The following is a 57,671-nucleotide window of genomic DNA, read 5'->3' on the forward strand; positions in this document are numbered from 1 at the left end:
GAGCTTGGGGTTCCATTATTCGACCGGATTGGTAAAAAAATTGCGATAACTGAAGCAGGTAAAATTCTTTTAAGCGAATGCAAAGTGATTTTTTCTTCCTTAAAGAATGTCAAAGTGCAAATTATGGAGCTTCAAAAGGTTACACGCGGAACTTTATCCATAGGTGCACTCCCTGGAGAGCTAACTCAGCTCGTTTCGTCTTTGTTGATCGATTTTCACAATATTTATCCTGAAGTGCAAATTAAAATCGTCAATTTCGACGATATTGTAGAACGAGTTATTCAGAATCAAATCGACTTGGCGATCACAATTCTTCCTATCGAAGATGAACGTATTCGCAAACACCCCTTATACAAGGAAGATATTTATTTGACGGTTTCTAACGACCATTCTTTGGCCGAACGAGAGAGCATTAATTTTGACGAAATCAGCAACTATCCGGTAATTTTGTTCCCCCAAACGCACAAATGCCGCCAAATTATGGATTTAACCAGCAGCAGCTGTGGCTTTAATTTTGAGCCAATCATCGAAACGACTGCGATCGAAACCATTATTAGCCTTGTAAAAGCTGGCGCTGGAGTGACAGCCCTATCTAGAACGTACTTGAAAATCTACAACGACACACAGTTAAAAGCAATAAAAATCGTGAATCCAACGCTAAGCAGGGAAATTGGCATCATCTACCATAAAGATAAATATTTAAGCCAGGCTGCCCGGCTGTTTATGGACTTATTATCAAATCATATTATTAAATTAAAGTTGGCGGAACAAAGTACGTTTCAAAACTAGGCTCGATTTTCTTAGACTTTCTAACCGGGAAATCATTCTCTACTTTTCGTTCAATTGGACTCGAAATAAGGGAATCGCCTCTAGGCGGTTCCTTAGGTTATTAATTTCATGCAACTCAAACAAACACAGATCCACTTTGACTTATCATTGATCTTTATTAGAAATTAATTGAGATTTGAGGAGCTGGTGAAACAATAAAGGTTGATTCTGTACGTGAATATTGTCTGTTACCCACCTGTACCTCATTGTAAGAATATGCTTCAATAGTACCTCCTCCGATCATTCTTCCGTCCTTCATGACCATTACATAATGGCTAAAAAAAATGGCATTGTCTAACTCAGTGTCATGATGTAGTGTTTTCATGTTATCTCTACCTTCCATTTTTATTGTCCACTTTGATTCTATACTCGTTGGTTAACATGTTAATGGTGTATTAGATAGTAAATCACCTACGACTTCTCCGCGAGTCATAGCCGTCAAACCTGTACGAGTTAGTTCCAAGATGACATAGGGTCTCAGCAGCTCAATTAATGAGTTAATCTTATCTTGATCTCCAATAACTTGAATGATCAGACTTTCCAATCCTAAATCGACTATAGAAGCACGAAAGGGTTCAACAATACTCAAAATAACCGGTTTCACTTTAGACACAGCACTTACTTTAATAAGTGCAAGCTCGCGTTCAACCAGCGGATAAGCAGTTAATTCAACAATTTGAATAACATCGATTAGTTTATTAAGCTGCTTTTGTACTTGTTCGAGCGTTTTATCATTCCCGGATGTCACAATGATCATTCGGGACAATCCAGGTTCTTCTGACTGACCTACAGTTATACTGTCAATGTTGAAACCGCGGCGTCCGAATAATCCAGCAACTCTCTGTAATACACCCGGATGGTTGTTTACAAGGACAGCTATCGTATGACGTTTCATCTTTCATCCCCCATAATCATTTCATCTATCGTGGAACCCGGGGCAACCATTGGAAAAACATTCTCATCCTGAGTAACAACAAAATCAATAAGCACGGGGCCTGGTGTTTCCAGAGCATTTTTCCACACCTTACGAGCCTCTTCTTTGTTTGTTGCCCTGAGCCCTTTAACACCATAGGCTTCTGCTAGTTTTACGAAATCCGGACTGCCAGAGAGGTCCATATGACTAAAGCGACTATCGTAAATGATTTCTTGCCATTGCCGTATCATGCCGAGGACCTGATTATTCAGAATAACGATCTTCACGGGAATGTTATGAATAGCGCAAATCGCAAGCTCTTGTGCATTCATTTGGATCCCTCCGTCGCCATTCACGGACACCACGAGTCGGTCTGGGCAACCTACTTGTGCCCCTATTGCCGAAGGTAAACCAAAGCCCATTGTTCCAAGTCCACCCGAGGTAATGAACGAACGCGGATGCTTAAACTTATAAAACTGAGCAGCCCACATTTGATGCTGACCTACGTCCGTAGTGACGATTGCTTCGCCATTGGTCGTTTCGCTGATCAATTCCATAACGAATTGTGGCTTTAAAGTTATTTCCGAATCCGTGTAACGAAGAGGATACTTTCTTTTGTTTTCTTGAATTTCTGTCAGCCATGCTTCTGATTTTGCTGGTTTTGCATGAACGTTAGCCTGTTGAAGCACGGATCTCACATCGCCAATACAAGGGATCGCCGTTTGAACGATTTTCCCAATTTCTGCTGGATCGATATCGATATGCGCGATAGTTTTCGCTTTAGGAGCAAATCCGCTAGTTTTCATCGTTACTCTGTCGTCAAAGCGTGCTCCAATACTAATGAGAAGATCACAATTTTGTAAGGCTTTATTCGCTGTGTATGTTCCGTGCATCCCCGGCATGCCCATCCATAATTCATGTGCACTTGGAAATGCTCCTAAACCAAGTAATGTCGTCGTAACTGGTATCCGGGTTTTTTCTACAAATTCGAGTAATTCCTTGGATGCGTTTGAATATATAACGCCCCCGCCAGCCAGAATGACTGGATGTTCAGCTTCTTTGATAGCCATGAGTAACTTGTCGATTTGAGTTAAATTTGGATGAATATCCGAGTGGTATCCCCGAATCTTAGGATTATCGAACGGATATTGAAAGATCATCTTTTGGCTCGACACATCCTTTGGAATATCGATCAAAACCGGCCCCTTTCGTCCCGTGGAAGCTATATAAAATGCTTCATGAATGATCTTTGGTAACTCATTGACATCATGAACTAAAAAGTTGTGCTTGGAAATAGGCATTGTGATCCCGGTAATATCCGCTTCCTGAAACGCATCAGTACCAAGTAGTGGCGTCGGAACATTTCCTGTAATCACTACTAATGGAACAGAGTCCATATTAGCAGTAGCGATACCTGTAACAAGATTAGTCGCCCCTGGTCCCGATGTTGCAAAGCAAACCCCAACTTTTCCTGTAGCGCGTGCATAGCCGTCTGCAGCATGAATTGCCCCCTGCTCATGACGAGCTAAAATATGTTTAAACTCTGGAATATCATGAATGGCGTCGTAAATATTCAGGACACTTCCTCCAGGAATCCCAAAGACACTTTCCACACCTTCAATCAACAAGCTTCTGACAAGTGCCTCCGATCCTGTTACCATGTCGTTCTTCATAAGCCTATTAAGCCATTCATGCTCCAAGTGTTGTCCCTCAATCATTTTCATTATTTTTTCCTCCCATTTTCCCAAAAAATTAAACTCCTTTCAGCTCAAATTCGATGTTATACAACAATTAGGGACGAAAGGAGCCTTTGAGGGAACCATCCAGATTCACCGGAAATCCCATGATTTCTAGCCTCATGGAGTCAAAGTAAACTCTTTGAACTCAAGCAATTATTTAAAAGCTTCTTGATTGCTTTCAGGATATGTTATCATAAAGGTAGCTATTTCAGTTATGGAAAGATTCAATACCCGTTATTCCAAAAATCGATAACTAAGGGGATGTTAGAATTATGATTGACTTGTTAGAAGGGAGATTTTTCAAGACTTTCCTTGCAGTAATCGAGGAAAAGAGCTTTAATCGTGCGTCGGAAAAATTGGGATATGTTCAATCTACGGTTACAAATCATATTCAATTATTAGAACGAGCATGTGGTCAAAAGCTGTTTCATCGTTTATCAAGAGGAGTAAAACCGACTGAAGCTGGCCTAAAACTCGCTAAATTTGCCCATCAATTTGTACATTTGGGGCTGACATTAGAAGAAGCTATGAATGAATCGAACCAACCTAAAGGAACGATTTACCTAAGTATGCATGAATCTTTTTTTGTTACGAGAATGTCTCCGCTTATACAACAGTTTCATCTCAAATTTCCGAATGTTAAATTTAGAGTAGAAACAGGATATCATCATAATGTAATTGATGATGTTTCGCAGCATGTTGTTGATCTCGGATTTCTTCCTCGAAATCCCCAACGTGATGACGTTAATTTTTACCCCATGATTGAGGAAGAGTTGATCTTTATTGCCTCAGATGAATTGACAAGAAATGTTGAGACTAATGGTTTGAAAGTACTAAACAATGAAGCTGTAATCAGCTATGGAAACAGTTGTTTGTATCATACTCAAGCCAACAAGGTTTTAGCGGAGGCCGGAATAGAAGTAAGTAATGCCATTCAATATCCAAGTATCGAAATGATAAAAAATGCTGTAAAGTGTGGTATAGGTTTTGCACTAATTCCTAAAATAGCAGCGAAAAAAGAAATATTTGAAGGAGATTTCCGAGCGTTGCCTTTATCCTCAGGGATTTTTTCCACCCATGGAATTATCGTAAATAAAGATAGGGATTTAAACTTTCCTGCCCAAATGTTTAAGTCATTCGTATTGGATCATTACTCTTTTCAGACCGATCCCGAAAAAGCTTGATTTTTCAAGTTTTTTCGAATTGGTTTAAGTAGGCATATTTGTGTGATTACCCACCCACCTTAAATTTCCAGCTTTAAACGAAGCTCTCTCAAATAATTCCGGCTCACTGGAATAGAGCTTTTGGACTTGTCCTTCATAATTAGGTTATACGCCCCATTTATCCAAGCTTTTAACTCTACAATGTGGTTCAAGTTCACTAAATAACTTTTATGACTGCGAAAAAAGGAAAATGACTTCAGTTTTCCTTCCAATTCGTGTAATGTATAGTTCGTTTTGTGAACTTCATCTTTGGCGTGTATTAAAACATGCTTGCCTTCTGTGCTCATAAAAATAATGTCCAGGGGGGACAAATATTTAATGGAACCATTCACTTCAATTGCCAGCTTAAGCGGAGCGGTTTGTGGCGATATATCCGCACTGCTCCTCTCCATATGGATCTCCTTCAAAATCCCCTGAATATTTGCTTCATCATAAGGCTTCAATAAATAATGAAACGCCCGCAGTTTGAATGCTTCAATGGCGTACTGATCATACGCAGTGCAAAATATAATTTTCGACTTTACTCCTAGCTCTTGGATTACTTCGGCTGCTTGGAGCCCTGTTAAACCAGGCATTTCAATGTCAAGAAAGATAAGATCAGGCTCGATTTCCTTCGTCAACTTAATCGCCTCCATACCGCTTTTGGCCTGAAGGATCTGCTTTACTCCCTCAACATGTTGAAGTAGATAACTCAATTCTTCACGAGCAGGAGTTTCATCATCCACGATTAATATCTTTACCCCCATGCCTTATTTCCCTCCTACTTTATCCAAAAGTAAACCTTTGTTCCTTTTCCGACCTCGGACTCTATATGTAGTGCCTGATCTTCACCATAGTGATAGCGGAGCCGCTGCTCAATATTATGCATGGCCATTCCTGCGTGTTCATCGCTATCCTGTATCTTTACTACTGGAAATCCTACTCCATTATCTTCCACTAGAATGAGAACCCTATCCCCATCCTCTTTGATGATAAGCTTGATAGATCCCTGTTCTATCGATTGGATGCCATGGACGATCGCATTTTCCACTAAGGGCTGGATGCTGAATGGAGGCAGCTGCCGCTCTTTGACTGCTTCATCAATGATCGTGGTGATTGTCATCTTACCTCCGAGCCGAGCTTTTGATAAATCCAAATAGGCCATCACCAGCTCAAGTTCCTCACGAATGGAAATCAAAGGCTTACTGCTGTTTGTCATATTTTTGCGTAAAAATGTGGCAAGCTGAGTCACTAAATGTCGCGCCGTCTCGGGCTCGGTTCGGATAAAGTATTTCATTGTATTCAGAACGTTAAACAAAAAGTGAGGCCTCATTTGAGATTGTAACGAACGAAATTCTGCATCTGCCACGAATTTCTCTTGCTTCTCAGCTTCCACAAAAGCAAATTGCTGAGAAAGCAGCTGAGCTAGTGAACCGATCATCATATGCCGATAAGGATTGATATCTTGCTGCCTCCGGAAGTACAGTCGATAACTTCCGATTCTCTTTTTATTTTGCATCTCGATGGGCATGTCAATCCAGTAGGACGTTGTCCTGCCTTCTTTCACAGATACATCATTTGTATTCTTGCTGAAGAATGCGCCAACTGCATCGATTTCCTCCACGAGTACTTGAGCAATTCTGTGGACCGCTTTATCAAAGGGGCTTTTCCAATAAGGCAAGGTAATATCTGCAATCTGCAACGCCCTTCGTGCATGGATAGAACCAATTCGCTCTTCTTCTTTTTCAATCGTATTATAAACCATGAAGAACAAGGCCACGCCAACACTGTTAGCAATCGTTTGTGGGAATCCGATCAATTTCACCAAATTTAAAGCTTCATTCCAGGGCTTAGCCAGCAAGAGAATTAAAACCATCTGCAGAGTTTCAGCAATAAATCCAACTACAAAAGCCAATGGTACTATCGATACGTGGTGAAATCTTTTCTTGATAGCGCCACGGCATAAACCGGACAAAATCCCCTGTATGATCGGAGCTACCATACCAGCAATCGCCACATATCCCCCTAAACTGTAACGATGAAGCCCCGCGATGAGTCCAACGATAAATCCACTTTTCACCCCCCCAAGTAAGCCTGCAATGACCACCCCTACTGTTCTCGAATTAGCGATCGCTTCTGTGGTAGATACATTTCCGACCCATGGGGCTGCGTGGTAATCATATTTGGAAACTGCAACACCTGAGTACGTACCAAGTATGGCATACAGACAGAAAAACAAGAGGAAACGCCAATGGTATCTTTGTTCTCCTTGATAGCTCATATAGCTGCGCATCCATTTACTGCGCGAGATTACATAAGCTGTTGAGGTCAAAAATCCTACCCTTTCCAGCATATCAACCATAAGATGCAGCATGCATGCACCCCCTCATTCTCAACTCTTACATAGATTAACCACTTCCCTCACATCCTACAATAAGAACAAAAAAATAGACCAGCTAATTTAGCTAGTCTAGTCTATCTATACATGACTTGGGCATTTCAAATGTTGAACGACTTCATTTAGCCGCGTTTTTCAAGTCAAAAATTGTATGCAAGACTGAATTGGTACGAAGCTTTGCTTTTTTAACATAAATTAGATTTACCAATCCCAGTACTATAATATTGACAAGGAAACCCCAAAATCCTTCATATATGCCATAAGAATGACCGCTTGCATATACAAGGAATACCGTTAGCATACCTGCAATCAAACCAGATAAAGCTGCTTCCTTGGAAAGATTTCTCCAAAATAAGCTGAAGACAACAGCAGGGAAAATCTGGACAATACCTGAAACCCCCATAAGCTGAAGAGAAACCAATGCATTCGGAAACATTAATCCAAATATCAAAGCCAGACCGATAACCAGAAAGACCATATAACGGGTAACACCGGTTAATGTTTTCATGCTTGCTTTAGGTGCAATCAAATCTCGATAAATGTTATTCGCAAATAAATTGGATGCCCCAATCGCCATTATGGAACACGGTACTAGAGAAGCGAGCGCTATGGTTGAATAAGCCAAGCCCTGCATGACACCGCCATAAGATTGATGAATCAATGTTAGAAAGGCGAACCGTGGATCTGTTCCTTTGGGAACAACAAGACTTGCTGTGATTCCTAGAAAAGTTACGAGCATCAATACAATGTTGTAAAAAGGAAGAATAATGGTGTTTCTCCGCAGCGATTCTGCACTTTTTGAACTAAATATGCCTGTAACCGTATGCGGCCACATAAACAAAGCCATAGCAGATATTAACGCAGCAGTAGAAAACCATGGAATCCCTTTTGCACCAGAAGAAGGAATCGTTAACATTTGGGGAGACTTAGCTACAACCGTATCCATCATACTTCCCCAGCTGCCAAAATGAATAATAGGGATGGTCACAACCATGTACAGCATGATGACCCAAACCAAAATGTCCTTAATAATCGCCGTGTAAGTTGGAGCTTTAATACCGCTGAAAAACGTATACAAGGCTACTAGAGAAAAAGATACAATAACCACCAAGACAACATTAATTTGCCCATTACTCGCAATCTTAATCGTGTCTAATATGCCGCTTAACTGGAGATCAATATAAGGAATCAGCATGAAAACACCAATTATAGCGACTAAAACAGATAATGTTTTACTTTCAAATCTGCCTTTAACATAGTCAGCCAAGGTAGTAAATGAATGCGCTTTACCAACTTTCCACAGCTTAGGTAAAAAGAAATAAGCGATAGGATAGGCAAGCACTACATAAGGAGTAGCAAAAAAGGCGATACTTCCTCCTTTAAACGCAGAGCTCGTGAGTCCAAGGAATGTATAAGCGGTATATACGTCAGCACCAATCAAAAACCAAACGAACAAACTGCCCAGCTTTCTTCCCCCAAGGGACCATTCTTCAACAGAGCTTCTAGATGATTTGTTCCGACCTGCTACAAAGCCGATCAACATGACGAGAATAACGACAGTTGCTGTTATATAAAAGGCTACCAAATTCCCGCTCATGATTCAAAACCTCCTGATTTTTTCTGAATTTGATAAATCCCCAAAGTAAAAAGCGGCGTCAAAATCATCCACAAAAGCAGCCAAAAATGAAACAGGGGAAATCCAAAAATGAGAGGATGTATTCGGTTTACTAGTGGTAACGCTATCAATTGAGCGATGAAAGGAATAACTAGCAATATAAATAGGATGAATTTTTTCATTTAACAGGTCCCCTCCTAGCAAAATGTAAACCTCAAAATAGTTGATATTATGCTGCTTCATCATTATAAAAGATTTAAAAGCATACTAGAATACTTTTGGATTAACATGTTGAAAGCGCTACCTTAACTGTTGAAATTACGGTATCAAAGAATTTCTGGAGGATCTAGTCCGAGGTAGACGGTGTACTAGATTCCGCTTATATCGAAGAATGGCTGGAGAACTCCTTCTCAAACTCTATGATAAAGAGGCCGACCCGAATTTTTACGATTCAGGTCAGCCTCTTCTTACCTATTTATTCGTATCAGGTTAGCCTTCAAACTTACACCGGTCATTTCCTCACTCATTGAATAAGGATGGCTGGTCTGGTTTGATCAGTGTGGCAATCAAATTTACACGAGCTTTCCGTCGCTCTACCAAGCTGACGCGCCGCCGTCTACCGCGTAGTTGGCGCCTGTGATGTATGACGCCCGGTCAGATGCTAGGAAGGCCGCGAGCTCTACGATCTCCTCTGGTTGACCGAAGCGTTTGAGTAGGGTCTTGCTAGTTATCGCGTCCCGGGCTGCCTGGTTATCGCCGAGGTCGCGGTCACTCGCCGGGGTTAGGACGGGTCCGGAACTGATCGCCACCGCACGGATCCCATGGCTTGCGCCTTCAAGCGCGAGTTGCCGTGTCATGCCGATGACGCCGGCTTTCGCTGCACAGTGTGCGACCATTGGAGGAGTCTCGCCTGCGATCATGCCGGCCACGGATGCGACGTTGATGATGACGCCGCCACCGCGACGGACCAAATGCGGCCATGCGAACTTGGACATAAAGAAGGGGATGTCGAGTTCGCCAGTTATGGTTGTCCGCCAGTCATCGATAGAGAAATCTGGCATCGGACCGAAGCGTTGCATGGCTGCGTTGTTATAGAGCACGTCGAGCCCGCCGTAGGCGGCAACTGCTTCCTCAACGACTTTCCGCGCCTGTTCGGGGTCCGTGAGATTGATCGGCGCGATGCCCGTCATTTCACCGCCGGCGCGACGTACGAGTTCGACCGTCTCGTTGTTCGCATCAGACTGGATGTCGCACCCGATGACCTTTGCGCCTTCTCGCGCAAAGGTTAGAGCCGCAACGCGACCCATACCTCCACCTGTGCCAGTGATCAGCACTACCTTCTTGTCAAGCATGCCCATTGATTTTTGGCTATTCAATGAATTTTCCTCCTACGTATGTTCTTGGGAGCAAAGTTTAATATTGTAAAAATTATTCCAAACCATTCATTGGGCAGTTTGTGTGTCGGCTTCCCATCTTGAGACCTCTTCCCGAACTCGCGGTGCGACTTCCTTACCCAATAGTTCAATGGATTTCATTACATCCTCATGTGGCATGCTGCCGGCAGGTAAATGAAGAAAAAATCGTGAGAAGCCTAAATGTTTTTGCATATAAATAATTTTGTTGGCCACCGTTTCGGGATCGCCTACGTAGAATGCGCCTTCTGGGCTGCATGAGGCATCGAATTGTGAACGGCTATAATGGCCCCAACCACGCTCTTTACTCATTGAATTAAACACTGCCTGAGTAGGAGGGAAATACTTTTCGGCCGCAAGAGAGGTACTCTCTGCAACGAACCCGAGTGAGTGTACGGCTATCTTTAATTTCGATGCATCATGTCCTGCACGAGTAGCAGCGTTCTTATAGAGCGGCACGAGCGGAGCAAATTGCAAGGGGCTCCCGCCAATGATCGCCAAAACAAGAGGCAGTCCCAGTTCCCCTGCTCGTATGACCGATTGCGCATTACCCCCACTGCCAAGCCACACGGGTAAAGGGTTCTGAACTGGACGCGGATACACACCCAGATTCGTAAGGGCAGGCCGATGCTTTCCTTTCCAGGATATCTTCTCTGACTCCCTTAATTTTAATAATAGTTCCAATTTTTCCGCGTAAAGCTCATCATAGTCTTTTAAATCATAACCAAACAATGGAAACGCATCGACCATAGAGCCTCGGCCCGCGATAATCTCAGCACGACCATTTGAAATACCATCCAGCGTGGCAAATTGCTGAAACAAACGTACTGGATCCACAGCAGAGAGCACGGTAACCGAACTAGTTAAGCGTATCCTTTTGGTCATAGACGCCGCTGCAGCCAGCACAACGACAGTAGCGGAATCCGCAAATTCCTTACGATGATGCTCACCGACCCCAAATATGTCCAACCCAACCTGATCGGCAAGGACAATTTCTTCAACAACCTCACGCAACCGCTCCGCATGACTTATTGTCTTGCCCGTATTAACATCCGGAGTAGTTTCGACAAATGTATCTATACCTATTTCCATTTTTTAATCCCCCTACATACATAATTTAAGTAAAATCCTTCTTTAAAAAAGCATTTGATCCATCATTATTGGCATTGCCTTCTCGATTCTTGATACCATACCCAATTTTCTTCAGCACGTGAATAAGTTCGAGCTTCTCCCCGTCCGTTGCGAAGGACAAATTATCGGAGATCGTTTGAACATGCCTTGGGAAGATATTATCAAAGTAGCTTCGCCCTTCCGTAGTCAATGTCACATTCGTTTTTCGTCGATCACCCGGGATAGGGAGTCGTTCCACGAAGCCCTTCTTCTCAAGCTTATCGACCACGTAGGTGATACTCCCGCTTGGAATCGAGAAGGTATCGCTTATTTTCTGGATGGGCTGCGGTCCTTTATTATAAAGAAACTCTAAAATTTGAAAGGTCTCCCCACTGAGGCCATAGCTGTCAATGTCACGTTCTAAGCTCTCGTACAATTCTTTCACCATATTTCTTATTACGCGTATTAATTTTAAATCAAGTTCCTTACCCTCAGCATCGCGTTCAGTCATTCTCCATCCCCCTTATCGGCCTTATCATACAAAGGATATTTGGTTCTTGGCCGGATACCCAGATGGAACCACCTGTACATCTAATCGACAATCCTGCAAGTATCGAATAAAACCGTGGATTCCGCCAACCGCAGCAATTGGGTCCACAGAAAAGATATCTAATTAATATAATTCCTATAATTAAGTATCCTAATATTATTTATTATATTAATAGAGTTTATATCTGTCAAGCTGTAAAAAGTAGGACATCTGCGAAAAGAACGCAAACCAAATTCCCCTACAACAAGGGGTCCTTCAGTTGTTTGCTCGCAAGTTATAAACATGCCAATAGGGCAGCAGCCATGAATGGGCTGCCACCCTATTGGGAGAGCTTTTATACCACAATATTATTTTCACATCGATATATTACCTCTTGCAGATACCTTTGATTACTTCCTCTTCTCCGCAAGCTGCCGACGATACTCTAACGCAGGCAGTCCACCCCAACCCCAATTATCAGTGTCAACCTCTTCAATAACTACGAAGGTTGATGCTAACGGCTTGTTCAGAACGTTGAGCAGGAGCTCGCTGACTCCTTTGATGAGTGCTGCTTTTTCTTCCGCCGTTACAGACTGACGATCTGGTGTTGTGCCCTCACGGGTCACTTGAATCGTAACGATTGGCATGAATATTCTCTCCCATTCCTTAGGATATGTTTTATATCTGCTGCTGCATTTGCTTAGTGACCAGCATTCTGTCCGCCATCAACATATAAGATTTCACCAGTTACAAAGTTAGCTGAATCCAGATATAAAACGGCTTCTACGATATCATGCGACTCGCCCATCCTTCCCATGGGATGCAGTTTAGCTAGAGCATCGTGAGCTTCAACTGGATGCATTGGTGTTTTAATTACCCCTGGTGAAACGGCATTCACACGGATACCTCTCGAAGCATACTCAATGGCAAGTGATTTTGTTGCAGCCTTCAGACCGCCCTTTGTCAATGAGGCTAGTACAGAAGGAACGTCAACTGACGGTTGGTCAACCAGACTCGTCGTAATGTTAACGATGTGCCCTGTTCCTTGTTTCAGCATTGCAGCCACCGCACGCTGGGTAACGTGGAAGAATCCGACGACATTCGTAGTTAAATATGTTGTAAAGTCTTCTTCTGTATACTCCGTAAATGGTTTGGACATGAAGATACCGGCATTATTAACTAGCGTATCGATGCGTCCATAGCTAGCCAAAACTTCGTCGATTAGACGCTGCGCAATCTTAGGATCTGCAATATCACCAGCAACATAACGAACTTGTTTTCCTGTGGAATCAATTTCTTTTGCGGCTTCAACCAACGCTTGTTCGCGCCGTCCATTGATGACTACATTCGCTCCTCGATTCACCAGCTCAATCGCCATAGCTTTTCCAAGACCGCTGCTTCCGCCAGTTATCACAAATACTTTTCCTTGGTTACTCATTTTTTTCTCCCCTTTTTATCAAGTTATTATTAACCAATCACCACTGGCTTTACATTTTTAATATGTTGAATGTAATCGTCTTTGCTTTGTGCCAATCGTTCATCACTAAGGTTAGAAACATCGTTCAGTGTAAAGTGAGGCAGATAAGAAGCGCTGATAAAATGAGCTGTAGCTTCAATTGGACGCAATATTTCTTGCAGTGTAAAACGATTGGATCCAGTTGGTTGATAAGATTCTTCGGAACCATATGTCGAGACAGCTACGCCAACTTCCTTACCTGCTGTTTTAGCGCCTTCAGGCCCATAAGCCCAACCGTATTGTAATACGGTATCGAACCATTTTTTTAGTAATGCAGGCGTGCTGTACCAAAAAAGCGGAAATTGGAAAATAATCCGATCATGTGCCTCTACCAATTGCTGCTCTTTAGAAACATCGATATTTTCATCAGGGTAAGCCTTGTATAATTCATGAATTGTAACATCACCATGCTTTAGCAATTCCTCCACCCATGCTTTATTCACGCGGGATGCTTCCATGTTCGGGTGAGTTACGATTACTAATGTTTTCATTTTAGTTACTCCTTTTTATAGATCTATGTTTTTTATTTATGACGGTTTCTAGTACGATTTCTATTATTCACGAGATATGAAACGTTTTTCATAAATATTCTCTCTTGTTTGTTCACTAATGGTCCATTAATATCTTCCCAAAAGTGCGTCATTTTCATGCTCGCATCTTATCAGGATTCACATGATGCACTCACAGCTCGTACAACTCCACTTCACCTCCTCCATCTAATAACGTGAAATTCCTATCCAATACCGCAACTTCTACCTTTAATCACGGCCACCTTATATTGATAACTCATGCCTCCATTCTTTATATATCGATTAATAGGTAGGTTTTATACTTAAAAAATACCGCCTTCGGACGGAGTGGTAAGCAAAATTAATTTCTAATATATTTTTGCTTTTGTTACTATCATTCAACCTTTTGGTAAATAATTATCAAATGTACGGAACGATATCGAGCTATGTCAAAACATTGCTCGATATCGTTCCGTATAATTCGTTCATGATTTCCTTGTCCGCCCGTTCATATTACTACATTCGACATATCATGCATAATACAGAATAATGATAATTTATATCTGAAAACTAGATACCTAAATCCAAATATAAAGGAAATCTAACTGGAGAATTATACTGGAAAAATCCAGTGATGGTTAAAAAATGGCGGAGCTCCTCCCGCCGAATTTGCTTTTTCCCACGTTTTCAATCGAACATTCGAGTTTTCCTGCTCATTTAAGGTCGAAAGCACAACTTCCGATCTATTCCTTAGTAGAATATACTAGACATAGAAAAAAAAGGAACAAAGGAGTAGACCTTATGTGGAAAAAATCTTCAATCCTCGTACTGTTCGGAGTCGGCATGCAGCTCGGTTTGCTAACCGCAACATCAAGCGCCTATGAATATGCCGATACGCCTACGGAGCCGGTGGACGGAATTTTTATTCCGAAGCAGCTTACGTTTATTGAAAACATGCCCTACTACGTCATCCCGAATACGCTGCGCAATCAGCCAGAAGGTACCTTCGCGCCGCAAACGGTTGAAGTCGTTGAAGCCGAGGCCCATTGGATGACAGGAGGCAATTGGTGGAAAATACATACGGACATTGGCGACCGCTGGATCAAAACCTCTCCATGGCAAATTGAAGTCCCGCCGCCGCAGACCCTACGATTAATGTCCGAAACGCCGTTATACGCGCGGCCATCGGAAGCCGGAGGTCAAACCGCGGTGCTATCGCCGCAGGAAGTCACCGTCGTCGATGCGGAGAAGACCTGGTTTCGTCAAGCTGAAAGGGATTATAACCCGCAGCGGTGGATCAAAATCCACACAACGTGGCTAGGGGATCAGTGGGTTCATTTGCATTTGGATGAGATCGGGAATCTGCAGCCGCTGGATCAGCAGGTTTTCTATCCGAATATTTATTACAATAGCACGCCACATATGGATTACATCTCATATCAATATGAGGGGTATCTGACTTCACTTTTCGTTCATCAAACAGCGAAATTCCGTTCCTTGCTCGGGAGCTCCTATCAATTTGAAACGATGCAAGGCTTAAAATGGGCGTTTGGACCAGGCATGCTGATAGTGCCCGACAAGCAAAACCTCCAACGAAAGCATCCAAGTCCTTTATTCGCTTATCCGGATGCGAATGCCGAGATTGCAGCAACGATTCCTGCCGGTGATCTGAACGTGATGGAGACCACGACCAATCTGGATACGCCGTGGAGCGTTGAGAACTGGTATCATGTCAAAAACAATCAAGCTGAAGGTTGGTTCAGCCCGACCTATGCCGAACCCGAAGATACCGTGGACGATACCGCTTCCCTCGAACTCAAGGCATATGCGACCGCCATCTACCGATTCCCGAATACAACAATTTCCCTGGACAATGGCCAAATCGGGCCTCAATCTGTCTCCACTCTCGCCGCTTGGACCGCACCTGACGGCACACGCTGGTACAAAATTAACTCCTTTGTAGGCCAAGGTTGGATTCAAATGAACCCATATCAAGACCGTGTGGTACTGAAAAACCGTGAAAATGATATCCAAATCCGTTCGAAAACCTCCTACCAAGGGGCATTTTATCAGAACGAATCCGGTACATTTACTTTTGGGTCTGATACGATCGGCGGTATGCTGAAGGGAGAACCGGCTTTCCGTTCAGCGTTTCTGGCCAATCTATTTCACTATGAGATATCTGGGCCTGACTCCGAGGGCTGGTGGACTTTCAAGAACGCGGACGGCTATGCAGTACAACTGAAAGCTGGCGAGCTGGCAGCCAAGACATTCTGGAACGGCAAGCTGGCAAATGTCGTCAAGCTCAAGGAAGCGCCGGCTACGGATTCAGATTCGAAACAAGGGGCTCTCCTTCTTAGCTTAACCCATCTCAGGATTTTGTTCGGCGTGACCACAGCCTATTATGATAAGGTTTCCTATGGAGATAAAAATGTGAGACTCAGCACCACGGAGTATGAGATTTCCGGCTTTGACCTGCCGGAGAAGGCAAACGCAGCAAAGCTTCATCTCACTGGGCTGCTGTACAAGGACTTGTACAAGGATGAAAAGACGATTGACCCGCAATTGCAAATCATTGTCAAAAACCGTGAAGCAGCAGACAACCAATCCCCTGTTCAACTTGCACAGATGAAGCACCTCTATAATTTGCGCTATCAATTCGGCTTAACCGATATCGGACTTGACGTTACGTTGAAACCGGGGATAAATCAACTCTCAATCCAATTCAAGGCCGGGGAACGCATCCTGTTACAGCGGGATTGGGAAGTGACCGCGCCGGGAAATTAAGCGTTCCATACAAAAAGGCTGCTCGTTGATGAAACGAACCAGCCTTTTTTTCGCACATGTATTTACCAGATAACCCTTGTGAACTTTCCTTCTCCAGTTACAGCATCTTTTATTTCTGTATATTTAATCTCCAAACAATCAATGAAAAATTTCATGCCTTGTGCCAAAAATGATGCCTCGTGATTAAGATGTACCTTTAGAATAATAACGATTAAATTTGACTGAATAAATTAACACATAGATAACGATTAGCGCAGCAAACAAGTTTAGAAGAACCAACGAGAAGTTCAAACTAAAAAATCGAGTCAGAATTCCGACGCCAACAGGGGGAACAATGAATCCTGAGTATGCGCAGAAATAAAATGCCGAAATGACTCGCGGACGTTCTTCCGGCTTCGGCAACTGGCTGGCAAATCTTAAAGACACTTGAAACGTCCAACCGGCGCCAATGGCTTGAATGATGATGCCGGCCCAAAGCAAAAATAAACTCGCTGTCTGACCAGAAAAAACAACAATCCACGATCCAATGGCAAGAAACAGGATTCCTATACGCAACCGTGTAACGGGATTACGCGGCCAAGGAAAGAATTGCATCAAGGCTCCCCCGCCTAAAAGCACCAATATTAACAACCCGGAAATAGAGAGATTGGTGGTGTGAATAACATTCTTGACGAAAGATGGAATAAGAGAAAACACACTTCCGCCTAACGTGAAAAGAATAAAAATAGGAAGTCCGATAAAAGAAAAAAACTGGGAACGAATATTGTCGGGAACACCAAGCGAAATTTTAGTTTTAGCTGGTTTCTGCGCTTGGGAATCTTCGCGCTTCGGTAACATTTCCAAAAATACCAAGGAACTCAATAACATGCCGAGCAGAAACCAATACGGCAAACGAAGAGGCTGAAAATGCATATATTGCACAATTAAGCCTGAAATAGCTGGGCCAAGGCCAAAACCGATGTTTACAATTACTCCCGATAACTTAATTGCCTTACCCACTTTATCGTGTGAAGTTTGTTTTAATAAAAAAGCGCTAGCAGTACCTGTAAAAGCGCCATAGGCGATGCCTTCCAAGATCCTTGCCGCATAGAGCATCCATACGTTAAAACTCCCTATAAAGAGTAACGTCGATGCGATGGAAACCCATATACTGAAGCGAAGAACCCTTTTCAACCCCCAGGCGCTCCCTCTGGCTCCCACAACAAGCAAGGTCGGCAGCAGGATAGCGGCATATACAGCAAACAAAATGGTGATTTCCAAACTGCTAAGCTTATAATGCTCCCCATACAAAGGGAATAATGAGGAAATAAATGTAGCTCCGCAGGACATCATAAGAACAACCCAAAGCATTCTTTTCATTTTAGTAATTTCCTTCTCTCCATATATTTTACTTACTAGTAGATAAGTATTTGTTGTAGATAAACCCCTTTTAACTAATTTTCCATAACTGAATATAACTTACTAGTAGATAAGTGTCAAGCTTATCGAAACAGAACTGTCCCCCACGCCAGTTCAATGGAGCTCAACCATACCGATTTTATTTTAATCGAAAGGGCTTACATTATTGTCACTAACGAAAAAAAAGGAATCGTTTAGTGTCAATGAAACGTGACAATAAACCACTCCCTTAATGTCGAAAAGCCTTTGAAAATCTAGGAAATCAATATTTTTAACACCTTATTTTTGACGATAAATTGGAGCGCCAAACGGGGATGAGCCCGCGCCTCCATCTACACTAATTTCAGCACCCTGTACAAAAGAAGAGTCATCTGAGGCCAAGAATAAGGCAACATTTGCGATTTCCTCCGGTTCACCCAAACGGTTCTGCGGAACCGCGCGCGTGAGTGTGGATTCAAATTGTGCTAACCCTTCAGGTTGCCCCCAAATTGGCGTCCGCGTCGCTCCCGGCACGATAGTGTTCACGCGAACGCCACGCGGCGACAATTCGGAAACCAGCACCCTAGCCATACTGGTGACAGCTCCTTTGCTGGCCGCATAGGCCGACCATCCCGGGCTTCCAGCCTTTGCAAGCACCGAGCCGTTTAAAATCACCGAAGCACCAGCCTTCAGATGAGGCAAAGCGGCTTGAACAGTGAAAAAAGTCCCAGTAACGTTAATCTTAAGTATCTCCTCAAAGACGGAAAACTCTGTGCCGCCTAATGGCGTATTACCACCGATACCTGCATTAGCGAATACCACATCCAGACGGCCAAATTTTTCAACCGCTGCGGCCACAGCTTTATCCGCGCTTGTTGGATCGGCGGCATCGGCCTGCACGACAATAGCGTTGGTGGTGCCAAGCTCCTCCACTGCCGCGTTTAACGTGACTTGATTACGGCCGGTAATAACGACCTTTGCGCCTTCTGCCACAAATAGTTTTGCGGTTGCCAAGCCAATACCGCTACTTCCCCCAGTAATTAATGCAACTTTCCCATTTAGTTTTCCCATATTCGATTGCTCCTTTGTGATTTATAGTTTTCGTCTATCCGTTTCTCTTTATCGAGAATGATCGTTCTCGAATATACAAAAAAATTTACTTTTTCTTTAAAACTGACATTGTGGTTTCAACTATTTGCATTAATTTCTCTCTGTCATCTGTCGTCTTCGCCAAAACCCGCAGCCCAGTAAATGCATTATTAAAATAACACGACAGCCATTCCGCATTGAGCGTTTTGTCAAGTTCGCCTGATTGTTGACCTGCCTCAATAAGCTCACGTATTAATTGTTCAAAATCGGTCAAGCTTTGGTTGACCCAAGCTCTGGACTCAGAATCATGTGGGGCTAACTCAACCGCGGTATTTACCATCAGGCAGCCTTTAGGGAGCTCATCATCATCCCTTCTGATTGTTGTTTCTAACAACAGCCGAATAGCTTCCTCCGCAGAAATGGTGCCATTTATAATGCGTTTAACCGATTGTTCTATCATTTCACTATATCGCTTTAACGCCTTGATATACAAAGAATGCTTATCGCCAAAAGAGTCATACATGCTTCTCTTGTGAACCCCCATATGAGAGACTAGGTCCATCATGGAAGTCTTCTCATAACCCTGTTCCCAGAATAACCTCATGGCTTTGATCAATACCGCATCCTCATCAAATTCCTTGGTTCTGGCCATTCCATTGACCCCTCCTTTCAATTAGATCTTACCATATTGAGAACGATCGGTAAAGAATTATTTAATACTTCATTCGGGATGTTCTTTTTGCATAGTATTCTCTCTCTTTAAGCGTATAAGCGGATAACGATAAGTCAATACTTGGAACAACCTCGGTGAGGCAAGGAGAGAGTGTGTGAAGATGGAGACAACAGAAAAAATCACGGGAAATCAGCTAGGCTTATTACTAATGAATTTTATCGGTTCCACCATCATCTTAACCATTCCTGGATGGATGGTGATGATTGCAAAGCAGAATGGTTGGATATCCTTTATTCTTTCTACTACAACAGGTTTATTAACTCTGTGGGCGCTGACTACACTCGCCAATCGTTATCCGGGTTTGACAATTACACAATACAGTTCAAAAATCATCGGAAAATGGTTAGGAAAATGTTTGGAATTTTTTTATATTTATACTTGGTTTAATGCTATTTCGGTTATGACCATACAGCATACCTTTTTTATTAAAACGCTGCTATTACCAAAAAGTCCCACCATAGTAGGAAGTCTGTCATTATTGGTCCTATGCGGCATAGCCGTTATTGCCGGGATTGAGGTCATTGGAAGATGTAATGAGTTTCTTACACCATTGATCTTGGCAGCTGTGATTCCGATCTTGATTCTGGCGATTGGGGAAGCAGATCCTGCCCGGCTTAAGCCATTTTTAGGAGAGGGAATACTCCCGGTATTGCAAGGAGCTATCATTCCAGCAGGAGCATTTATGAATCAAGTGTTTATATTGGGTTGGCTCCTTCCTTATATGACTCAGCCGAAAAAGGCGCTCAAGGTCACGCTGATAGCGTATTTCAGCCTATCCACTATAGTATTTATCATTATATTACTTACGATTATGGTCCTCGGTACATTATCAGGTAATCTGACCTATTCATTTTTAAGTCTCATGCAATATATAGGTATTGAAGGTTCATTTGAACGTCTGGAGGCCATAGCTGTTGCGGTTTGGGTGTTGGGGAATTTTGTTAAGGTATGTGTATCGTTGTTTATATTATGTCTTTGTGTAAGCCAGCTTTTCGGGATCCGAAATTATCGTGATATCGTAGCTCCGCTAACACTTTTGTCCATCATTGGATCGGCTTACGTTTTCAAAAGTAGCGCGGAGCTTCAAGCTTATCTAGCTTTCATTTACCCGAGCTTGGGTTTTATCACACAAAGCCTCATACCGTTGTCACTTCTCATGATAGACACGATAAAAAGAAAAGTGGACCATTCACTCCTTTAAAAGCATTCTTCCGAAGGGTTCAAAAATTATTTTGAACGGGACAGCCGTGCTCAGCATGTCAACCCGGGCAATTAATAAGGAACCGGTAATGAGTGATACCCCCATTAATACGCCGAATACCGCTGCTTCTTTGTTTTTTTGCATATTCAGCAAGGATCGTATTCTAACAAAAGACCATACAACCAATAAACATACATATCCCACGATTTGGATGATCATTCTTTGATCTCCTTTTCTTTCAATTGTAGAGGAGCACCTGCCATCCCAGTTCCACTTACAGTTAGCTTAACTTCAACCGAAACGTCTACGTCTGGAAACTTATCATCCCATTGTTCTTTCAATGCTTTCCATTGTTTAGGCTTATTACGGTAAATTTCTTGGCCGAAACCCAAACTATCTACTTTGTACCGCTTCTGGACTTTGGATAACGTATCCAGGACTTGTTTCTCGACCGATTTCTCCAATGCTTCCTGTAGAAGTCTAAGATTCTCCGGCAATCCGATATTCAACGGGGTATTATTTTCCCAGATCGTTCCTTCTCCTTGCAGTTGAATCTTAAATTTGATCTTATCACCACTTATCTCCGGGGTAATTTTCCGGTTTGCTTTGACCAGAATCATCCCCACTGTTCTATCACCCCGTAATTTGGCGTTGACTCTGCCAGACTTCATTCTATCTGTAACCCAAAGAAATCCATTTGTTTCATTCTCGTTTAGAAAACCGACTAATTTGAAGTCCTTAAAAATGGCTGATCCGGCTAGCATAAACATTTTGCTTTTATTTTCTTGCATTACTTCTGATAAATCCTCAGGCATTATGACTCCCAAAACGGGACTGATACCTTCACTAGATGACGCTAAAAAAAAGTCTCGCAATGTAACCGCCAACTCGCTTCTAAAAGCTTCCATTTCCTTGATGGCTTCACTGGGAACTTGTTCAAAGGGATATTTAACTTGCAGAAGTCTCCGCGCTTCTCCCCCCTTTACAACCATCATATAGGTTTTTAATCGTTGTTTCGATTCGTGGGTGTAAACATCGAGAATATCTTGAATTCCGTGTTTGGCTAACGATTCACCTATATAAATAACGCTGCGATGTGCTGTAAACAACCTGCGTGAGCTTTTTTTCTGAAGCCTATTGAACGCTTCATTAATAGTCTTTCCAACAGCCGACATAACGAAAAACTTCTCTGGCTGTCCGCTTCCTCCGCCACCTGGTCCCCCCTGAGAAGGGATTGCAATCTGATGCGATAAAATAAATTTCCCATCATCCGTTAAGTCAAATGCCGTACCCGAAATAAACGCAAGATCATTAATCTCCGTACGGTCCCAACAACCGCTTGTGGTTAATACTGTAAATAGTAAGCCGATGTATAGGAATGGTTTCATTCTGATGATCGCTTCCCTTGGCTTGGACTTGGTTTTTGACCTGCCGGTTCACGGAACGGATTGTTAGACCCTGTTGCCTGTGGACGACGAGTTTTAGCCCATATAGGTGCCCGGATGATGACATCCTTCAAATTCTTGATTGTAAGCGGGGCTAATGGAGTAAAATAAGGGACGCCGAACGAACGAAGTGATGTGACATGTAACAAAATGCCCAGAAAACCAAGTACAATGCCATAAAGTCCAAGCGTACCAGCCAAGAATAATATCGGAAAACGCAGTAATCGGATTCCATTTGCAAAACTATATCGTGGAATCGTAAACGCTGCAATGCCCGTGATCGATACGATAATGACAACCGGAGCGGATATTATTCCTGCCTGCACAGCCGCTTGTCCAATGACCAACGCCCCTACAATGCTTATCGCTTGTCCAATTTGTTTGGGTAAACGAATCCCTGCTTCCCGCAGTGCCTCAAATGTGATTTCCATTAATAAGGCTTCGACTACAGCTGGGAAAGGAACAGCCTCCCTAGAGGAGGCAATACTCAGCACGAGATTAGTCGGAATCATTTCCTGATGGAAGGTCGTAATCGCAACGTACAGGGGAGGAGCAAATATGGCGATACTGATGAAAAGGAATCGAATCCACCGCACAAAAGTTGCAATGGGCCAGCGAATATAGTAATCCTCGCTTGCCTGGAGTCCATTCCAGAATGTCATGGGAACAATTAATACAAATGGGCTGGTATCAACAAGAATGGCTATTTTCCCTTCCAGTAGCTCTGCAGCTACAACATCTGGTCGTTCAGTACTGTGGACAAGTGGAAAAGGAGAGAAAGGTGAATCCTCAATAAATTCCTCTATATAGCCTGAATCGAGGATCCCGTCAATTTGAATCCGAGTTAACCTTTTTCGAACTTCCTCAACCACAGACTCGGAAACAATACCCAGGATATAAGTAATGACTACTTGGGTTTGAGTAAGCTCCCCGAGCGTAATGGATTCCATTTTTAGTCGAGATGATTTAATTCTTTTTCGTATTAGACCAATATTCGTTGAAATGTTCTCGATAAATCCATCCCTAGGACCGCGAATGACAGGTTCAGATGAAGGTTCTTCAAGGCTTCGTTGCGACGTGCCATTAACCTTAGCAATCATCGCATTGCTGTCCCCTACCGCAAGAACGGCAGCATGACCATTTACAATATGACTCACAACTTCATTTACTTTGGAAGTAACACACGTCGTTCCGATGGAAATCATTTGGTCATCCAGAACTTTTACTTCGTTATATATCAAATCATCTTGTTTGCTTGATTTAGATATCAATGGTTTCAATATATGCTCGTCAATCAACTTCTCTTCAACCAGACTAGTAAGATAAATCACAAGCCATTTATTTTGCCCAGCTATCTGAATTTTGCGGTATATGATGTCAGAGCTGTTTTGGAATATTTTTTTCAAAATCATTTCATTTTGTTCTAAATTTGAGGTTAACTTGGGGTTTTCTTCATCAATTAGATAATTCTCCGGTATATTGGGATACTCAGGTTTAATGTGCATCCATTTCCTAAACCATTTCACTAAAAGCCCCCCAAAGAAAACACTGATTCATCTATTTTTCCATATTACGCCAAAAATATTCTAAAGTTATTTCGATGTCGCGTAAACGTAAGCCAAATCTGTGAAAAGTCATGAACTGCACAATAAAAAGGCATAACATTGGACTGTAAAGCATGATAAATCCCATGCTCAATGCCAAAAGCCATGCCCATTGAATATTATTGAATGACTATACTTACCGTAATTGAAAGTAAGCCTGCAATTTCTTTACTATTTAATCCTTAAACCAATAATTTCCCTATCGCAAAAATCATTCAGCTGCAACTTTGACAAAAAAGCCCCAAACTCTTCTCATGATGGAAATTTGTCACACAAGAGATCCCGAGCTCTTTTCGTTTATAAAATTAAAACGTAGTATACACACTTGCACATTCTTTCGCGGTTGGTTCATAAAAACAGTGCTTCTTCCATCGTCCTACGAGCGGCTGATTATACCAAGTTGGCGGACATGGTCCAGGATTTTCGAACGTTCCTGGACGGAAATACCATAGGGAGAATTTGGCTGGCCAATTCCGCTCCCCATTCACAGCCCGTTGCGCCAGACGGCGTTCCCTCTCTCTTGCGTTTTGATAGTACAAACCATGTTGCAACGCTTCGAACGCATGCGCCTGGTTGATCATTTGGGGGATTGTCCGGATTCCTTTAAAATCGGAGCAATTCGCTCTTATTCGGTTAATGCCAACATTTCCAACAAGGACCATACCCATTTCGCCTTCGGTCTCAGCTTCAGCTCGAAGCAACCTTGCCAACATATCAATATCCTGCTTTCTGGCTTTTACGACTGCCATTGGCTCACCTCTTTAAATTGTGTTTCTAGACACATCATATTGTGGGTGAAGCGGATGTGTTACTCTGGCATTTGGTCGTGAATTGTCACAAGTATACATAAAGCTATCCCTATAGTCAGTTTAGCTTTTGAACTTCACACCAGTCATCTCTTCGCTGAGCTTCCATAGCTGCTCTGCCAAGTTGGCATCGACCGCCCAGGGAAGCACGCCCGTCAGCACTTGGCCCAATCCCTGCAGATCAAATGCAGGAATGACCTCAGCGATGTCGACATCTAAACAGTAAACGCCGCCTTTCCCCTCCAACAGAGGACTCGTCGCGCACCATACACTCGTTGCCGCTCCCTGCTCTGTGGTCTTATATATCCCGCCTATTGCGCTCTCTTCAGGCGATAAATAACGCGCTAAGTCGGTCATAATCCTGCCAGGATGGACAGAGAAGGCGCGGATCCCTTGCGCTTGACCACGTTTGTCCAGCCCGACGGCAAACAACGCGTTAGCCGTCTTAGACTGGCCGTAGGCCTTCCACTTGTCGTACTCCCGCCGTTCGAAGTTTGGATCTTCAAAATCAACACCCCCGAAACGGATTCCGGTCGAGCTGACCGAGACAACACGCGCGCTTCGCGCCTGCTTCAAGGCCGGCCACAACAATGCCGTCAGCTGGAAGTGACCCAAATGGTTGGTGGCGAATTGAGATTCGTAGCCTCGCGCGTCGCGCAACAGCGGGGGAGCCATAATGCCGGCGTTATTGATGAGCATATCCAGTGGCCGTCCAGAGTCCAGAAACCTCTTCGCATATGCATCGATGGAAGCGGGGTCCATAAGATCCAGTTCCTCCAGCTCCACATGCGGGATATCAGCAATTGAAGCGCGGGCTTTCTCCGGCGTACGAGCAGGTACAATTACCGTCGCACCTGCTTCCGCCAGAGCGCGGGTTGTCTCAAGTCCGACGCCAGAATACCCGCCTGTTACGATAGCGATTTTCCCGCTCAGTAAACGTCCGTCAAGCGCTTCCCTTGCCGTCGTTTGGGGCCCGAAACCCGATCGAATCGGTTCCTGAGGGGTTATCTTATAATTGTAATCTGTATTCAACTTCAATCTCCTCCTAAGCCTGATTGCTTCATTAGCTCCTTAAAATGCAGCAGCTTGTAGTTCACAACTTCCAAAGTTGTCTTCATTTCCGCCATTTGCGACTCGATATGGAGTTTATGCTCATAAAGTACGCTGTAACAGTTCTCGTAATTATGAGTGGATGCCAAGGACATGTAACGTTCAATTTCCTTTAGAGGCATGCCGGTTCGTTTTAAATGCGAAATGAAGATTAAACGTTCGAGATGGGCTCTGCCATATTCCCTCTGCCCGTTTTCTTTACGCTTCGCGGCCGGCAGGAGTCCGATTTTCACATAGTACCTTATCGTATCGTAACTGAAACCTGACTTTTGGGAAATCTCTGCGATTGAAAATGTAGGCTCCATCCTTTACCTCCTTTCTGATTCAGGGTAGCTATTTCGTTTTCAACCGCATCCGCATCTTATCGTATGGAGCTTACTCCATGTCAAGCGAATTATCATCGGGAGTACGAATAGCAAATAGATTCACACCGAAGGGTGCATTTGTTAACTCATGAATTTCCCGAATCGCATGGCGAAGCGTTTCTGGATCCATATAGGCAGCTCCTAGTGTCCAACAATGAAAAATACATATTAGTCAACATTATTCTTTTGAAGCCACACATACACATCTCGAAGATGCCTTATTGTTGTGAAAAGGAGCAGCACTAAAAACAACCACACCAGCTCCCAGATCGCGTTTGGAAACAGTATCATCAAAGAAAAAAAGACAAACGCTTCCGTTCTCTCCAAGATACCCGGGTTATAGTGAAATCCTTTTGCTCCTGAATTTGTAATGACATTGCCTGTTACAAGAAACGCCGTAATATTAACAAGGATTGCTGCTAAATTGAGCACAATCGGCAAATAAGCATCGGGATGGACGAGTAAAATCGCAATGATCAAAGCACCTTCCACTACCCGATCAAACGTGATATCCAAGATATTTCCCCATTTTGATGGTTTGGTCATTCTGGCAAGCGTACCGTCCACCGAATCGAGATAGCCGGATATCCAAAGAATAACAACCGCTGCTATGGGAAAACCAAGATAAAACACGACCCCACTTCCTACGCCTATCAACATCGCGATCCAAGTGATCGAATTCGCTGATAAACCAGCTGATCGCAGGATTTTTGCTCCCTTTTCAATTGCCGGTTGGACGATGTCACGTGCATAAGAATCCAGCACTTATTACATTACCTCCTTCTGAAGACACCAGACATTTGAGGTTGTCAAGCGAACTCCTGTTTTAGTTCCTCGTTCATAATTTGAAAAGCCAAGTTGCTTGATCACGACTGACTCCCCGTTTACATGCGCCCTCACTTCTGTATATTCTCCGCGAAAGGTGCTGCTTTCTATCGTGGCTTTTATAGATGATGCAGAGTCCATTTGGAGCCATTCCGATCGAAGAACAATATGAACCGGACCATCTGGCACGTTTACGCGATGAGGATGGACCTCCAAATCACCTAGAAAGGTTGTCACCCTAGTTCCCCTCTTGATTCCATCTACAACATTGTCGATTCCCATGAAGTCTGCCATCCATCGATTGGCAGGCTCGTAATAGATGTTTTCAAGTGTTCCCGACTGCTGTGCTACACCATCCCGGAGGATCAAAAACTGGTCGCCAAGTGTCAGGGCTTCTTCTCTGTCATGTGTGACCATAATCATCGGAATCTCCCATTTTCGCTTCATGTCACCGAGCCAATGCCCCATTTGCCTACGAAGTAATGGATCCAGTTGACTGAAAGGTTCGTCTAGCAGCATAAGCTGCGGTTCAATGACAAGCGATCTTGCTAACGCCACACGCTGTTCTTGTCCGCCAGAAAGGGAAGAAAGCGGACGCTGATAAAATCCCGTCAAACCAACTTGATGTAAAATTTCTTCCGATTTAACTCTTCGTTCACTGGAAGGCACCCCTTTTAACTTAAGTCCGATCTCCACATTCGCTCCGACCGTCAGAAAGGGAAGCAAATAAGGTTTTTGAAAAATCATGGACAGATTCCTTTTCTCAGGAGGAAGCTGGTGAATCGGTTTCCCCCCCATTATGATCGTTCCCTGGTTCGGTCTTAATAAGCCTGCAATAAGCTGAAGTAACGTTGATTTTCCGCTGCCTGACGGACCAAGTATGACAAGCAATTTGCCTTTCTCCAGGGTAAAAGACTGCTTGGCCAGGGAAAAGGACTTCATATGATCGTATTGGTATGTCACATCAGTTACTTGTAAAAATGGCTCAGACCATCGGGTCAACACGATTCGCCTCCTTTCCTTTGTAGAGATCCTTCTTTACTTCTATCGAACTGAAAATGACGATGATGAGCGCCGGCAGGACAAACATCATGCATAGTGCGCCCATGAGCGAGTAATCGCCACTAGATAATGTACTAAAAAGCAGCATCGGAAGTGTAATCAGATGGCCGCCGCCAATGAAAACTGTAAACAAATATTGGCTCCAGGAAATCAAAAAACTAAATAAGATACTAAGCGACAAGACCGAACGCAGAAACGGCAGCTCGACCAGCCCGAACGTCTGCAGTCTGCTCGCCCCAAGTAAACGAACCTGCTTTTCATATCCGATGTCGTATCCGGTATAAAATCCATACAACAAATAAATGGAATACGGAATAGCCGGAATCAAGTGTGACAGCAGCACCCCAAGCCACTGATCAGACAATCCCAAACGAAGAAACAAGACATGCACGCCTATCGCAATGGAAATGCCGGGAATCAATATGGGAGCTATGAGCAAGAACCGAATCGTTTTGTTCCATCTCTTCACATAAAGTCCCAGGGCTCGAGCTGCTGGATACGCCACTACTTGAGACACCAAACTTGTAGCAGCAGCCAATCCCAAGCTATTGATCATCGCATCCCTCACTTGTGAGTGCGTTGAACATACATAATGCCAAGCACGCAGCGAAGCAGTTGGAACCAGATCGGGAAATCTCCATTGCTGCGCGAATGACCAAGCCAGTAGAGGTATAAAGGGGAGAAAAAACAACAAAATCAGGAAGGTATGCAAGACGGCGAAACCTTTACCGTGATTAATTCTTTTTCGCCGCAAAGCCTTCTCCCCATTTCATATATAAAATGATAAGAATCATACTGATTATCGTAATCACCATATTGATTGCCATGGCCGTAGGCCGATACCTAAGATCTGGATTGAGATAAGCTAGATAGGCCAGGATCGGCAATGTTGGCTTGCTCACAGAACCCAAGACATAAGGAACTTCAAACGATCCGAATGTATAGGCAAATACGATAATCGAGGAGGCCAGCAAAGCAGGCAGCATAAACGGAAAAGTGACGAGCCTCCATCTTTGCCATGCATTTGCTCCGAGCAGCTGCAGCTGCTTTTCATAGGGAACGACCCAAGACTTTAGAATACTAAGAACGGACACCGCAATAAACGGAACTTCCTTCCACACATATTCCAGCACGATTCCAATACCATTCTGATCGGCAACCAATACCGGAAACTGCGAAGGCTGCTGAATCATACCTGTCCAGTAAGCCAACCGGGAGATCAATCCACTTTGCCCAAAGAGCATCAATACGGCAATTGCGCCTACAACATGCGGGACCGGCAGATTGAACTGCAGCAAGAAATGAAGCCCCCCTCCTTGTCTTACATACCGCCCGATCCAAAGTGCTAGTAAAACCGCAATAAAAGCTGCAATAGCTGTGGAAACCAGGGAGATCCCCAATGAAAAAAAGAGTGAACGATAAAATATGGTGGAATGAAATAGCTCAATGTATACATCTAGCGAAAACGTTGTTTTTCCGATTAGAGGGAAGTAATCCAAGCTTTGGACCCCACTATTGAACAGCCCGGCAAAGAACGTTCCCGCGACAAATAAAAGGGCTGGAAAAAGCATGCCTCCTAAGATTAGCAGCCTTACTGGTTTACTTTTGGAATAAAACATGGTTCTTCCAGCCCTCTTCCAATGCGGGTGTATAAGCAGCCTGCAGATCAGGTAGCTTGTGCTTCAATAGCACGTCTGCAGGTACGGCTGTTTCGCCGCTTGTGGCTTTAAGCTCATCATAAAGCTTTTTGTGCTCTCCTTCTAATTTCGATGGATCGATCCCAATGCCGTCTCCCCAGCCGCTTGCTGGGTCAGCTTTTTCAAATTGCGTTTTTGGATCAAGAATCACATCGGCCACGACCATAGCAGCAGCTTTATGTGCGGCATTGTAGGGGATCGCGACATAATGATAATCGCCGATTGTACCTGTGTCGAAGACGTATGGACGTGCGGTCTTGGGTAATTTCCCTTTGCCGATATCCGTCGCGATACCGCCGACATCCTGTGTAAAGGCAAAGTCCACTTCGTTGTTATTGAAAAGTGTCATTAGTTCAGCGATCGTTTTGGGGTATGTTTCCCCTTTTCGCCACAATGACGGTTTTAACTTGTTTAAGTAATCCCACACTTTCGATGCTTCGGTATCAAACTCTTGCTGAACGAAAGGTTTTGACCAGTTTTGATACCCTCCGCTTGACTCGTAGAACAATTGCTTCACAAAGCGCGTGCCAGTAAAGTCAGGGGGTGCATTGTAGGTGAATCGTCCGGGATGCTTCTCTACCCATAACTTCAATTCTTTATAGTTTCGCGGCAGGTCGCTTGGTTTAATCCGTTTGGCATCATACACGAATTGAAATTGCGCACTGCCCCAGACGGATTCGTATCCTTCCGTATCCAGACCGAAGTCCTTCACGACAGCAGGATTATTATAATCGACGTACTTTGCATTCGGAAGCTTAGTTGCAAAAGGGCCAAATAAGGCGTCTGCTTGCTTCAGGGTGGCGAAGTTTTCGCCATTTATCCAAATCAGATCCACACTGCCATCTTGGTTTTTGCCAGCCTGCTTTTCGTTTAGCACCTTATTAACCGCTTCCGCGGTATCGCTGATTGGCACACGGCGCAATGTGATTCCATACTGATCCTTCAATAAAGTCCCATATTTCTGGTCTACAAATTCATTAATCGCATCGCTCCCACCCCACATATACCAATTCACGGTTTGTCCCTTGGCTTCGGCCAACACTTGATCCCAATTGCCTGAAAGAAGCGAAACACCAGCAGCCTTTCCTTTATCCGTGGAATCTTTACCGGAGCAGGCGGCTGTGATCAAGCTTATGATGCATACTAAGAGAATGACTTGAACGTAACGTATATTTCTCAAACGAAGCCCCCCGTATTATCGAAACCATTTTATATAGGCCTTAATCAATCGCCCTGCGATACCACCTTGAAATAACTTATCGCGCCAATATTTATCAGCTGTCTTCAATAAAGCTTCGGAGCGGGCAGGGTACGGATGCACCACTTGCGAAATATCGGGAAGCTTGTGGCCGAAGCGTTTCGCAAAAACAGCTTGCTGCATCCAGTCCCCCGCTCCATTCCCAGCAGCATGAGCGCCCAAGATCCTTCCTTTCCGATCCGTAATCACCTTAACAATGCCTTCTGTATTCCTATCTGTTATAAATCGATCCACCTGATCCAAGGTCACTTTGTAAATTCGGATATCATTCCCAGCGTGTTTGCGAGCTTCATCCTCCGTCATCCCCAAATGAAAGATTTCCGGATCCGTATAGGTTACCCATGGAACGTTATCGTAGCTTGCTTTTCGTTTCAGACCGAATACTGCGTTTCCTACGACGATCTTACCCTCCATTCCTGCAGCATGCGTATAAGGAAACGCTTTGATCACATCTCCGACGGCGTAAATGTGCGGAATACTTGTCTGCAACGTTTTTTTTACCGCGATATGATCTTCGTCCATTTGAATGCCGATGCGTGAAAGTCCAAGACGGTCGGTGTTCGGCTTTCGGCCGGTCGCAATCAATATGGCATCTGTCTCCAATTGAAGCTTTTCCCCGTCGCGCTCTACTAATATCCGCTTTCTCCCACCAGGTATTGCTTCAACCCTGTTCACCCTTGTTTTTAACAGGAATGACATTTCTTTTTCCAACGCAGTTTGTGCGTAGGGAACGAGATCCGCGTCTTCTTTGTTTAGTATTTGCGATCCTCTCACGAGTACGGTCACTTTAGCACCCAAACGGGCGAGAGCTTGAGATAATTCCAATCCAACCGGCCCTGCCCCAATAACAACAAGGCTTTCGGGTAAAGCTTTCATATCAAAAACACTTTCATTGGTCAGAAAATCTACATCTTGCAAACCATCAATAGGCGGAATGGCCGCTCTGGAACCTGTGGCAATGACAATGCGTTTGCCATAAAGCACTTCGCCGCCATCGATTTCGATATGGTGCTTATCCCGGAATTGACCGTGTCCCTGAAACACATCCACACCCATGCTGTGGAACCGTTCTGAGCTATCATGAAGTTGAATTGTTGTTTTAGCAGCTTGGACTCTTCGGTAAGCTTCAAGATAATCTGCTTTGCCCTGCAATTCCAATCCATAAGCGTCTGCAGATTTCTTGGCCGTGTATAGCTCCTTTGCCGCGGCAATCAACGCTTTGGAAGGCACGCAGCCCGTGTGCAAACAGTCTCCTCCAGGCTCAGGCTCTTTTTCGATCAAAGCCACCTTTACCCCAAAGCCAACTGCACCTGCCGCTACGGTTAGTCCACCGGATCCACCGCCGATGACAATGAGATCATAGCTTTTCAAAATATGCGCTCCTCCTCCTTATGAGCTAACCACTCGTTTCTTGAAAACAAGCGGGATCAGTGTCACAAGCACGAAAACAATCACAGCAATGACGATGTATGATTTCTTTTCGTGCAGAAAACTCGAGCCCAGAAAACTATAAGCAAACGTTCCTGGAATGATTCCCAGAAGCGTACCGAATAAAAATGCCGAAAAATTCACTTTGGCCACGCCAGCTCCGTAACTGATAAGATCAAATGGGAATAGGGGAATCAGTCGCAGAAGCAAAATATAGATAAAACCCTTCTGCTGTAGTTGCTTTTCAAGCTTGCCCCATTTCTCCTTCGACCTCGTGGAAACCAATTTATTACCCAAGAATCGAGCTAACCAAAAGGATAACACCGCCCCCATCGTCGCGCCAACGATCGTATAAACCGTTCCCCAGACCGGTCCGAAAGCTAATCCGCCAGTCAATGAAAGAACGGACGCGGGAAACAATATCAAAGGACGCACCGCATAAATGAAGATGAACAGTACTGGCGCAGCCCAGCCGAATGATAAAATCCAAGCTCTTATATCTTCCGGACCAAGATGCAGAACCTTATAGTTGAGCCACAATAACCCCCCAATTACAACGATGAATAATAATAGCCATGATCGTGGTTTCATTCTAATCTCCTCATGTGGCTTTTCTACTTTGTTTATTTATCAAAAACAGCAGTCAAATATAGAATTTGGACTGCTGTTTTTGTTTTACTTATTATTTTTGTTGCAGCATTTGCAGCATTGCGGCGACAACGCCATTATGATTAGATAAATGTGTCGCAGTCGTAAGTATCAGCTCTCCGAAATTTTCGGCTTTTTTGAAGTTCTCTGGTACAGACTCTTCCAGTCCGTCTTTGAGCGTATTGTAAAGATGTTCACGTTGTTCTTTCAACAGATCGATCATCTCATCCCATGCAGGCAGCTGCGCCAGTTGCTCTTCTTTCCATTCCGTAGCTTTCGTTCCATAAAAGAAAATATCTTGGTACTTTTGCGGAAGGCTCGTTGCTTGTGCACCAAGATCAAACACATGGAACTCAGTAACCCGAAGTACATGCCCTAAATGCCAATAAAGGCTGGTATTAAAACCTTCAGGGACGACCATGCGTTTGTCCTCTGGACATTTAGCAAGCAGCTTAAGAAAGTTATCGTGCTCAACATTATAAAGGTGGAATACAAAATCTCTTCTCATTTTTCTGATCTCCTTAAGTTTACAATTGTTTTATATTTTAACCATGAAACTGCAAATGATACCGCAGTTACTGTTAATTAAACAGCTCAGCATAAGCGCCATATCCTTTTTGTTCAAGTTCATTTTTTGGAATAAATTGTAAGGCCGCAGAGTTCATACAGTACCGCAATCCCGTTGGTTTGGGTCCGTCTTTGAACACATCGCCTAGAAAGGAATCCGCATTACGGCTTCTGACCTGGGTAGTCAACGAAAGAAAACCAGAGCTTTCTTTTAATATAATATTGTTTGGCTCCAAAGGTTTTGTAAAACTAGGCCAGCCCGTGCCTGCATCAAATTTATCCTTCGAGCTGAACAAAGGCTCGCCTGAGACAACATCTACGTAAATCCCTTCTTCTTTGTTATCCCAATATTCGTTATTAAATGGCGGCTCATCAATACCCTTCTGAGTTACATCGTATTGGCGCTTAGTCAGCATTTTCAGCTTTTCCTCCTTATTAAAATCTTTATTGAAAACTGTTTTTGCAGTAATTTTTACTTCCCGATCCTTGCCCCAAGTTTTATCTAAAAATTTATCACGACCAGATCCAAGCTCACTTACCTTGTAGCTGATTGGGCTTTTTTTGTAATAATCCTGATGTTCCATTTCGGCTTTGTAAAACGTTGATGCAGATGAAATCTTAGTTACAATCGGTTTATCAAACCTTTTTGATGCTGCTAATGCATCTCTGGATGCCTCAGCCAACTCTTTTTGTTCATTACTATTGTAAAATACAGCGGATTGATATTCATTGCCACGATCAACGAATTGACCGTTTGCATCCGTAGGATCAACGTTTCGCCAGAAAACTTGAAGGAGGTTGTCATACGTAATCTGATTCGGGTTATAACGAACTTCCACCGACTCGAGATGTCCTGTAGTTTCAGAACCAACTTCTGCATAGGTGGGATTTTCCTTATGTCCTCCTGTATAGCCACTTTCAACACGCAAGACACCGTCAAGCTTTTCGAAAGCCTCTTCCATATGCCAGAAACAACCACCAGCAAAAATAGCTGTTTCGTAAGGCGTGCTCGAATTTTCATTAACTGTAGTTAAAAGCTCTTGAGCCTTCACTATTTCTTTTTTGTGAAACGACATGTAAAAGGAATAAACAATAAAGACTAATAGGGCACTAATTAACACAACTAAGTTACTTTTCTTTAATTTCAATTTCTCCTTCACCTCCGTGTATTATTGGGGATCTTTCCTCCCCTCTACTGCGTTTGTTTTTCGCTTATCCTTCTTTATTTTTCTTACACTTGGATTTTAACAAGAAAAGAACGGAAGAAAATCTGCGGAAGGTCATGTTTTCACAAAAAAAAAGGCAGAACATATGGTCGCCAAAGCATGATAAATCTCACACTCTATGCCAAAAGTCATGCCCGCCCGAATTATATGGAATGACGAACTGAAAACAACGCGAATTGATTTCTCTGTCCTTTTCTTTCCGTTGGATGGCTACATCGGTTAGATCGTTTAGAGCCGCGACGATTTCCATCTGTTCCGGTCCGAGATTGCCCCATTCGCCGCGTGCATACCGTATGGTTTCCCAATAACCTGAGACGTAGTTGCTCCCTTTTTCTTCAATTTCATGTAAGATGCGGTTTAGAGACTCTCCAGCCACAATAAGTGACAAAATGTCAGTTTTTATTCTCAAAATAAGGTTTTCCAATTCAATTTTAGGCATCTTCCGTTGTTCTGAATTCATATGACTACCCCTTCTCCTAATGGCTGCATCCGATGCACTTCTGTCAATAGAATGTACACACGCATCCATCATACAATGCTGCCTGAAATCATGTATAATCCAAAATAATAATATCGAGTATCTCAAAATCGGATACCTATACATACAAGAGGTCTATGAGTGCCTTATAAAACAACCACAAATAAAAACGGTGTACAACTAAAAGGAAAGGAGCTGACGCGTCAGCTCCTTTCCTTTTAATTGTATGATGTATCAAAACTTTAAGTATTTCGCTGTCCACCTTGAGAGTAGCTTCATTGCTGTAAAATCTCCTACCTATCAAAAGGTAAATCAATCACAAGAAAATATCCGCCTTCTTTTTTAAGTTAAAGCGGATATTAATCCTTCGGCAATCATGTCAAATCTACTTATATCCCGAAAACTTCTTGCAAGTAATTGCGCACCTTGAAGCGAAGCAAGGAATTGATGGGCTTCCACATCCGCGGCAGCTTCAAAATTTAAATGCCCTTCACGCCGTCCCTGATCCAACACTCGCTCTAGCCATTCTAGATTAGCGGTGAAAAGCTGAGCTAACCCTTCACGTGACTTGCCTGATAATGTAGCCAAGTCAGTAGAAATCATCACGCCCAGACAAGTACAATAATCTTGAACAGGGCCACTGTAAAGTAAAGTAAATTTGCGTAGCTTTTCCAAATTGTTCTGTGTCTCGGTATCGATTTGAGCAATTGCAGACATGAAATGTCTGTGATACCGCGAAATCAGCGCTTCTCCTAAATCCTCCTTGTTTGGGAAATGGTAATGAATACTGGCAGTGCGAATCCCTACTTTTTCTGCAATGTGTGCATAGCTAAATCCGTTAAACCCGACATCCTGAACAATCGACTGAGCAGTATCCAAAATGGCTTCTGCTGTATTTTTAGTTTTAGTCATGTTCTAATTCTACCTTTTAGTAGATAGCGTTGTCAACTAACCCTGAGCACTTTTTCAAAAATCGAAAATTTTAATCGTTCAAGGACGAGAGAATCCTTCATTATTTTTAGCCGTGTCAAAACTCAAACCTATTTCATGTAGCTTGTTTGAGCTGCCGCTCGGATCGACCAATACCCAAAGGCAAGCTAAGCGCCCCCAAGAAGACGATGAAAGCCGCTCCGATTAAAGCGGTGAGGTAGCTGCCATTTTCCGATATCAGAAGACCTCCAATAAGCGGCCCGATAATTTGCCCCAAGCCAAAAAAGGTAGTCAGTAAACCTATAATCTTTCGGTTGTTTTTTGGGTATAGATCCTTGGCAAAAGCGACGGACAGCGTCGTTATCCCCATAAAGGTTACGCCGAACAGAATGGCACCTGCGAATACAGCGGTTGAAGAAGGAATAAGAACCGGAATCGCAATGCCAATGGATTGCAGCAGCATGGCAACGGTCAATGTCCACTTTTTTCCCCATCGAGAGGCAAGCATCGACCAACCGACGCACGAAGGTGTCGCGGCAATACCAACCAGTATCCAACTAATTGATGCAATATTGGGGATGTTAGAAACTGACTTGGCGAAAGCTACAAGATAGGTCCCGGTAACAATGTAGCCCAAGCCTTCCAAGCCATAGGAAATCATCAAACATATCAAGACCCGCCGAACGGCAGAAGAATGATGGGTGTGGTCATGAGAAGAGCTTAACGTCTGCGTGACGGTATGCCTGTCCCGCAATGAATACCAGGCTGCCAGACCTAAGATCAGACTGATCAGTCCCAGTCCCATCCATACTTCGCTCCAATCGCTGTTTCGGGCAAGCAGCGGAACTGATAGTCCGGTCAGCAGAATGCCCGCTCCCACGCCTCCGTAGAATATTCCGGCTTGGAGCGCCGATAAACGATCCAGTACGATGCTGGAGGCGATGACAAACACGATTGCGCTGGCAAGGCCCGACAAAAACCGGAGTACAAGCCAGGCATCTAGGCTGTGGAACAGGCCCATTCCCCATGTGGTAGCAATACATACGATTAACCCAGCAAACAGCAGCATGGATCGGCTTCTAACCTGGACCAACGTCAGGACAAACGCACCAATAAAATACCCCAAATAATTGCTTGAAGCCAGATAACCCGCACCCGCTGCGGAGAACAGATGGTGATCCATCATCATCGGGAGGATAGGAGTAAAGGCGAACCTTCCGATTCCCATAGCCACCATCAATGCTGCTATGCCTCCGAGCAAAACGATCAAAGTCCTTCTCTCCATTCACTTTCCCTCCTATCTCTACTTTCATCTGTTCATTCATCATACAATGATTCCAGTTATCATGTATAATACAGAATAGTGATATTAAATATCTTAAATTCAGATGTCTAAATCTAAATATACAGGAGGTCTATATGGATATTCAATTGCTCAAAGTGTTTTTTACCACGGCGCACGAAGGTAGCATTTCTAAAGCGGCTCATAAATTAAACTTTGCCCAATCCAATGTCACCCATAAGATTCAACAGCTGGAGACCGATTTGCAGACTCAGCTTTTTTACCGCCACAATCGGGGTATTACGCTTACCCCTTCCGGTCAAATCCTTGTTTCCTATGCAGAGAAAATATTACATGTCATTCAAGAAGCCAGATTGGCCGTCGGAGACTCCTCCGTTCCTGCAGGGCCGCTTCATATCGGGTCTCTGGAAACAACCGCCGCCGTTCGGCTGCCTACGCTGCTTACCAAGTATCATACCGAATATCCGGCGGTAGACTTCTCTTTAATTACCGGTACTTCCGAGCAGCACATTCATGCCGTTCTTCATTATGAGCAGAACGGAGCATTCGTGGCCGGTCCTGTGGAGCATCCCGATTTGGTTCAGGAAAACGTCATTGATGAGGAGCTGGTACTTGTCACTTCGGTCTCCCATCCGCCTATTAATTCCCTCCATGATATGCAGTTGGCTACGCTCCTCGTATTCCACAACGGCTGTTCCTACCGGGCAAAATTAAATCAGTTACTCCATGATGAAGGCATATTGCCCGTTAAGCTGATGGAATTCGGATCGATTGAAACGATTATTGGTTGTGTAGGCGCCGGCCTCGGCATTGCTCTTCTGCCGCGTTCCATCATAACCGAGTCGGAAAAGCAAGGCCGAATCCGCTGCCATGAGATCCCCGGTAAGCATGCCATCGTCACAACCGTGTTCATCAGGCGCAAAGACGCTTTAATCACGCCCGCATTGTCAGCCTTCTTATCGGAGATTCGAGCCCATTTTAGTTAAAGTACTTAATGAGAGCACCGCACCAGATCGTCAGTCTGTCACGGCGCAACACAGGGCGGCGCTCATTGAAGGAGCTAGCAAGCTCTGCTCAACGTTCTGAACAAGCCGTTAGAATCTACCTTCGTAGTTATCGAGGGTTGAGCACCGAGAATTGGGGTTGGGGTGGACATTTTCTTATACAAGAAAGCTTGAGCAATCAGGCTTTCTATTTTTTTATGTAGGCGGATTTGATCTTGAAGAGTTATTCCCGGATTGCTTTCCATCTGTATACATGTTGGTAAGAAGGGAATACTTGGAGAGAATCTGACCTGAGGAGAACGAGAATGAAGTCCGCTGAAAAAATATCGGGAATCCAATTATGTATGTTAATTTTCTCCTTTATAGCTCCTATCGTCATTCTTATCATACCAGGTTTGGAGTCGAAGTTCTCCAAGCAAGATACATGGATATCGATTTTTCCTGCTGTCTTGATCGGGGCATTAACGATTTGGGTGATGATCGTATTGTCGAATCGCTACCCAGGTCTTACGATTATACAGTACAGCTCTCAAATCATAGGGAAATGGCCTGCAAGATGCTTAGGATGTTATTTTATTTATTACTGGATTAGTTATGATTTCGTGGTTCTTAATCAACACATACAGTTTATTAATACCGTTCTGCTCATGAGAACTCCTGCTATCGTTGTCAGTCTAACGTTGGCACTCTTATGCGGTTTAGCAGCCTATATGGGTATCGAATCTATCGCAAGATCTAATGAGTACATTTCCTTACTCATCTTTGCTTTGTTGATTCCACTCTTGATACTTATGCTCACGGAATCTGATTCGGAGCGGATCCTTCCTGTGATGAGTCATGGAATGCTTCCAGTCCTTCAGGCGTCCGTTTTCCCAACCGCTTACTTAAGTCAATTTTTTATTTTGGGGTGGCTTCTTCCTTATTTGAATCAACCGAAGAAAGCAACCAAAGTTTCGTTCATCGCATTGCTGCTTATCGCTGGTCTTCTCTGCATTGCTATTATACCTCTGATTATGATCTTTGGCCCGTTAGTGGAAAAATTGACTTTTCCAGTGTTAGAAGTAATTCGGTATATAGGTGTAACAGGAAGCTTTGAACGCTTGGAAGCATTAGGGGTGGCTATATGGGTTATGGGTTGCTTTGTAAAAGATGCTCTCATCTGCTTTATTATATGTCTAAGTGTAAGCCATTTTTTTAACATTAGAAATTACAGGGACTTTGTATTCCCTGTAACACTTTTGGGAGCGATAGGATCGGTTTCGGTTTTTAAATTTTATTCCACTGATTTGACTACTCTTCTTAGATATTCTTATCCAAGTTATGCCATTTTTACACAATTCATTTTACCCCTTGCACTTCTAATGATTGATACGATAAAGAGGCGCTGGAAGAAGTCAGTGTTTTAGTTGAAGGAGAACGCGAATGGAGTCCGCTGAAAAAATATCGGGAACTCAATTATGTTTGTTAATTTTTTCCTTTATAGCTCCTACCCTCATTCTTATCATGCCGGGTGTGTTGTCGAAAATTTCCAAGCAAGATGCATGGATAACGATTTTTCCTGCTGTCTTGATCGGGTCATTAACGATTTGGGCGATGATCATATTGTCGAATCGCTACCCGGGTCTGACGATTATACAGTACAGCTCTCAAATCATAGGGAAATGGCCTGCAAAATGCTTAGGATGCTATTTTATTTATTACTGGTTTAATTTTGATTTCATCGCTCTTCATCAACACATACAGTTTATAAATACCGTTCTGTTCATGAGAACTCCTGCTATCGTTGTCAGTCTAACGTTGGCACTCTTATGCGGTTTAGCAGCCTATATGGGTATCGAATCTATCGCAAGAAGTAGTGAATACTTTTCCTTACTCATCCTTGCTTTGTTGCTTCCACTCTTGATACTCATGCTCGCAGAATCTAATCCTGAGCGGCTCCTTCCTGTGATGAGTCAAGGAATGGTCCCAGTTCTTCAGGGGACCCTATTCCCAGTCGCTTACTTCGGTCAAACTATTATTTTGGGTTGGCTTCTTCCTTATTTCAATCAACCGAAGAAAGCAACCAAAGTTTCGTTCATCGCATTGTTCCTTATCGTCGGTCTTCTCTGCATTACTATTATTCCTCTGATTATGATCTTTGGGCCGTTAGTGGAAAAATTGACTTTTCCAGTGTTAGACGTAGTTCGGTATGTAGGTATAAAAGGAAGCTTTGAGCGATTAGAGGCTTTAGGGGTGGCTATATGGGTCATGGGTTGCTTTGTAAAAATATCTCTCATCTTCTTTCTTATATGTCTAAGTGTATGCCATCTTTTTAACATTAGAAATTACAGGGACTTTGTATTCCCTTTAACGATTTTGTCAGTGGTAGGATCGATTACGGTTTTTAATTTATATTCCAGTGAATTGACTACTTTTCTTAGATATTCTTTTCCAATTTATGCATTCTTTACGCAAACCATTTTACCCCTTACACTTCTAATGATTGATTCGATAAAGAGGCGCTGGAGGAAGTCAGAGGTTTAGTTTCATTGTTTTAAAATGATTTTTCCGATGGGCTCAAAAATGAATTTCACAGGAGCTGTTGTGCTAATATGAACATGGGCAAATAATAAAGAGCCTAGAATCAGACATAATCCCATCAAACAACTATATACAACAGCTACCTTAGGCTGTTTTTTATTTAGAAACATCCGAACTTTATAGTAAGACCAACCTAACGTGAAAATAACAAAAGTTGATATTTTCAGGATCATTATTATTCGGACTCCTTCTCGAAGGAAGAATGTACCATTCCCTCTCCTTGTATTATCAGGTTAACTTCAACCGATATATCTGCCTCTGGAAACCGAGCATCCCATTCGTTTTTCAAAAATGCCCACTTTTCAGGGTTATGCTTATAAATTTCTTGGCCAAAGCCCACGCTATCCACTTTATATTTCTTTTGGATTTTAAACATAACATCTTGGACTAGTTTCTTGGCTGCATCTTCCAGCGCTTTTGTTATTAGCTTCAAATTCTTTGGTTCGTTGATATCCAGACTGGAATTATTCTCGACCAAACTTCCTTGACCTTCCAACTGAATCTTAAATTGTAAAGAATCATGCCCAGTCTTCGTAATGATTTTACGGTCAGCTTGGGTTATCAACATCCCAACTTCCCCCTTCCCTTCGGGTAAATTTGCCGTGATTCGACCGAACTTCAGCTTGTCCGTCACCCACATCAGCCCCAATGTTTCATTTATATCTAATAAACCGGATAGTTTTAAATCTTTAAACACGCCAGCGCCCGCTAATCTAAATAGTTGCTTATGTGGATCTTTGGAGTGGATATCGGATTCAATTACCCCTACGACGGGGTGAACACCCTCACCTTCTGCCGAAATAAAAAAATCCTTCATTGTTACGGCTAAATCATCTCCCGAATTTTCCATTTCCCTCACTGCTTCAATTGGCACTTGCTTTAGAGGATAATTCATTTGCAAAATATTCTCCCCTTCATTGCCTTTAACAACCATGATATAAGTCTTTAAGCGATTTCTTGGGTCATGCGTAAAGATATCCAATACACCTTGAATGCCATGCTTAGCTAAACGTTCACTAATAAACACAATACTGCGATGAGAGTAAAACAAATGGCGCGAGCTTTTCTTCTGAAGTTTTTGATGAATTTCATTTCCATTCTTTCCCTCTGCGGATATAATGAAAAATTTATTTTTGCTGCCGCTCCCTCCGCCACCCATTCCTCCTTCAGTAGATGGCGTTGCGATTTGAAGAGAACATAGCATGTTACCGTCGTCCGACAGGTCCATCGCTGTACCCGTGACAAATGCAAGATCATTCATTTCCATACGATCCCAACACCCGCTAATAAAGACAAATACGAGAAGAATTATATATTTTAGTCTTCTCATCTCTTAACCCCCGATCGAAATTTCGCCCAAATCGGTATCCTTATCAAAACATCCTTCAAGCCGGTCAACTTAAGCGGAGAGACTGGAGAAAAATAAAGAACCCCGAAGGAACGAAGGGAGGTCACGTGCAATATGATGCCTATCAATCCTAGAACAATGCCATAAAGGCCCAGTGTCCCCGCCAAGAATAACATTGGAAAACGAAGTAATCGGATCCCATTTCCAAAGCTATAGCGAGGAATCGTAAACGCCGAAATGCCAGTGATGGACACGATAATGACGACTGGAGCAGATATTAATCCCGCTTGAACCGATGACTGACCAATGACTAAACCTCCAACGATACTTATGGTTGGGCCTATCTGTTTAGGCAGACGATTTCCGGCTTCCCGCAGGGCTTCAAATATGACTTCCATTAGTAAAGCTTCAATCACCGCAGGAAATGGAACGGCTTCCCTCGATGCAGCAATACTCAGAACAAGATTAGTGGGTATCATTTCCTGATGGAAGGTCGTAATAGCTACATACAGCGGAGGTGCAAATATCGCTAAATTGATAAAGAGGAATCGAATCCATCGAACAAAAGTAGCGACTGGCCAACGAACATAGTAATCTTCACTTGCCTGAAGTCCTGTCCAGAACGTCATCGGAACAATAAGGACAAATGGGGTAGTATCGACAAGAATGGCTACTTTTCCTTCAAGCAATTCAGCAGCCACCACATCCGGACGTTCCGTGTTGTGGACTTGGGGAAATGGTGAATACGGTTGATCCTCAATAAATTCTTCGATATACGCTGAATCGAGAATACCGTCCACTTGTATGGAATTCAATCTCGTTCTAACTTCATCAACTAATGTTTCCTGCACAATACCTTTTAGGTATGTAATGGCTATTCGAGTCTGGGAAACCTCTCCTAAAGTAATATACTCTATCTTTAATTTTGAAGTTTTGAGTCTTGAACGTATCAAACTTATGTTTGTTGAAATATGTTCAATGAAACCGTCCCTTGGGCCGCGTATAACAGGCTCGGATGACGCTTCTTCAATACTTCTTTTGGATGAACCGGGAATTGAGACCGTTATCACATTGCTGCTACCTGTAATTAGAATGGCGGCATAACCCTCTAATAGGTTACGAATGGTTTCTGATACTTTTGTAGAGCTATTCGTGGTTCCAACGGAGATCATCTCACTTTTAAGATCTCCTGCTTCCTTCGGAAATTTATCATTTGTTATGCTCGTGAGCATTGGTTTAATTACATGCTCATCGAGCATTTTTGTATCAATCAAGTTATCTATGTAAACAATGAGCCCTTGAAGGTTATGATTACCTTCTATCCTTCGGTATTCCAAGTCAGAACAATCCTGGAATGTTTCTCTTAAAATCTTTTCGTTTTGCTCGATATCCGATGTAAACTCATGATTATTGTCTTCCTCCAGGTTATTGCTTTTCATTGTAGGAAGATTTTCATAATTATTGAATGTATCTTTACCTCTTATAAACCATCTCATGAAAACTCCTCCTGATTGACACAGTCACTGCTATTATTCCAAATGGAGTAAGACATATACGATGAATAAAGACGCCCCTTATAAAAACCAAACCCAGTGCCGTGTTGGCACTGGGTTCGATTAAAAAAATATTAACGTAATTACTTCATCTTAGCGGCAAGCTGCCGGCGATATTCCAACAAAGGTAGTCCTCCCCAACCCCAATTCTCGGTATCAACCTCTTCGATAACTACGAAGGTAGATTCTAACGGCTTGTTCAGAACGTTGAGCAGAACTTCGCTGACCCCTTTAATGAGCGCCGCCTTTTCTTCGGCCGTGACAGACTGACTATCTGGTGTGGTACCCTCACGAGTCACTTGGATCGTAACGATTGGCATGTTAATTCTCCCCCATTCGGAATGATATGTTTAGTTATTATTTAATAAAGAATCGTTTGCGCCTGATTGATAGTTTCCTGCACGATACTCTCTGCACTTTGGCCAGAAGTAAGCATCCGCAAACCTTGTCCTGCCCACAAAGACATATAATCGGGATTATTTTGCTTGGCCGCAGCATTTCTAATATCCCTTGTCGCGGTATTTTGGGTAGGGAACGGAAGCGGCTCTAACCCGCTCTTCTCCCAGACTTCGATAAATTTGTTAGCAACCCCTCTGGCCGGACGACCGGAAAACACGTTCGTGATCACTGTGCTCTCCTCGGTGCTGGCAAGCAGTTTTCGCTGATACAAGATATGCGCTCCTGATTCAACCGCAGTCAGGAAGCGCGTTCCCATCTGCACACCCTGTGCCCCAAGTGCAAGGGCAGCGACAAGCCCGCGGCCATCCATAATCCCTCCAGCCGCAATGACAGGAACATGAACACGGTCAACAATTTGCGGCACTAAGGCCATTGTGCTAATATTAGCACCCATGGGTCGATTGGAGATGTCAAATGTCCCACGATGCCCCCCGGCCTCACTGCCCTGAGCCACAATCGCGTCGCATCCCGCTTCTTCAGCAAGGAGTGCTTCATTGACCGTCGTCACCATTGTGACAATTCGAATGCCCGCCGCTTTGGCTTGCTCAATCATATGTGCAGGAAGAACGCCAAACGCCGTGCTGACAACCGGGACTTTTTCCTCCAACACAACGGTGAATTGTTGCTCGAAATGATCTGGCGTTCGCACGGCTTCTCCCGCGACCAGCGGTAGTCCGAATGTATTTCGCATATCATTCAGTTCCCGTTGAACTTCTTCAGTTCTCGTATTGTCGTCGGTAGCCCGTATAGCAAATAAATTCACTCCAAAGGGAGCGTTCGTTATCTTACGAATGTCACGAATCGCACTGCGGATCGCTTCGGGCTCCATATAAGCGGCTCCTAGTGTGCCAAGCCCACCCGCATTGGATACGGCCGCAGTTAAGCTGACCGTTCCAGGTCCACCTGCCATACCAGCCAAGAAGATGGGGTAACGAATATTGAAAATGCGACAAAGTTCTGTGTCAAGTTTCATATTCATCTTCCTCCCCTCAAAAAATTTATCTTCCATCCTTCATCGTTGTTGGATAGTGTTTTGCGCTTTTAATCGATTTGGAAGAAAGGTGCTTTTTTCATATAGACAATATCGATTTTCTCATGTAGGGGGCCGTTTTGTTCCGTTCTTTCCTTAAGCTCCAGCCATTCTGAATCTTCCAGAAAAGCTTGGAAGTTCTGTTCACGGGATGCCGCGTCCAGATGCTCAAGTACGTAATACAACCGATCCTTTGATTCGTCCACATCTACCCAAAAATTAGTTACCTTCATATCATGCTTAGCAAAAATTCTTATCGTATCATCCCGAAACCGATCCAGTATCGCTTGCATACGGCCGGGAACAACTTGGTAGATCCGCAGTTCATACAGCATAAACGCCATCCTCCTTTTCTTAATTCAGTATTTGTCCCCATTCCTAAGATTATTTACGGCTTACCACTGTCCGGCATTTTGACCGCCATCGACATGAAGAATCTCTCCAGTCACGAATTGTGCGGATTCTAGATAAAGAATGGCGTCAACAATATCCTGAGCCTCGCCCATTCGGCCTACTGGGTGCAATTTAGCCAAAAAGTCGTGTGTCTCTACCGAATGCATTGGCGTTTTGGTGATCCCAGGCGCGACTGCGTTCACGCGAATGCCCTTGTCTGCATACTCAATCGCCAGCGATTTCGTTGCCGCGTTCAAGCCTCCTTTGGTCAGTGCGGCAAGAACGGATGGCACGGCTTTAAGAGGCTGCTCTGTGGTTCCGCTTGCCGTGATGTTGACGATGTGGCCGGAACCAACCTTCATCATCTCGGTCAGCGCACGCTGAGTAACTTGGAAGAATCCTGCCACATTGATGGACAGTACCGATTCAAAATCTGCTTCAGTGTAGTCCGTGAATGGTTTCGCTATAAAAATACCGGCATTGTTCACCAGTGTGTCGATACATCCAAAGCGCGAAAGTGCTTCGCCGATTAAGCGTTCTGCTACTTGGGGATCTGAGATGTCGCCGGCAACATATGCCACATGCGCGCCTGTCGGATCGATTTCATTTGCAGCCTCAACCAATGCTTGTTCGCGGCGGCCATTGATGACTACATTGGCTCCTCGTTTCACCAGTTCAATTGCTGCTGCTTTTCCAATACCGCTGCTTCCACCTGTAATTACTGCTACTTTACCTTGAACACTCATTTTTATATTCTCCTTTATTTTTACCTATTAAAAGGTAGTTTATATTTAAAAAAATATCTGACCTTCTTTTCTACTCATTCATCATACAAAGATTTTAATATCCTGCAGAATACAGAATTATGATATTGAGTATCTCAAATACAGATATCTGAAACGGCTCATAAATTTAATTTTGCCCTCGTGAAATATCAGTTTGGAATATCCTTTATTTATATGACAAAGGATATTCCACGTCTCACCTTTTGATATTGTGTGATTCCACTTACATATTCGCCCATTGCTCATAACATTTATAAACAGAGCTCATATCTTCTTTGCTAAGTCCCGTATTGCAAGCCGTCTGAAATACCTGCTTTACGGACGCGGCGGTCGGTAGCGGCAAGCTCAGCGAATCCGCTAGCCTTGCAGCAAGACCAAGATCCTTGTGCATGAGCGCCGTCATAAACTGCGGCGAGAAATCATGCTCGATCATCTTCGAGCCCTTCATTTCGGCCACGCCGCTACGCGCGCCGCCTCCCGCAACAACATCGAGGAATTTGGAAGCGTCGAGACCGGCTTTACGGACCATGGCCAGGCTCTCAGACAGTGCAATCACATGGGTAGCCAACATCATATTGACAGCAAGTTTAGCTGTGGAGCCTGCTCCATAACCTCCCATATAAATCGCCTTCTTCCCCATCAGCAGGAGCAACTGCTCGACTTCCTCGAGCACATGCTTCTTGCCACCGACGATAAAGGTCAGTGTGCCTTCTTCGGCTTGCGGCTTGCTGCCAGCCACCGGTGCTTCCAGCTTGTCAACACCAACCGCTTCGAGTGCTTCCGCCATGCGGATGCTAAGCTGCGGATCGATCGTGCTACAATCGATAACAATTCGAGGCTTAGCCGAAATGCTTCTGCAACCGGCAAGAATACCTTGCTCTCCGAAATACACTTGCTCTATCGCGACGTCGTCGGTCAGCATTGTAAACAAGATTTCCGAATTCAAAGCCGCTTCAGCTGGGGTGGAGACGAACCTAACGGAGTCCCCCGCCCAATCATTCGTTCGGCCTTGGCTTCGCCTATACGCCACTATCATATGGCCCGCTTTTATCAGATGGTTCGCCATCGACTTTCCCATTGTTCCTAGTCCAATAAAACCGATGTTCATTTGTGTGCCCTCTCTATGACCGAAAAACCGGTACCATTCATTTCTTTTGCTTTCCTTGATCGGGCTAACAGCTTACCACTGTCCGGCATTTTGACCGCCATCGACATGAAGAATCTCTCCGGTCACGAATTGTGCGGATTCTAGATAAAGAATGGCGTCAACAATATCCTGAGCCTCCCCCATTCGGCCCAATGGGTGCAATTGAGCTAAATAATCATATGTCTCAACCGAATGCATCGGCGTCTTAATGACCCCTGGCGCGACTGCGTTCACGCGAATGCCCTTGTCTGCATATTCAATCGCCAGCGATTTCGTTGCCGCGTTCAAACCTCCTTTGGTCAGCGCGGTAAGTACGGCTGGCACGGCTTTAAGAGCCTGCTCTGCTCCTCCACTTGCCGTGATGTTAATGATATGGCCGGAACCCGCCTTCAGCATCTCGGTCAGCGCACGCTGAGTAACTTGGAAAAATCCTGCCACATTGATGGACAGTATCGATTCAAAATCCGCTTCAGTGAAGTCCGTGAATGATTTCCCTATAAAAATACCGGCACTGTTCACCAGTGTATCGATACGTCCAAAGCGCGAAATTGCTTTACCGATTAAGCGTTCAGCTATTTGCGGATCTGAAATGTCGCCGGCAACATATGCGACATGCGCGCCTGTCGGATCCACCTCTTTTGCAGCCTCTACCAGCGCTTGTTCGCGGCGGCCACTGATGACTACATTGGCTCCTCGTTTCACCAGTTCAATTGCTGCTGCTTTTCCAATACCGCTGCTTCCACCTGTAATTACTGCTACTTTACCTTGAACACTCATTTTAAATATTCTCCTTTTTATCTACCCATTAAATGGTAGTTTAATTTGGAAAAATATCAGAACTCTGATCTGCTCATTCATCATACAATGATTCTGTTAACCTGCATGGCGAACCCTTGCAGCAGCTTAACTATTCTCAAACACTCTTATAAAATCATTAGGAGATTGTAAACCAGATAGGCTGACCTTCTCGTTGACGACATAGTAAGGCACCCCTCTGATTCCCAGTTTTTCCGCGTTGCGCTGTCCTAATTCAACCTTTTCAATCCCATCGCCTTTAATAAGTCGCATTTTAAGTTCAGCAGCATCTTCAGTAATCCCGTTTGCTCTTGCTATTTCCACAAGTTTATCCACATTACCGATATCGATACCATTTTCAAAATAAGCCGTATATATCTTCTCAATCAATTGCTCTTGCAAGTTCTCTGGCGTAATAGCTATTAACTGATGGGATAAGGTCGTATTCGGTGTATATTTCACAATATCCATATTAAATGTAAGGCCGAAATGAGCACCGGTTTCATTATATTGCCTCATTCTTGCTTCGAATTGAGGAACCCCGCCTAGTCTCCCAATCATAACCTGGCGATAATCTTCTCCTTCAGGACGAATACCAGGATTAATCTGAAAAGCATGCCAACGAACAGTTGCCTTAGTGCCTTCTGGTAATTGTTTCAAAGCGGTTCGCAGACTGCTAGTTCCCATACGACACCAGGGACACATCGTATCCATATAAACATCAATGATCAAGTCTTTCATTAGTCCACCACAACTGGCTTTACCGTTTTAATATGATTCACGTAAGCGATGCTGCTCTGTGCTAATCGTTCATCCGTAACGATAGAAGTGTCGTTTAGTGAAAAGTGAGGCAGATAAGAGGCACTAATAAAATGAGCAAGTGCTTCTATAGGTCGCAATATTTCTCGCAGGGTAAAGCGATTGAACCCGGTTGCTTGATACGACTCTTCCGTACCATAGGTCGAGATCGCAACACCGATTTCTTTACCCGCTGTTTTAGTGCCATCCGGACCATAAGCCCAGCCGTATAGCAAGACAGAATCAAACCATTTTTTGAGTAATGGCGGTGTGCTGTACCAATAAAGCGGATATTGAAAAATAATCCGGTCATGCGCTTCAATTAATTGCTGCTCTCTAGCAACATCGATGTTTTCGTCTGGGTACGCTTTATATAATTCATGAATCGTGATATCGTCATGCTTTTGCAATTCCTCCACCCATGCTTTATTCCAGTTGGATGCGTCGATGTTCGGGTGAGTAACGATTACTAAAGTTTTCATTTTATTTGCTCCATTTCATTATTGTTTTTAGAAATCTTTTTTTAATTTACATACAGGTTCCCGTATGATTTTCATTTGTTATCGAAAAATGATACGTTTTGCATAAATATACTTTCTTGCTTCTTAACTAAGGGGCCATCAAGTTCTGAGATTCGTTTTACTTCAATCCATTCAGGATCGTTGCGGAAACGATCATAGTTAAGGTTACGCATTTCCATATTGGCATGCTCAACAACATAATAAAGACGGTTATTCGCTTCATCTGAATCTTCCCAGAAATGCGTCACTTTCATATCATGATTCATAAATAATTGAATAACATGATCTCTGAACCTGTCTTGGATAACCTTCATCTTGCCTGGATTTACATCATAAACTCGCAGCTCATATAGCATCTCTTCCCTCCTCCATTAATAAAAAATTATTTGTTTACTACTTAACTTTGCCGATAATAATATCCAAGTGTAAGTGAATCGAATAGCTCGTGAGCATTTATTCAATTTGGAAAAAAGCAGCTCCAGCCATTTTCAGTATTTGTCCGTATTCCAAAAATTACTTACGGCTTACCACTGTCCGGCATTTTGACCGCCATCGACGTGAAGAATCTCTCCAGTCACGAATTGTGCGGATTCTAGATAAAGAATGGCGTCAACAATATCCTGAGCCTCGCCCATTCGGCCCATTGGGTGCAATTTAGCCAAAAAGTCGTGTGTCTCTACCGAATGCATTGGCGTTTTGGTGATCCCTGGCGCGACTGCGTTCACGCGAATACCCTTGTCCGCATACTCAATCGCCAGCGATTTCGTTGCCGCGTTCAAGCCTCCTTTGGTCAGTGCGGCAAGTACGGATGGCACGGCTTTAAGAGGCTGCTCTGTGGTTCCGCTTGCCGTGATGTTGACGATGTGGCCGGACCCCGCCTTCAACATCTCGCTCACCGCACGCTGAGTAACTTGGAAGAATCCTGCCATATTGATGGACAGTACCGATTCAAAATCCGCTTCAGTGTAGTCCGTGAATGGTTTCGCTATAAAAATGCCGGCATTGTTCACCAGTGTGTCGATACGTCCAAAGCGCGAAAGTGCTTCGCCGATTAAGCGTTCTGCTACTTGGGGATCTGAGATGTCGCCGGCAACATATGCCACATGCGCGCCTGTCGGATCGATTTCATTTGCAGCCTCAACCAACGCTTGTTCGCGGCGGCCATTGATGACTACATTGGCTCCTTGTTTCACCAGTTCAATTGCTGCTGCTTTTCCAATACCGCTGCTTCCACCTGTAATCACTACTACTTTATCTTGAATATTCATTTCACCATTCTCCTCTGTTATCTACCTATTAATAGATAGTTTATATTTCAAAAAATATCAGATCTTCTAATCTGCTCATTCATCATACAATGATTTCTATTATCCTGCATAATACAGAATAATGATGTCGGGCATCTCAAATTCAGATATCTAAACCTACATATATATGTCATTCAAAAATGTTTTATTTCACAGCTACCTTGTCCCGCCAACACCTCGTTAGACGTAGATTGCGCCGCAAACCCCGACGAAACTAAACATTGTAGTCTCCCGCCAGTGATTTGGATCGATGGAAACAATTTGATATACTTAATCTCACGACTGAAATATATTTCTTTTCGATGGAGGCTTCACATGTCTAATTCCAGTATGTTTACCATGGCGATGTACCGCCCACATCCGGGTAAAGAAGGCGAACTAGCCGAGATTGTCAAAGGACACGTCCCGATGCTCCGCGAAGAAGGGCTAATCACGGATTTTACGCCGGTAACGCTGCAGTCTGTAGACGGTACGCTGATTGAAATATTCGAAGGGTTGTCCGAGGAAGCCAAGGACAAAGCGCATACATCTCCGAAAGTATGGCCGATATGGGAAAACATGATGAAAGTTGCCGAGTTGGTAAGCCTTTCATCGCTGCCTGAAGCGGACAAGCCGTTTCCGAATTTCAAAAAAGTCACCCTATAACCAGCAATGTCGCGTAAGAAACCTTCATGATAACTTGGAGGTTTTTTTTGCATGAGGGGCAATAAGAATAATGAAAGAATCGCTGGTAAGAGACACTAAAAACCGCGCAGCATCAAGCCTTCGCGGTTTTCGTGATTTCGTAATTTATTAAGAACCTACTTACCCTTAAGCGCCAACATCTTCATCAAAACCGTTACGGCTTCCGCTCTCGTTGCTTGCTCACTAGAATTTATGATGTATTTCCTTCAAATCTTTAATTGTTGGTTTAAACAACTTGTCTCCCTGCTGGTAAGGTTATATCCCGTCTGAAACTTGCAAGATTGAAAATGGTGAGTTGTGGAGGTATATTCGTCCAATCTATAAGAGGAATGAATCATACATTGAATAAGATGATTCATTAGTCGAAAGGTGGGAGTTACCGGTGCGAGACAATCAGGCGTCAGGGAATTCTGGACAAGAAGGCGAACATATGCTTTACAATCTCTCTAAAGATATGTATTTGGAACTCCTAAAAAAAGCGATTTTATTTGAGATCTGGCATGAAGATGCCGAACGATATCAGCCTTTGACGCCGGATATACAACTACATCTTCCTACTGAATTATTGAATCAACTGCGTGTGCAGGATTTGGAGGTTGTTAAACGTTTTCATCCCAACCGTGACGTGCGCCGTATTGGTTTTGACTGGCCTCCTGTTGCTCATAGCATGATCGGCAGAGTTCGCATGGAAAATTTGCAGCAATGCATGCAGACCGTATTGAATGACCATATAGAGGGCGATTTTATAGAAACCGGGGTCTGGAGAGGCGGAGCTTGCATTTTTATGCGAGGTTTTCTCAAAGTTAACGGGATCCAGGATAGAAGTGTGTGGGTCGTCGACTCTTTCGAAGGATTGCCCAGACCGGAATGTGCTCAAGATAGCGGCGATATTCACCATACTTTTGATTTTCTGAAAGTTTCTTTGGAAGAGGTAACAGAAAATTTTCGAAAATATGATCTCTTGGATGGCCAAGTCCGATTTCTAAAGGGGTGGTTTAAAGACACTTTACCATCCGCTCCGATTAACAAGATTGCGGTGTTGAGATTTGACGGAGATATGTACGGTTCGACCATGGATTGCTTGTATAATCTGTACCCGAGAGTATCCAAAGGCGGATTTATTATTATTGATGACTATTGTCTGCCGAATTGTGCGGCCGCCGTCAACAACTTCAGAAGTATGCACGGAATTAATGACCCGATGTATTTAATAGAAGGATGCGGCTGTTATTGGCGGAAAATGGAATAGACGCGGCAAGGGTAACAATTATGTCAGAACAGGATCTGCTGCGAGAAGCCAAATACCACCAAGTTTACTGGCTAAATTCACATGACTAACTCCAACAATGAGAAAAACCCCATTGTTGCTAAACATAGCTATTCTGCCATAAATGGTTACTATTCCGCATAGCTTCCCGTAACCTGAACGGGCTGCCAATAATGCTGGCAGCCTGTTGTCATGGCACAATCGTTTTCCGTTAGGAGTTCTGGGAGAGTTCTCGCAGTAGTTTATTTTAGTATTATTCAGATAAGATCCCCCCAAATCTACCCCGAATGGGGGATTGTTATTAATTATTGTTCCGATAGAATTAATCTAATCAGGATACATATCGTATGAACAATCAATCGAAATGATCCGACATTGATTGACTAGTAGGAGGCGAAAAAATTGTGCACATCTGATCAATTGAAATTCGTTGTACAACTCTCTAATGGAAAAATCATTAGTCAACCCATGCCTTACAAGGATGCCCAACAAGTATTTATTAATTTGTTTGATCAGGTGAGTGGAATATTTCTCGTTACCTATGATCCGAGTAAAGATGAAACCCAATATTAATAGAGGAGATCGTTGGAATTGTAACTCGAAGTCAAGTGTTTTTATAAATAACTCCACTTCCCCTCGCCACCGTCGTAATCGCCTTCCATTGTGACAAATACAACAGGCTTCCCGCCCGCTGTATAAGAAGCAGCTCGGAGTTTTCTTTCTTTTAAATCCACAAAAAGTGCAGGTTACAGCGGCGGCCTGCTAAAATAAACAACCCCCACCGATATCGCGGGGGTTGTTTATTTTGCTTTTTCTTATAAATAATGATGGACCTAATCCTGAATGACGGTAATGTTAGTTTCGCCGCCTGAATAGATTCGGTTTGTTCGCGGGTTAAGCACCGCGGCACCTGATCTCTTGGTGAGGCGAAGAATTGCGATACGCTTCAGAGTGCTGCCGTTATAGACATTAAGCGGAGCTGCTCCGGTCTCCCGAAACTCCGAAATGAATAAATGGTTCGTACGCGGGTTGATCAGCATATTTGTTGAAGAAGGAATAGTTAAGGTTCTGATCACACGATCCAGTCTGCCATCAATGACAAACAACCGGCCCTTTATTGATATTTGCGCGCTTGATACATAGATTCGGTTCGTCACAGGGTTAAGTGTAATTTCACTTTGAAGTCTGCCGAGTTGAATATTGTGTATTCGATTCGTTCGCAGGTCCAATACAGAACAGAATCGGCTTAGGTTGTTTGCAATATAAAGGCGGTTTGTCCTCGTATTTAAGGCTGGAGTTATGACTGGATTACGCCCCACTTTGACAGATGTCAGAATGTTATTCGTACTTCCGTCAATAACTGATACTGTATCTTTGCTGGTGTTCGTCACATAAATTCGGTTCGTTCTTTCATCAATTGTAATTTCTGAAGGACGTCCAATAAAAGGGATTCTTTGTTGGATCTTGTTGGTACTCCCGTTCAGAACAGCAACATTGGCCTTATTAGACGATAAGGATATGGTCGCTATATAGATCAGATTCGTTCGGGAATTTAGCGCGATTTCATCACAGCGTTCACCCACTTTTACTGTTGTGATAATCCGATTCGTGCGGCCATTAATAACGGAAACAGTACCATCAAAGAAGTTAACAAGATAAATACGGTTCGTTCTCGTATTGACTGCCATTTGGAAAGGCAATTGTCCCGTTTTCAATGTTGCTATGATTTTGTTTGTGTTCCCATCCAGAACACTCAAGTCGTTTTCGCCTTGTAAAAAGTACACGCGATTCGTCACTGGATTAACGACGATGTTGGAGACCGGGCTTTTTACAGGAATAGTTGCTATTATGCGGGGTGTTAGCTTATTGACTCGAGGCTTCAAGACGTGCCAAGACTTTCGCTTCATTCTGTCTCCCCTTCCAGTAGGCCGATGCTTCATTCAGTATATTCATACTGTTCTGAAAGGGAACTATTTAGCAACGTATCCACAAGAAAGTCCGTACAGATTTCGAGTTTTGTTTCGTGGAGGAAAGGACTTTAATGATATGGAAATAAGCAAAAAGGCCGCCCACCCAAGCTTATGAACTTGGTTTGGGGGCAGCCCTTATTTTATAATTCAAATATCGTGACGGCAATCTTTTAAAAAATACGCACCGCAGCTTGATTGGAGATGTTGGATAAATGCGGAGGCGTGAATTAGTCAAAGAAATCATATCCATCTTTGGGCTAGAATTCAACACCAATATCTTTCAGGCCAATCAGCCCCATAAACCGCTGGTAGAAGAGCCAACATGATCAAGCCACTGTAAACTACTTTTAATCGGGCATTTACGGCATGATTTTTAAGTTTTGTCCAAAATCCTTCCTCTGAAAAATGCTTCTGATACTTTGTATCTTCACTCATTGTTATCCATCCTTTTGATTATAGTGGCAATACGACATTCCTTTGAAATCTGCGCATCATGCTATTATTTCGAAGATTGCCTTCGTTTGATAAATATTACCAAATATACCATGTGACATAAATAGTGCTAAAGATGCAATTGTAATTATAGAGGTTTAATCGATTTTCCTTAAAACCTACAACCGCCTCTTATTTAATTCCCTTTGCTCACCCAGAACGTGATGCGGTCGCCATTTTTGACGGCAGTGCCGGGAGTTAGGTCTTGCTTAAACACGACCCCCTTAACGGCGGCAACATTCGATTCCAAGAAAAACTGGTATCGAAGCCCGGAGGCAATTGCCATCTTCTCGGCATCCTCCCTTGAATGAGTGACCAAATCAGGAACGACGCCCGCCTTGGCTTGTACTTCGCCATCGTCTGCCGGCTGAACTTCGGCGTCAATAGGCGTCCGCGTCGGCGTACCTGTTTGAGCCGGCATCCCTGATGCCGATGCTGAAGGCTTAGATGCCTCGGTACGATTCATTGATGCCTCTGCAGAAGCGGGCGTCGGAATTGTCTGCGGCTTAGAGTGCGGACTCAGTGACAGCCAGAGCAGTAGAACGAGTACACCGAAGACGGTCGTAGAAAGCAGACGCCACTTTCGCATCTGGAACGATTCGCGGAACAGCTCGCTGAGTTCCGCCATTTTGCGGTCAGTAGCCTTAATTATGCGCGCCTTAAGCTCTCTGGGCTTATGCCATTCTGCCTTTCGCTTCTCGCCCATCCTCACCCCAGTTTTAGGCTCTACAAACTCGTGTACAGTGGATTTCCGCTTCCATCCGCTTGATAGCTTCATATCTTTAGCCGGTAATCCCGATGTAAGAAGTTGCGTCTTCCTATCGCCATTGATACCGAGTAGTACTTCCAGTTCCTGTTGAAAATCAACAAGCGTACATGTCCCTTCATACGCCTTGCAGGCCAAATCTACGGCACGTTCCCGAGTTACATCCGAGAAATCCGCAAACGACCGATTCAGATCGAATGCGTATGCACTAATAGAGGATGTCGGAATATCCGTTTTGGCACACAGCTGGTACAGAAGCAGAGCCAGCCCCGGCACACCGCGTCGTCCGTTCTTCCCTTCCGTCCAATAATTCATGATCCGCAATCGGCCATTATCTTCAATCCATAAATTTTCCGCATCAACCGAACATTCTAGCAGTCGATTGAGGCGAGTTTCTCGAATGCCTTTGGCCAGCTCGTACACATAAGTAAGCGCCTTGTGACCTGTAATCTCCAAGCCGCTCAGTCGATCGGACAAAGGACTTCCCGTTAACGCTTGAAGAATAGTAAACAACGTTCCGTCTTCTGAACCTGCGTCCAGAATATGCATGAAGTGCTCGTCGGACAACTGGGATGCTTTTCTCATCCATCGCAAGGTTTCTTGATGCGTTGATTCGTCTGTCTCTTGGCAAGTATATAGAAGAACATCGCGTTTGAAGGTCAGATCCATCCCTCTTATCCACAACCCGTTCGCCATCCTCTTGAGCGGTTGATTGAGCGTATAGCGGTTTCCGATGATACCCATAGGCGTACCCCCCTTATACGCATAGTTATTCGCTTCTCATCCATAATTTACGTCACTACTGGTTGTAATTCCCAAAGTCGTTAGAGCTTAATAACCCCTTCGTGTACGTATTAAACATTCCCCTTCTTGGAAATATATAGTTCATGAATCTTTTTTTCATTTAGGTGATATTTTTGAAATGAGGTAGCCAAATGCTTAATCAAATTATTCAATGGTCTGTATTTGTTCTTTCTTTAATTATATTACTCATAACCTGTAAGAAATCACTTATTGGAGATTGCTTATTCGTATATCTAATGACCGTATTTTTTAGCAGTT

The 57,671-nt window shown here is 43.6% G+C and carries 59 protein-coding genes (2 of these 59 cut by a window edge); 11 read left to right on the forward strand and 48 right to left on the reverse strand.

The genetic code is table 11. The features are described 5' to 3' along the window. Positions 1-789: the 3' portion of a LysR family transcriptional regulator gene (locus AC58U0_RS22580; RefSeq protein WP_497381204.1), read on the forward strand. It extends 123 nt beyond the left edge of the window; 789 of the gene's 912 nt are visible here — the last part of the coding sequence; its start codon lies off the left edge, out of view; the stop codon is at positions 787-789. A gap of 415 nt (positions 790-1,204) precedes the next feature. Here AC58U0_RS22580 and ilvN read toward each other — a convergent pair whose 3' ends face one another. Then, positions 1,205-1,723, reverse strand: a complete 519-nt coding sequence (gene ilvN, locus AC58U0_RS22585; RefSeq protein WP_497381205.1) for an acetolactate synthase small subunit — start codon at positions 1,721-1,723, stop codon at positions 1,205-1,207. Beyond that, positions 1,720-3,465, reverse strand: a complete 1,746-nt coding sequence (ilvB, locus tag AC58U0_RS22590; protein WP_497381206.1) for a biosynthetic-type acetolactate synthase large subunit — start codon at positions 3,463-3,465, stop codon at positions 1,720-1,722. Before ilvB ends, ilvN begins: the two co-directional genes overlap by 4 nt. Before the next feature lie 287 nt (positions 3,466-3,752). On the opposite strand from ilvB, the gene AC58U0_RS22595 reads away from it, so the two are divergent. Then, positions 3,753-4,664: a LysR family transcriptional regulator gene (locus AC58U0_RS22595; RefSeq protein WP_497381207.1), complete on the forward strand. Its 912-nt coding sequence runs from the start codon at positions 3,753-3,755 to the stop codon at positions 4,662-4,664. A gap of 59 nt (positions 4,665-4,723) precedes the next feature. Here AC58U0_RS22595 and AC58U0_RS22600 read toward each other — a convergent pair whose 3' ends face one another. The 10 genes from AC58U0_RS22600 to AC58U0_RS22645 all read right to left on the reverse strand — a co-directional run bounded on the left by AC58U0_RS22600 (position 4,724) and on the right by AC58U0_RS22645 (position 13,753). Further along, the gene (locus AC58U0_RS22600; protein WP_497381208.1) at positions 4,724-5,449 is read right to left on the reverse strand and encodes a LytR/AlgR family response regulator transcription factor; all 726 of its coding nucleotides are present in this window, start codon (positions 5,447-5,449) and stop codon (positions 4,724-4,726) included. Positions 5,450-5,463: 14 nt separating this feature from the next. After that, positions 5,464-7,056 carry a LytS/YhcK type 5TM receptor domain-containing protein gene (locus AC58U0_RS22605; protein ID WP_497381209.1) on the reverse strand — a complete coding sequence of 531 codons (1,593 nt, stop codon included), beginning with the start codon at positions 7,054-7,056 and terminating at the stop codon, positions 5,464-5,466. A gap of 142 nt (positions 7,057-7,198) precedes the next feature. Beyond that, positions 7,199-8,677, reverse strand: a complete 1,479-nt coding sequence (locus AC58U0_RS22610) for a sodium:solute symporter family protein (RefSeq protein ID WP_497381210.1) — start codon at positions 8,675-8,677, stop codon at positions 7,199-7,201. Next, complete coding sequence (locus AC58U0_RS22615; protein WP_497381211.1) at positions 8,674-8,877, reverse strand: DUF3311 domain-containing protein; 204 nt, start codon at positions 8,875-8,877, stop codon at positions 8,674-8,676. Before AC58U0_RS22615 ends, AC58U0_RS22610 begins: the two co-directional genes overlap by 4 nt. A gap of 411 nt (positions 8,878-9,288) precedes the next feature. Next, positions 9,289-10,071: an SDR family NAD(P)-dependent oxidoreductase gene (locus AC58U0_RS22620; RefSeq protein WP_497381212.1), complete on the reverse strand. Its 783-nt coding sequence runs from the start codon at positions 10,069-10,071 to the stop codon at positions 9,289-9,291. 66 nt (positions 10,072-10,137) lie between these two features. Continuing rightward, on the reverse strand, positions 10,138-11,199 hold the full coding sequence (locus AC58U0_RS22625; RefSeq protein WP_497381213.1) for an LLM class flavin-dependent oxidoreductase: 1,062 nt from the start codon (positions 11,197-11,199) through the stop codon (positions 10,138-10,140). A 25-nt stretch (positions 11,200-11,224) separates the two neighbouring features. After that, positions 11,225-11,728, reverse strand: coding sequence for a MarR family winged helix-turn-helix transcriptional regulator (locus tag AC58U0_RS22630; protein ID WP_497381214.1), 504 nt, complete (start codon positions 11,726-11,728; stop codon positions 11,225-11,227). A gap of 428 nt (positions 11,729-12,156) precedes the next feature. After that, positions 12,157-12,393 carry a tautomerase family protein gene (locus AC58U0_RS22635; protein WP_497381215.1) on the reverse strand — a complete coding sequence of 79 codons (237 nt, stop codon included), beginning with the start codon at positions 12,391-12,393 and terminating at the stop codon, positions 12,157-12,159. A 53-nt stretch (positions 12,394-12,446) separates the two neighbouring features. After that, the gene (locus AC58U0_RS22640) at positions 12,447-13,184 is read right to left on the reverse strand and encodes an SDR family NAD(P)-dependent oxidoreductase (RefSeq protein WP_497381216.1); all 738 of its coding nucleotides are present in this window, start codon (positions 13,182-13,184) and stop codon (positions 12,447-12,449) included. A 29-nt stretch (positions 13,185-13,213) separates the two neighbouring features. After that, positions 13,214-13,753 (reverse strand): NAD(P)H-dependent oxidoreductase, encoded by a 540-nt coding sequence (locus AC58U0_RS22645; RefSeq protein WP_497381217.1) that lies wholly within the window; start codon positions 13,751-13,753, stop codon positions 13,214-13,216. Between the two features lie 819 nt (positions 13,754-14,572). Here AC58U0_RS22645 and AC58U0_RS22650 point away from each other — a divergent pair. Further along, complete coding sequence (locus AC58U0_RS22650) at positions 14,573-16,558, forward strand: hypothetical protein (RefSeq protein WP_497381218.1); 1,986 nt, start codon at positions 14,573-14,575, stop codon at positions 16,556-16,558. A gap of 183 nt (positions 16,559-16,741) precedes the next feature. On the opposite strand, the gene AC58U0_RS22655 is transcribed toward AC58U0_RS22650, so the two are convergent. The 3 genes from AC58U0_RS22655 to AC58U0_RS22665 form a co-directional block, all read right to left on the reverse strand. Further along, the gene (locus AC58U0_RS22655; RefSeq protein WP_497381219.1) at positions 16,742-17,917 is read right to left on the reverse strand and encodes an MFS transporter; all 1,176 of its coding nucleotides are present in this window, start codon (positions 17,915-17,917) and stop codon (positions 16,742-16,744) included. A 318-nt stretch (positions 17,918-18,235) separates the two neighbouring features. After that, entirely contained in the window at positions 18,236-19,006 is a 771-nt protein-coding gene (locus AC58U0_RS22660; protein WP_497381220.1) for an SDR family NAD(P)-dependent oxidoreductase, read from the reverse strand. A gap of 85 nt (positions 19,007-19,091) precedes the next feature. Then, entirely contained in the window at positions 19,092-19,676 is a 585-nt protein-coding gene (locus AC58U0_RS22665; protein WP_497381221.1) for a TetR/AcrR family transcriptional regulator, read from the reverse strand. A gap of 181 nt (positions 19,677-19,857) precedes the next feature. Here AC58U0_RS22665 and AC58U0_RS22670 point away from each other — a divergent pair, with 181 nt between their 5' ends. Then, positions 19,858-20,958 (forward strand): GerAB/ArcD/ProY family transporter, encoded by a 1,101-nt coding sequence (locus AC58U0_RS22670; RefSeq protein ID WP_497381222.1) that lies wholly within the window; start codon positions 19,858-19,860, stop codon positions 20,956-20,958. On the opposite strand, the gene AC58U0_RS22675 is transcribed toward AC58U0_RS22670, so the two are convergent. The 18 genes from AC58U0_RS22675 to AC58U0_RS22760 form a co-directional block, all read right to left on the reverse strand. After that, entirely contained in the window at positions 20,947-21,177 is a 231-nt protein-coding gene (locus tag AC58U0_RS22675) for a hypothetical protein (RefSeq protein ID WP_497381223.1), read from the reverse strand. The genes AC58U0_RS22670 and AC58U0_RS22675 overlap by 12 nt on opposite strands. Further along, positions 21,174-22,346, reverse strand: a complete 1,173-nt coding sequence (locus AC58U0_RS22680) for a Ger(x)C family spore germination protein (RefSeq protein WP_497381224.1) — start codon at positions 22,344-22,346, stop codon at positions 21,174-21,176. The genes AC58U0_RS22675 and AC58U0_RS22680 overlap by 4 nt, the downstream gene beginning before the upstream one ends. Further along, positions 22,343-23,908, reverse strand: coding sequence for a spore germination protein (locus AC58U0_RS22685; RefSeq protein WP_497381330.1), 1,566 nt, complete (start codon positions 23,906-23,908; stop codon positions 22,343-22,345). Before AC58U0_RS22685 ends, AC58U0_RS22680 begins: the two co-directional genes overlap by 4 nt. 404 nt (positions 23,909-24,312) lie before the next feature. Continuing rightward, on the reverse strand, positions 24,313-24,756 hold the full coding sequence (locus AC58U0_RS22690) for a cell wall hydrolase (protein WP_497381225.1): 444 nt from the start codon (positions 24,754-24,756) through the stop codon (positions 24,313-24,315). Positions 24,757-24,876: 120 nt separating this feature from the next. Continuing rightward, positions 24,877-25,845: an SDR family NAD(P)-dependent oxidoreductase gene (locus AC58U0_RS22695; protein WP_497381226.1), complete on the reverse strand. Its 969-nt coding sequence runs from the start codon at positions 25,843-25,845 to the stop codon at positions 24,877-24,879. Between the two features lie 2 nt (positions 25,846-25,847). After that, positions 25,848-26,228, reverse strand: coding sequence for a MerR family transcriptional regulator (locus AC58U0_RS22700; protein WP_497381227.1), 381 nt, complete (start codon positions 26,226-26,228; stop codon positions 25,848-25,850). 228 nt (positions 26,229-26,456) lie between these two features. Next, positions 26,457-27,053, reverse strand: coding sequence for a CDP-alcohol phosphatidyltransferase family protein (locus AC58U0_RS22705; RefSeq protein ID WP_497381228.1), 597 nt, complete (start codon positions 27,051-27,053; stop codon positions 26,457-26,459). Between the two features lie 3 nt (positions 27,054-27,056). Beyond that, complete coding sequence (locus tag AC58U0_RS22710; protein ID WP_497381229.1) at positions 27,057-28,118, reverse strand: ABC transporter ATP-binding protein; 1,062 nt, start codon at positions 28,116-28,118, stop codon at positions 27,057-27,059. Beyond that, entirely contained in the window at positions 28,099-28,929 is an 831-nt protein-coding gene (locus AC58U0_RS22715; RefSeq protein ID WP_497381230.1) for an ABC transporter permease, read from the reverse strand. The genes AC58U0_RS22710 and AC58U0_RS22715 overlap by 20 nt, the downstream gene beginning before the upstream one ends. Further along, a complete protein-coding gene (locus AC58U0_RS22720; RefSeq protein ID WP_497381231.1) occupies positions 28,910-29,794 on the reverse strand; it encodes an ABC transporter permease in 885 nt (294 codons plus the stop codon). The genes AC58U0_RS22715 and AC58U0_RS22720 overlap by 20 nt, the downstream gene beginning before the upstream one ends. Further along, positions 29,775-31,052 carry an ABC transporter substrate-binding protein gene (locus tag AC58U0_RS22725; protein ID WP_497381232.1) on the reverse strand — a complete coding sequence of 426 codons (1,278 nt, stop codon included), beginning with the start codon at positions 31,050-31,052 and terminating at the stop codon, positions 29,775-29,777. Before AC58U0_RS22725 ends, AC58U0_RS22720 begins: the two co-directional genes overlap by 20 nt. 15 nt (positions 31,053-31,067) lie before the next feature. Then, positions 31,068-32,501: a dihydrolipoyl dehydrogenase family protein gene (locus AC58U0_RS22730; protein ID WP_497381233.1), complete on the reverse strand. Its 1,434-nt coding sequence runs from the start codon at positions 32,499-32,501 to the stop codon at positions 31,068-31,070. A gap of 18 nt (positions 32,502-32,519) precedes the next feature. After that, a complete protein-coding gene (locus tag AC58U0_RS22735; RefSeq protein ID WP_497381234.1) occupies positions 32,520-33,149 on the reverse strand; it encodes a TVP38/TMEM64 family protein in 630 nt (209 codons plus the stop codon). A 91-nt stretch (positions 33,150-33,240) separates the two neighbouring features. After that, on the reverse strand, positions 33,241-33,714 hold the full coding sequence (locus tag AC58U0_RS22740) for a DinB family protein (protein WP_497381235.1): 474 nt from the start codon (positions 33,712-33,714) through the stop codon (positions 33,241-33,243). 73 nt (positions 33,715-33,787) lie between these two features. Beyond that, on the reverse strand, positions 33,788-34,849 hold the full coding sequence (msrA, locus tag AC58U0_RS22745) for a peptide-methionine (S)-S-oxide reductase MsrA (protein ID WP_497381331.1): 1,062 nt from the start codon (positions 34,847-34,849) through the stop codon (positions 33,788-33,790). A 259-nt stretch (positions 34,850-35,108) separates the two neighbouring features. Continuing rightward, positions 35,109-35,459 carry a hypothetical protein gene (locus AC58U0_RS22750; RefSeq protein WP_497381236.1) on the reverse strand — a complete coding sequence of 117 codons (351 nt, stop codon included), beginning with the start codon at positions 35,457-35,459 and terminating at the stop codon, positions 35,109-35,111. Between the two features lie 360 nt (positions 35,460-35,819). Next, entirely contained in the window at positions 35,820-36,389 is a 570-nt protein-coding gene (locus tag AC58U0_RS22755) for a TetR/AcrR family transcriptional regulator (protein ID WP_497381237.1), read from the reverse strand. Positions 36,390-36,522: 133 nt separating this feature from the next. Continuing rightward, positions 36,523-37,692, reverse strand: a complete 1,170-nt coding sequence (locus AC58U0_RS22760) for a YbfB/YjiJ family MFS transporter (protein ID WP_497381238.1) — start codon at positions 37,690-37,692, stop codon at positions 36,523-36,525. Between the two features lie 134 nt (positions 37,693-37,826). Here AC58U0_RS22760 and AC58U0_RS22765 point away from each other — a divergent pair, with 134 nt between their 5' ends. From AC58U0_RS22765 to AC58U0_RS22775, 3 genes are all read left to right on the forward strand, one after another. Beyond that, positions 37,827-38,696 carry a LysR family transcriptional regulator gene (locus tag AC58U0_RS22765; protein WP_497381239.1) on the forward strand — a complete coding sequence of 290 codons (870 nt, stop codon included), beginning with the start codon at positions 37,827-37,829 and terminating at the stop codon, positions 38,694-38,696. 323 nt (positions 38,697-39,019) lie between these two features. After that, positions 39,020-40,120 carry a GerAB/ArcD/ProY family transporter gene (locus tag AC58U0_RS22770; RefSeq protein ID WP_497381240.1) on the forward strand — a complete coding sequence of 367 codons (1,101 nt, stop codon included), beginning with the start codon at positions 39,020-39,022 and terminating at the stop codon, positions 40,118-40,120. Between the two features lie 16 nt (positions 40,121-40,136). After that, positions 40,137-41,237: a GerAB/ArcD/ProY family transporter gene (locus tag AC58U0_RS22775; RefSeq protein ID WP_497381241.1), complete on the forward strand. Its 1,101-nt coding sequence runs from the start codon at positions 40,137-40,139 to the stop codon at positions 41,235-41,237. 232 nt (positions 41,238-41,469) lie between these two features. Here AC58U0_RS22775 and AC58U0_RS22780 read toward each other — a convergent pair whose 3' ends face one another. The 12 genes from AC58U0_RS22780 to AC58U0_RS22835 form a co-directional block, all read right to left on the reverse strand. Next, complete coding sequence (locus AC58U0_RS22780) at positions 41,470-42,624, reverse strand: Ger(x)C family spore germination protein (protein WP_497381242.1); 1,155 nt, start codon at positions 42,622-42,624, stop codon at positions 41,470-41,472. After that, on the reverse strand, positions 42,621-44,138 hold the full coding sequence (locus AC58U0_RS22785; RefSeq protein WP_497381243.1) for a spore germination protein: 1,518 nt from the start codon (positions 44,136-44,138) through the stop codon (positions 42,621-42,623). Before AC58U0_RS22785 ends, AC58U0_RS22780 begins: the two co-directional genes overlap by 4 nt. Positions 44,139-44,278: 140 nt before the next feature. After that, the gene (locus AC58U0_RS22790; protein WP_497381244.1) at positions 44,279-44,515 is read right to left on the reverse strand and encodes a tautomerase family protein; all 237 of its coding nucleotides are present in this window, start codon (positions 44,513-44,515) and stop codon (positions 44,279-44,281) included. A gap of 41 nt (positions 44,516-44,556) precedes the next feature. Continuing rightward, entirely contained in the window at positions 44,557-45,633 is a 1,077-nt protein-coding gene (locus tag AC58U0_RS22795) for an NAD(P)H-dependent flavin oxidoreductase (RefSeq protein WP_497381245.1), read from the reverse strand. Between the two features lie 62 nt (positions 45,634-45,695). Next, entirely contained in the window at positions 45,696-46,019 is a 324-nt protein-coding gene (locus AC58U0_RS22800; protein WP_497381246.1) for an NIPSNAP family protein, read from the reverse strand. Positions 46,020-46,079: 60 nt separating this feature from the next. Further along, positions 46,080-46,823, reverse strand: a complete 744-nt coding sequence (locus AC58U0_RS22805; protein ID WP_497381247.1) for an SDR family NAD(P)-dependent oxidoreductase — start codon at positions 46,821-46,823, stop codon at positions 46,080-46,082. 262 nt (positions 46,824-47,085) lie between these two features. After that, a complete protein-coding gene (locus AC58U0_RS22810; RefSeq protein WP_497381248.1) occupies positions 47,086-47,970 on the reverse strand; it encodes an NAD(P)-dependent oxidoreductase in 885 nt (294 codons plus the stop codon). Positions 47,971-48,042: 72 nt separating this feature from the next. Continuing rightward, complete coding sequence (locus AC58U0_RS22815; protein ID WP_497381249.1) at positions 48,043-48,786, reverse strand: SDR family NAD(P)-dependent oxidoreductase; 744 nt, start codon at positions 48,784-48,786, stop codon at positions 48,043-48,045. Between the two features lie 126 nt (positions 48,787-48,912). Continuing rightward, positions 48,913-49,545, reverse strand: coding sequence for a DsbA family oxidoreductase (locus tag AC58U0_RS22820; RefSeq protein ID WP_497381250.1), 633 nt, complete (start codon positions 49,543-49,545; stop codon positions 48,913-48,915). After that, positions 49,545-50,084 (reverse strand): NAD(P)H-dependent oxidoreductase, encoded by a 540-nt coding sequence (locus AC58U0_RS22825; protein ID WP_497381251.1) that lies wholly within the window; start codon positions 50,082-50,084, stop codon positions 49,545-49,547. Before AC58U0_RS22825 ends, AC58U0_RS22820 begins: the two co-directional genes overlap by 1 nt. Before the next feature lie 71 nt (positions 50,085-50,155). Continuing rightward, positions 50,156-50,479, reverse strand: coding sequence for an NIPSNAP family protein (locus AC58U0_RS22830; RefSeq protein WP_497381252.1), 324 nt, complete (start codon positions 50,477-50,479; stop codon positions 50,156-50,158). A 168-nt stretch (positions 50,480-50,647) separates the two neighbouring features. Then, a complete protein-coding gene (locus tag AC58U0_RS22835; protein WP_497381253.1) occupies positions 50,648-51,391 on the reverse strand; it encodes an SDR family NAD(P)-dependent oxidoreductase in 744 nt (247 codons plus the stop codon). A 354-nt stretch (positions 51,392-51,745) separates the two neighbouring features. Between AC58U0_RS22835 and AC58U0_RS22840 the strand changes: the two genes are divergently transcribed. From AC58U0_RS22840 to AC58U0_RS22850, 3 genes are all read left to right on the forward strand, one after another. Further along, positions 51,746-52,075: a hypothetical protein gene (locus tag AC58U0_RS22840; protein WP_497381254.1), complete on the forward strand. Its 330-nt coding sequence runs from the start codon at positions 51,746-51,748 to the stop codon at positions 52,073-52,075. 469 nt (positions 52,076-52,544) lie between these two features. Beyond that, the gene (locus tag AC58U0_RS22845; RefSeq protein WP_497381332.1) at positions 52,545-53,363 is read left to right on the forward strand and encodes a TylF/MycF family methyltransferase; all 819 of its coding nucleotides are present in this window, start codon (positions 52,545-52,547) and stop codon (positions 53,361-53,363) included. A gap of 420 nt (positions 53,364-53,783) precedes the next feature. Beyond that, on the forward strand, positions 53,784-53,954 hold the full coding sequence (locus tag AC58U0_RS22850; protein WP_156389898.1) for a hypothetical protein: 171 nt from the start codon (positions 53,784-53,786) through the stop codon (positions 53,952-53,954). 260 nt (positions 53,955-54,214) lie between these two features. Here the strand turns inward: AC58U0_RS22850 and AC58U0_RS22855 are convergent, their stop codons facing one another. The 3 genes from AC58U0_RS22855 to AC58U0_RS22865 form a co-directional block, all read right to left on the reverse strand. After that, complete coding sequence (locus AC58U0_RS22855) at positions 54,215-55,288, reverse strand: YncE family protein (RefSeq protein ID WP_497381255.1); 1,074 nt, start codon at positions 55,286-55,288, stop codon at positions 54,215-54,217. A gap of 327 nt (positions 55,289-55,615) precedes the next feature. Beyond that, entirely contained in the window at positions 55,616-55,786 is a 171-nt protein-coding gene (locus AC58U0_RS22860; RefSeq protein ID WP_497381256.1) for a hypothetical protein, read from the reverse strand. Between the two features lie 193 nt (positions 55,787-55,979). Then, positions 55,980-57,353 carry a PASTA domain-containing protein gene (locus AC58U0_RS22865; protein WP_497381257.1) on the reverse strand — a complete coding sequence of 458 codons (1,374 nt, stop codon included), beginning with the start codon at positions 57,351-57,353 and terminating at the stop codon, positions 55,980-55,982. A 191-nt stretch (positions 57,354-57,544) separates the two neighbouring features. On the opposite strand from AC58U0_RS22865, the gene AC58U0_RS22870 reads away from it, so the two are divergent. After that, on the forward strand, positions 57,545-57,671 hold the 5' portion of the coding sequence (locus AC58U0_RS22870; protein ID WP_497381258.1) for a CBO0543 family protein. The gene runs 359 nt beyond the window's last position; the window shows 127 of its 486 coding nt (coding positions 1-127); its start codon is at positions 57,545-57,547; its stop codon lies beyond the right edge, outside the window.

The sequence above is a fragment of the Paenibacillus sp. J31P190 genome (genome assembly GCF_059692075.1).

Excerpts from the sequence above, each read along its gene's own strand:
- AC58U0_RS22755 (WP_497381237.1), bottom strand. The coding sequence starts at position 36,389 with ATGACTAAAACTAAAAATACAGCAGAAGCCATTTTGGATACTGCTCAG.
- AC58U0_RS22740 (WP_497381235.1), bottom strand. The coding sequence starts at position 33,714 with ATGAGAAGAGATTTTGTATTCCACCTTTATAATGTTGAGCACGATAAC.
- AC58U0_RS22830 (WP_497381252.1), bottom strand. The coding sequence starts at position 50,479 with ATGCTATATGAGCTGCGAGTTTATGATGTAAATCCAGGCAAGATGAAG.
- AC58U0_RS22635 (WP_497381215.1), bottom strand. The coding sequence starts at position 12,393 with ATGCCAATCGTTACGATTCAAGTGACCCGTGAGGGCACAACACCAGAT.
- AC58U0_RS22720 (WP_497381231.1), bottom strand. The coding sequence starts at position 29,794 with ATGTTTTATTCCAAAAGTAAACCAGTAAGGCTGCTAATCTTAGGAGGC.
- AC58U0_RS22650 (WP_497381218.1), top strand. The coding sequence starts at position 14,573 with ATGTGGAAAAAATCTTCAATCCTCGTACTGTTCGGAGTCGGCATGCAG.
- AC58U0_RS22810 (WP_497381248.1), bottom strand. The coding sequence starts at position 47,970 with ATGAACATCGGTTTTATTGGACTAGGAACAATGGGAAAGTCGATGGCG.
- AC58U0_RS22805 (WP_497381247.1), bottom strand. The coding sequence starts at position 46,823 with ATGAGTGTTCAAGGTAAAGTAGCAGTAATTACAGGTGGAAGCAGCGGT.
- AC58U0_RS22795 (WP_497381245.1), bottom strand. The coding sequence starts at position 45,633 with ATGAATATGAAACTTGACACAGAACTTTGTCGCATTTTCAATATTCGT.
- AC58U0_RS22685 (WP_497381330.1), bottom strand. The coding sequence starts at position 23,908 with ATGCACATTAAACCTGAGTATCCCAATATACCGGAGAATTATCTAATT.
- AC58U0_RS22645 (WP_497381217.1), bottom strand. The coding sequence starts at position 13,753 with ATGAAAACATTAGTAATCGTAACTCACCCGAACATGGAAGCATCCCGC.
- AC58U0_RS22820 (WP_497381250.1), bottom strand. The coding sequence starts at position 49,545 with ATGAAAGACTTGATCATTGATGTTTATATGGATACGATGTGTCCCTGG.
- AC58U0_RS22680 (WP_497381224.1), bottom strand. The coding sequence starts at position 22,346 with ATGAAACCATTCCTATACATCGGCTTACTATTTACAGTATTAACCACA.
- AC58U0_RS22790 (WP_497381244.1), bottom strand. The coding sequence starts at position 44,515 with ATGCCAATCGTTACGATCCAAGTGACTCGTGAGGGTACCACACCAGAT.
- AC58U0_RS22855 (WP_497381255.1), bottom strand. The coding sequence starts at position 55,288 with ATGAAGCGAAAGTCTTGGCACGTCTTGAAGCCTCGAGTCAATAAGCTA.
- ilvN (WP_497381205.1), bottom strand. The coding sequence starts at position 1,723 with ATGAAACGTCATACGATAGCTGTCCTTGTAAACAACCATCCGGGTGTA.
- AC58U0_RS22840 (WP_497381254.1), top strand. The coding sequence starts at position 51,746 with ATGTCTAATTCCAGTATGTTTACCATGGCGATGTACCGCCCACATCCG.
- AC58U0_RS22640 (WP_497381216.1), bottom strand. The coding sequence starts at position 13,184 with ATGAGTAACCAAGGAAAAGTATTTGTGATAACTGGCGGAAGCAGCGGT.
- AC58U0_RS22735 (WP_497381234.1), bottom strand. The coding sequence starts at position 33,149 with ATGAAACCACGATCATGGCTATTATTATTCATCGTTGTAATTGGGGGG.
- AC58U0_RS22630 (WP_497381214.1), bottom strand. The coding sequence starts at position 11,728 with ATGACTGAACGCGATGCTGAGGGTAAGGAACTTGATTTAAAATTAATA.
- AC58U0_RS22600 (WP_497381208.1), bottom strand. The coding sequence starts at position 5,449 with ATGGGGGTAAAGATATTAATCGTGGATGATGAAACTCCTGCTCGTGAA.
- AC58U0_RS22605 (WP_497381209.1), bottom strand. The coding sequence starts at position 7,056 with ATGCTGCATCTTATGGTTGATATGCTGGAAAGGGTAGGATTTTTGACC.
- AC58U0_RS22770 (WP_497381240.1), top strand. The coding sequence starts at position 39,020 with ATGAAGTCCGCTGAAAAAATATCGGGAATCCAATTATGTATGTTAATT.
- AC58U0_RS22785 (WP_497381243.1), bottom strand. The coding sequence starts at position 44,138 with ATGAGATGGTTTATAAGAGGTAAAGATACATTCAATAATTATGAAAAT.
- AC58U0_RS22615 (WP_497381211.1), bottom strand. The coding sequence starts at position 8,877 with ATGAAAAAATTCATCCTATTTATATTGCTAGTTATTCCTTTCATCGCT.
- ilvB (WP_497381206.1), bottom strand. The coding sequence starts at position 3,465 with ATGAAAATGATTGAGGGACAACACTTGGAGCATGAATGGCTTAATAGG.
- AC58U0_RS22835 (WP_497381253.1), bottom strand. The coding sequence starts at position 51,391 with ATGAATATTCAAGATAAAGTAGTAGTGATTACAGGTGGAAGCAGCGGT.
- AC58U0_RS22595 (WP_497381207.1), top strand. The coding sequence starts at position 3,753 with ATGATTGACTTGTTAGAAGGGAGATTTTTCAAGACTTTCCTTGCAGTA.
- AC58U0_RS22690 (WP_497381225.1), bottom strand. The coding sequence starts at position 24,756 with ATGGCAGTCGTAAAAGCCAGAAAGCAGGATATTGATATGTTGGCAAGG.
- AC58U0_RS22760 (WP_497381238.1), bottom strand. The coding sequence starts at position 37,692 with ATGGAGAGAAGGACTTTGATCGTTTTGCTCGGAGGCATAGCAGCATTG.
- AC58U0_RS22860 (WP_497381256.1), bottom strand. The coding sequence starts at position 55,786 with ATGAGTGAAGATACAAAGTATCAGAAGCATTTTTCAGAGGAAGGATTT.
- AC58U0_RS22845 (WP_497381332.1), top strand. The coding sequence starts at position 52,545 with ATGCTTTACAATCTCTCTAAAGATATGTATTTGGAACTCCTAAAAAAA.
- AC58U0_RS22815 (WP_497381249.1), bottom strand. The coding sequence starts at position 48,786 with ATGAGTGTTCAAGGTAAAGTAGCAGTAATTACAGGTGGAAGCAGCGGT.
- AC58U0_RS22780 (WP_497381242.1), bottom strand. The coding sequence starts at position 42,624 with ATGAGAAGACTAAAATATATAATTCTTCTCGTATTTGTCTTTATTAGC.
- AC58U0_RS22610 (WP_497381210.1), bottom strand. The coding sequence starts at position 8,677 with ATGAGCGGGAATTTGGTAGCCTTTTATATAACAGCAACTGTCGTTATT.
- msrA (WP_497381331.1), bottom strand. The coding sequence starts at position 34,849 with ATGTCGTTTCACAAAAAAGAAATAGTGAAGGCTCAAGAGCTTTTAACT.
- AC58U0_RS22800 (WP_497381246.1), bottom strand. The coding sequence starts at position 46,019 with ATGCTGTATGAACTGCGGATCTACCAAGTTGTTCCCGGCCGTATGCAA.
- AC58U0_RS22655 (WP_497381219.1), bottom strand. The coding sequence starts at position 17,917 with ATGAAAAGAATGCTTTGGGTTGTTCTTATGATGTCCTGCGGAGCTACA.
- AC58U0_RS22750 (WP_497381236.1), bottom strand. The coding sequence starts at position 35,459 with ATGAATTCAGAACAACGGAAGATGCCTAAAATTGAATTGGAAAACCTT.
- AC58U0_RS22665 (WP_497381221.1), bottom strand. The coding sequence starts at position 19,676 with ATGGCCAGAACCAAGGAATTTGATGAGGATGCGGTATTGATCAAAGCC.
- AC58U0_RS22625 (WP_497381213.1), bottom strand. The coding sequence starts at position 11,199 with ATGGAAATAGGTATAGATACATTTGTCGAAACTACTCCGGATGTTAAT.
- AC58U0_RS22825 (WP_497381251.1), bottom strand. The coding sequence starts at position 50,084 with ATGAAAACTTTAGTAATCGTTACTCACCCGAACATCGACGCATCCAAC.
- AC58U0_RS22765 (WP_497381239.1), top strand. The coding sequence starts at position 37,827 with ATGGATATTCAATTGCTCAAAGTGTTTTTTACCACGGCGCACGAAGGT.
- AC58U0_RS22700 (WP_497381227.1), bottom strand. The coding sequence starts at position 26,228 with ATGGAGCCTACATTTTCAATCGCAGAGATTTCCCAAAAGTCAGGTTTC.
- AC58U0_RS22670 (WP_497381222.1), top strand. The coding sequence starts at position 19,858 with ATGGAGACAACAGAAAAAATCACGGGAAATCAGCTAGGCTTATTACTA.
- AC58U0_RS22775 (WP_497381241.1), top strand. The coding sequence starts at position 40,137 with ATGGAGTCCGCTGAAAAAATATCGGGAACTCAATTATGTTTGTTAATT.
- AC58U0_RS22660 (WP_497381220.1), bottom strand. The coding sequence starts at position 19,006 with ATGGGAAAACTAAATGGGAAAGTTGCATTAATTACTGGGGGAAGTAGC.
- AC58U0_RS22865 (WP_497381257.1), bottom strand. The coding sequence starts at position 57,353 with ATGGGTATCATCGGAAACCGCTATACGCTCAATCAACCGCTCAAGAGG.
- AC58U0_RS22675 (WP_497381223.1), bottom strand. The coding sequence starts at position 21,177 with ATGATCATCCAAATCGTGGGATATGTATGTTTATTGGTTGTATGGTCT.